Here is a 56,241-nt window from a genome sequence, read left to right on the forward strand (position 1 = left end):
ATCTCAAACATTTTCCTGCTCATTAGTTATACTTGATCGATTTTACCGGTGAAATTTTGCTGATGAGATAACTTGGAAATATCAGTGCAAATGCAGAAATCAGAAGAATTCCTCCCGAAATCAGGAGTGGAATCATCGGATTCAGATCCACGGGTACTACACTTACGTAATAATTTTCAGGATTCAGGGTAATGATACCAAAGAAATGTTGCAGCGTAAGCAATCCCAGCCCGATGATATTTCCCAGAACAAGTCCCGGAATCATGATCAGCAGGGTATAGTTGATGAAAATCGCCCGGATTTGCCCGTTGTGTGCTCCCAGCGTTTTCAGTAATCCGATGGAATTGGTTCGCTCAATAATCAGAATCAGCAGCACCATAATGATGTTAATGACCACTACAATGAGCATAATGATGATGATGACTGCAATATTATTGTCAAAAATATTAATCCAGTCCACAATCTGGGGATAGCGGTCTGTCGCCTTTTCCACATAATTTTTAATGCCTACCAGCGCTTCTATTTCGGGGGTATCTTTGTCAATGTCATTTACATTTTTCAGGAATACATCAATGCCACCTACGGCATCCTTTTCCATATCCAGAATCCGCCGCACATGGTTGATGTCTCCTATAATAAACTGATCATCAATCATTTTGATATCTGTTTTATAGATTCCGGACACTTCAAATTTCCGGTAAATAATCCGGTCTTCGCCGCGGGAAAAAACAGCTACGATGCTGTCTTTGGTTTTCAGGTGCAGGTCCTGGGCAATTTTTTCAGACAAAACCACGCCGCTGTTGTAACCCTCTTCGGTGATTTTTGGGGTGCTCCCTTCGGTCAGAAATTTTTCAAAGCGCTCGTGGTCAAAATCTTTACCGACACCTTTGAAGATGATTCCTGCGAAATCGTGCTCATTTCTGAGGATTCCGGTTGCCGTGGCATAATTCTGGATTTTGGCTACATCCGGAAGTGCACTGATCTGTTTGGTCTTTAGACCCTGTTTGTCCAGCACAGAGGAATCATAGGAAGAATTGGATCTTTTGGATTTGATGTTAATGTGCCCGTTGAAATCGGCCATCCGAAGTTTAATGGCTTCTTTGGATCCGAAACCTACAGACACCGTAATGAGCGAAACAATGACACCCAGAGCCACAGACAGCCTTCCGATGAAGATGATAATCCGTGAGAGATTATTTTTGTTATCTTTGGAAAAAGCTATTTTTTTAGAAAAATATATTGGAAATTTCAAGCCTATGGATTTAAATGCCAAAATTAAAGATTTACTTTTTATTTGCCTAATCTTTTTAGGAATAACCCAACTCAGTGCACATGAAAATCAACACGAAGGTTTCCTTACCGGTGCAGACCAGCCAGAGTTGTATCTTCCGCTCCTGAAGGGCAAAACCATAGGGGTGGTGACCAATCAGACCGGTTTGTTAAAGGACCGGACCCATCTTGTCGATTTTCTGGTGAAGAATAAGATACAAATCAAAACCATTTTTGCTCCGGAACATGGCTTCCGTGGTGAGGCAGATGCCGGCGAGCATGTAAAAAACGGGGTAGACACCAAAACGGGAATTCCCATTGTTTCCCTGTATGGCAGTAATAAAAAACCTACGGCAGCACAGCTGAAGGGGCTGGATCTGGTACTGTTTGATATTCAGGATGTAGGCGTGCGTTTCTATACCTATATTTCCACACTCACCTATGTGATGGAAGCAGGTGCGGAGAATCATGTGGAAGTAGTGGTGCTGGACAGGCCCAATCCGCACGATGGCTATACCGACGGCCCGGTGCTGAAATCCGGCTTTACTTCTTTTGTAGGCATGCATAAAGTACCTGTGGTATACGGACTTACCATAGGTGAATACGGAAAAATGGTCAATGGTGAAAAGTGGCTGAAGAACGGGGTGCAGGCTCAGTACACGGTAATTCCGATGAAAGATTACCATAAAAACAAGCGCTACGGCATGCTGGAAAGACCTTCGCCCAACCTACCGAATGATTTGTCGGTCAATCTGTATCCGAGCCTTTGTTTCTTTGAAGGAACCCAGGTGTCGGTAGGGCGGGGAACTGCTTTGCCGTTTCAGATTTATGGTTCACCCTGGACCCGGGATTTGCCTTATCAGTTTACTCCGAAACCTACCGCAGGCGCCAAGGATCCTTTCCTGAACGGTAAATTGTGCTACGGCGAAAACTTATCCCGGCACAAAGGTGATTTGCGCCAATTGGATCTGGGATATTTGCTGAATGCTTATGCCCATTATAAAAATCCACAGCAGAATTTCTTCCTGAAAAATCTGTTTTTTGATAAACTTGCGGGAACCGACGCATTGCGGAAGCAGATTGTTGCCGGGAAATCTGAATATGAAATCCGGAATTCCTGGAAAAAGGATCTGCAGGACTTTGAGAAAATCAGGGTAAAATACGTCATCTATCCGCATTAATAGTTAAAACTGACTATCATGAGATTTTTAGCTGCCTTTATTCTGTTTCTGATTTCAACGGTTGTTTCCGGCCAGAACGGATTCAGCGTGGGGCATATTGAACCCAAACAGTTTTATGAAGAAATTCCGTTCGAGTCTGCCAGTGGATTGCCATTGGTAAAAGTCATATACGAGGGTGCCGAACGGGTGTTTCTCTTTGATACAGGTGCGCAGAATGTTCTATTTGAAGAGCCGCAAAATGCAAAAAACGAGCAGCGTGCACGTATTGAAGATTCCAATCTCAATTCCCGGGAGGCGAAACTGGTCCATCATCAAAGTTTCCGGCTGGGCAATATCCATTTTACGGAGCAGGCGTTTCTGGTCAGTACCGCAGAAGATAATTTCATGAAAGACTGTCTGCATATTTATGGAATCATTGGCAGTAATGCGGTGCGGAATGCCGCTGTAAAAATTGACTATTCACAGCAGAAGATCATCATTGCAGATGATGTGAAAAAGATTTCAACCGCCGGATTTTCGGATTATAAAATGGAAAAAACGGTAAAGCATGCTGTTTATCCTTATCTGACGCTAACCTATGATGCAGACAAGCGGGTAGAAGTGGCATACCTTATCGATACCGGTTTTACTTCAGGGATAGACCTGACCCCGAAAGCCTATGAGGTGCTGAAAGCCAATGGCGGCATCAGATCAGAAGAAAAAGGAACCGGGATTTCGGCGCTGGGTTTGTACGGGGCGAATCAGAATGCAGATTTGCTGCGGGTGACCACCGTACCGGTAAAAATAGGCAATGCAGTCATTGAAAATCATGTGATCCGGGTTTCTGAAAGTCAGGATTCCAAGCTGGGTTATGAAGTACTGAGATTGCTGGATCCAATCATTGACTTTAAGCGAAATAAAATTTATCTGAAAAACACGATAGGCCGGCCAGATTTTCCCGCCGAAGAACACATCAGCATCATTTATCGTGATGGCAAAACGGTGGTTTCTTCACTGTGGGGCTATCTGATGAATCAGGCAGCCGTAGGTGATGAAGTATTGGAAATCAACGGGCAACAACTGCAGGTGGCTTCTCTTTGTGATGTGATTTTGCAGCGACCCGTTAACGGGTGGAAGACGGTGAAACTGAAGTCTGCAGACGGAAAAGTGAAGGTGTTGCAGAGAAATTAATTAATCAAAATCATGATGCGTATCATCTTTGCGGTTGCGGTACACAAACCACATCCCGATGGTGAGTCCCATCACACCGGCTACAGCCGTCATCAGCGCACGCTGCATTTTATCTTCCGCCGGGTTGCCGATGTAATTCATCAGGAATAAAATCAGAAAAGTGATGGCAGCCACCACCAGATATTTGGTGCTTTTTATATTCATTTGAAAAGTTTATAAGAGATCATGAGGCCGCCGCGGTACGGAATCCATTCACCGCTGCGGTTCCATTTGCGCGTGGTTTCTTCATCATAGCGGATGTTCAGATATTTATGAAAACCCTGATAAAAAGATGCATTGTAGCCAATGCCCAGGTAAAAATCCAGGTTCAGACGTTCGTTTATTTGATGCTGATAACCGCCCACCGCACCGACCAGAAAGGAAAATCCGTCCTGATACAAATCGCGGGTGTTGTATACCGGAGAATTTTCAGTGAACTGATAAGGCATGTCGTTCCAGTAGTTCCATTTTTGCATAATGAACCGGGTGGCGGTTACATTGGCACCTACATACCATTTGCTAAAGGCTTCATCAAAATAATAACGGCCGTCTGCCCCCAGCATATACATTTGCGCATAATGCCCCAGAAATGATTTCCACGGCGACACAAAGAGATCCGCCTGTACCGTGTACTGCGGTGCAATCTGATATTCAATGCCTGCATTGAGCATTCCTACGGGAAGAAAGAGTGCGTTGGCTTTCAGGTAGAAATCCGGCGTTTCCTTTTCCTGCGCAGCGCAAAGGAAAAGGGATAAAAATGCAGATGTCAGCAGTAATTTCTTCAAAATTATTTCAGTTCCTCTAAAAGTTTTTCAGCGGCAATGGCATCGGCTTTGGCAGCTTTGGCCAAGTTGGCAGAAGCTTCAGCATATATCCTTGCTTCAGGCAGTTTTCCGGAACGCTGGTACAGTTTTGCCAGGATATAGGTATTTTCCGAAGTTTCCCTTTGCTGCACAGATTTTTCTGCCCACATTTCTGCGGTTTTCAGTGCCTTTTTATCGGTAGCTTTATCAGCAAATACCCATGCGGCTTTCAGCAGTTCGTTTTGGTCAAAGTTCTCACCACTTGCGTAGTATTCCAGTGCAGTTTTTTCGTAGGCCGGGTAGTTATCCGTTTGCTCGTAGTGGTTCAGTTTCAGCAGGTTCAGGGTACGCTTTGCGATTTCAGGCCCTACCAGCGCTTCGGCTTCTTTCAGGAAAAAAGCTTCTTTCACCGTCTTGGTTTGTGGGTCTATGGCATTTTGGGTCAGTTTCTGGAGTTTCAGATGATTGTCAAACTCTACAAAAGTCTGCTCCGGGAAATGCTGGCTCAGCGCCTGGCGGTTTTTCTGAAACACGGCATAGTTGGGATCATCCACAGATTTCACACAGAACAGCAGATAGTGAACTTCGTCTTTCGTGAATTCGGCAGATTTTTTATGCTGAAAATAACGTTCAGATGCTTTTTTAGCAAAATCATAGTCAGAAGTGGCATACAGTTTTATAATGTTGGTCAGGAATTCCGGATCTTTCTCGCCTTTGTCAAAACGTTCACGCATGGAGCCGATGTTGGCCAGGGCGGCATGTGCTTCCTTGCCCACTTCCAGAAAAGTACTTTCGGCCAGATAGCCGTAGTTGCGGGAGATCAGTTGGCCGTCACCATTCAGAAAAAGATAAGTAGGATAGGAGTTTACGCCGTATTTCTGAGCGATTTCACGACCTTCGCCCTTTTCCATGTCAAATTTCCCGTTTATAAAGGTGCTGTTATAATAATTCCCGACTGATTTCTGGGAAAACACATTTTTATCCATCAGTTTGCAGGGGCCGCACCACGAGGCCATGGCGTCTATGAAGACCAGTTTATTTTCTTTTTTCGCGTTGGCCAGAAGGTCCTGAAAGCCGCTCGTCTGAAATTGAATTCCATCCTGAGCTTGCATCAGAAAAGAGAAAAGCAGGCAAAAAATCAACCCTGTATTTTTCATGCTACATTCAAAATTTAAGCAACGAAGATAATCAATTTTTTTATTTTTTCAGGAGCACAGCGCATTTCCCGTTCGTTCACCCGGCCCACCTGCTCTCCGCTATTACTCCTCCAGCTGCCCCACGGTTGAAACCGTGGGGCAACTGTGCGGGGTAGCCGCTGCGATCAGGGCTATGTTGGGGTTTGGACTTTCGGGTGAGGGGAAGTGGATTTTGGGAATAGAAAAAGGCGAGTTGCCCCGCCTTGAATGTTTTCACAACGGAATAATCCTTATTGTGAATTGCTTTAAAAATTATTATTTCAAAGATAACAATTAATTCTATATAGACAAGAGTGTTGATGTTTTGTTTCGATTTTTTCCCTAATTTTAGGAATTAATAAAAAAACATGTTAACGATGAAATGAATACTTGGTCTTCAATTCTTTCTTGAACAAAGTCCAAAAGGAATCGCTCCCGCCATTTCCCATAAGGCTTTGTGATAAGTATAACCGATAGAATTTTCAGAGTCGTCTTTTTCATAGAATATTGCTGTTCTACATAAATATGCAATCTGATCTTTTGTCGGTTGTTTAGCTTCAGGCAAAAGATATTCAGCTTTTGGTTTTCCGGTGTTTTTATCAAACTCTACCATTCGGTCTGTAACGCCATCTTTCAGTGGGTAGACAATGTAATCATCCCCTATACCTTTCCAAAACAGTGCTTCTTTTACCGTGTAATCGCATTTTCCGTAATTTTCTTTCCATAGGACTTTGTTGTTTTCATCGGTTTTGGTTAAATACAAAGTTGCGTTTTCACAACTGAAAACAGTTTTAGTTTTGCCTGATGTTTCCAACACCGCCAACTGTTGTGCAGTTGCTGATAAACTCAAACAAACTGCAATAATATTTAATAGCCATTTCATGATTAAACTTTTTTACTGTTATTTATAACTTTCGGCTTTTTGCAGCCAGTTTTCTGAATGTTTACCACCGGCACGAACAATTGCATCATACACCGCTTGATATTCTATAAGCAAAGGCTCTGGTTTTGGGACTTGTCTATTGGCTTGATAAATTCTTTTTTGCACAAAATCCAAAACCGTTAATCCATCTTTTTCATCTATAAAATCAAAATCAACTTTGTAAGCAATGGCTAATTCCCGTACAAAACGAATCCCCGATGTATCCATGGCATGTTTGGCAACACTTAAATCATCGGTATCGCGAGTTCCTGTCGAGGGACAGCGCAGTTCTTTTTTATACTTATTCCAATAGCGTTGTACTTTTACTCTGCCTACTTCAGTTGGGTCAATTCTAGGTTTTGCACCGGCTAATTTCCATAAAGTGTTTTGGTAATTATAGCCTATGGACATTTCAGAAACGTCTTGTTCTGGTTTCATTAAGTCGATACAAAGTGGCGATACTGAAGTAGGGGTTGGCGCAGGCGCATTGGCAATCTCTTGTAAAATTTGTTGCAAATAAGTGATTTCCTTTCCTTTTTTAGTCAGCCATTGCTGTAAAAAATCAGCATCTTCCTGGCTGAGCTGGACTTTATCTTTCGGGTTCGAAGCGGTATATTTTTTAGGATTTGTATTTTTTACAAAATTTCGAGCTTCTGCACCGTTAGCCAAATTCATCATATCATAAAACAGTATCCATTCTTCGTAGGTGGTTTCGGTTTTAATGATAGCAGCCATTTCCAAAAAATATTCTGGCGTTATCAACGGATTAGGCTCTTTGGAATGGGCATATGCAGAATTCCAACCTAATAATAATGCAAATAGTAATAAAATATTTTTCATGTTTTTTACTTTTAATCTTTTTCAAAAGAACCCGTTTCTAAATAATTGACAATTTCGTCCACAGATGTATCAAAATAACCAGCTTTTTCTTCGTCGTATAAGTTTTTCCAATGCACAAAACCAAACTCGTAATCGGGTAATTCGCAGTGATCGTCTTTAAGTTGTGTGGTGCTGTTTCGCAAAGCGGCTTCGGCAATAGGAATATGCAATATTTCTTTTAATCCGTTAGGATGCTGAGGATTTTGAATATTCACATTGAGTATAGCAATATGAATAATATTTCCTACATGCGTATAGTGTTCTATTTTGGTAATTTTTATGGTAGATTCTTCCTCGCCAGGGCGGGTGTGGTAGTGCCATTCTTGTCCGACTTTGAACTCGGGTTGTGGTTTTTCTCTTTCGGTTTTTTTGAATAGATTGAAGAGGCTCATATTGTTTCGTTGTCGCTTTAAAATCCTTTCAGTGTTCCGAACGCTGAAAAGGTTAAAAACAAATAATTTCTTTATGTTGTTACCGAACTAAAAAGTTCATAGGGTAGTGGGGCGGGGGCTATTTTTTTATCTAACACCCGTTACAGCTATAAAAATGAACATACACTTCGTACCATTTATTTCTTTTGTATGTTTCCTCTTTAAGTTCCACACGAATCCTGCCTATTTTTTTCTTGTTTGCTTTTTCTATGGACAAAGGCGTATTGGGGGTAGTCAAATAAAAGTAAAACTCCATGTTGTTTTCCTTAATTCCCTCACGTATCAATCCATTATCAAGACTTTCTGTGAGTTCTTTAGCAATTTCATTATATTTTTGTTTTGCCAAATTATAATCTTTATCCATGAGAATTGTATATTTATAAAGTATCAGCCCCGAAGAATACACGACATTTGAGACAAAATTATTTGATTTTTCAATTTTTCGTTTTAGGGGTAACTCATAGTAATTGTTATTAATTTCATATTTAGTCTCCATAATTTCTTCATTTTTTGGTTTATCGAAAGTATTCATAACAGTAACACCGTACCGTTCACCAAATGATTCAACAAACTTCACCTGTCTATGAAAATCCTCTTCCACCAATTTCCCTTCGTAAGCTAAAACTGATTGCGGATATTTTTTGTAAAAGTCGTAGGGTTTTAAGGATTGGTACTCTTCCCAATGTCTTCTTGTTTCTGTTTCTGTTAATAATCCTTTGTGTACTTTATAAACATTTATGAGATGATACAATGCATCCAACAATTTTTTTCCGTCATTTTCGGTTTCAAAATAAAATGTAACCGGATAGCCAAATATCAATTTTTCCGCTCCGTTGCTATTTTCATCGTAAGTTATTCTTTTGTGTACAGATTCATAACCGTCAATAAAATAAATCACAACCCTATCATCTTTTAGTATCAAAGATTCAACTTTAGCCAAATCAAAATCCTCAAATATATAAAGTACATCTTGGTGATAATATCCAACTGAAGCTAAACTATTATGGCTATACACCTGAAAAGCATCTTTGTTTATATTGATAACACCTAAATCATAGTTGAATTTTACGGTTTTACCATTCATTTTTACCAATATTGCGGAAATAGTTTTTGAAAAATCATCTAATTTCTCATACGGTATCGGTTCTTTCTGCGCGAATGCAAAATGTGCTAGCGCCAGAAATAATAAGGTAAGTATTTTTGCTTTCATGATTTCTTATTTTTCAAATTCTATAAACGCTATAAATTTAACAAGTCCTGTACAGCTACGCACTCGGTTCGGAAATCCTTCTTGTTTATTGGTGATTTTGGGAGTTTTGTAGTACCATCCAAATCTTACCAATTTGGCATAACGATTTTCGTACAATTTATCTTTTATCCACTTTTGGGCAGCTTCATCGGTATTGGAAACTAATCTTTTTTTATCCCCACACGAGCTTACGCCTTTCCAAAAAGCAGATAATTCTGATTCTATTCTTAGTACTTTATTAGGATCTATATCTACGTCTTTATAGCTTAGAGATTTTTCCAGATACATTTTATCGTCTAATAATGTCTCCTGCCCAAAAGCCATCCCCGCAAAAACAAGTAATATTATGGTAAATAATGTTGTTTTCATGATTTTATGGATTTAGTTGTTAAATGTTTTGAATTTTTTATCCCGTAAATCAAAATATAAATCATATCCTGATTTATAATAAAGTATAGCCAAAATATTCTCTTGACCAACATTATCTATTTCCGTTTGATTTTTACGTTCACTGATTCTATTTTTATACGGTAAAAATCCTGTTGTCTTTGGCCTAAATATTTCTTCAGAAGAATATTCCTTTTTAGTCTTAGCATCATAGACTATATATTTATAATAACTATCTCTGTATTTAGTTCCAAAATAACCATTCTTGATTTCAGAACTAGTATTGACAGGAACTATTAAAAGGAAGTAATTATTTCCACAATAAGACAAACTAATTATATCTCTTTCCAAAAATAATTTTTCTCCTTTTGAATTAATCAAATTATCAATACTCTGATAACCACTATTACTATTCGCTTGATAGCCAATATTTAATTTATTTGATATCATATAGACATTAGGAAGCATGTCTTCTTGCTGTACAGCATCGCCAGAAAAATAATAAGGAAAATCAGACAAATATGCATTTGTTACCGTAAGAATTGTGGCATTTGTTTTATCAACTAACATATATGAGTCTTCGTCTCCTTTAATTATTTTCAACCGTTCTTTTGTTGTCTTATTACTATTAGATGTAATTGAAGTCTTTTTTACATTTTCCTTTGTCGATGATGTAACCAATGTTGCATTTACCGGTTTGTTTTTTTCGTTTTGCTGTCTTTGTTTTTCGGCTGCTTCTTTGGCTTTGCGCTCGTTATCGGCTTTGGTTTTGGCTACTAAGGCATCAGCCCGTCTTTTATCTTCGGCTCGTTTTGCCTTGTCTTCTTTGTCTTTTTTTTCGGAACATACTTTGCAAACTTCATAAGCATTTACACGACCACCCACAGGAGTATTTTTAAATGTAGAATATTTGCATCCAATGGCTTTTACGTTATGCGATTGTGCATAGGTTTGTGTAAAAAGCCCCACAAACAAGAGTAACAAAGCTACCAATCCTAAATTTGTAATTGTTTTCATGATAAATTTTTTAAATGTTAATAGCTTTAACAAAATTAAATGTATTATTTTTTACAGGAAATAGCTACATATAGCTATGTAGTTAACGTTTTTGACACCAATTTCAAAACCTAAATACCTTTAAGTGAAATGGAAAAAATTAACAAACTCCGTGACATTTGGGAAAACATACCTAAAGGTGTAACCGAACAGATAGATCTTTCACAAAAAGAAGTTATCAATCATTACATAGATGTCTTTCATTTTGGAGATTACTTGTACGGAGGAAAAAGACAGCGACATCATCCAATGTAATGCTGTTGGATATTCCTAAAATGATTATCGAAAAGTATACAGGACTATCTAAGGACGGCAAGGTTTTTCCTGTTCCGTCTAACAGCTACTGCAACGATAGATTAAGTGCAATATCCGAACAAATCGACTGCCTTAAAGAAAAGAAAGTAACCTTTCATTTGGCACGACATACGTTTGCTACGTTGTTTTTGAGCGAGGGCGTTCCGTTGGAGAGTTTGAGGAAAATGTTAGGGCATAAAAACATTGCCACAACACAGATTTATGCAAAGATACTCAACGAGAAAGTTGGTAAGGATATGCAAAAGGTATCGCATAAATTCAAAGGTTTAGAACGCTCTTTTGTTTCGCAATTATGAAACCAATAAAGCGATTAAAGAAAGTTAATGCAGTTTTTGCATTGACTTTTTTTAGTATTTTAGCTACTTGGTAATATTTATAACATTGAATTGATTATGAAAAAGACTTTTTTAGCATTCTTAGTAGCTCAATTATTGTTCGCATGTAATAACAATAAAAATGAAGAGAAGCAAACGAGCAAACAAGAAACCATTGATGTGACAACAGAGAGTAGTGGTGAGGAGAGCCTTACTTCAAAAGATACTAAATTTGATATTAATACTATACCGATTTCCACAGAAGCCATTGGAGATTTCCCATTTTTTACCGCTCCCGAAGGTGCTAAATACATCAACAAACCAAAAGTAAAGGATTTTGATTTTATCGTATTCGTTACGCCTGACAGTATCTATGAAGTTGAAGGAAAAACTTTTAGATCCCACGTTCACAAAGACAGGGATAGCGATGTTGAAATAAGCGGGAGATATTTAAATAAAAGTTTTGAGGATGCGATTTTAAATGCTGGAGGATTAAAGGTTTTTGAAGGGAACTTAACAAAGGAACAGAAAGACAAATATAAGGAACTTGCCACCTATGCAGGAAGCAATGGTAGCTTGGATGTTTGGAACGAGGTAGTTGCAATGTATGTGATCAGAAGAAATGATGGGAATGTTTATATTGCTATGGAAAAAGGTGGAGGGAGCAGTACTTCCATACAAATTGTACAGGAAAAAGCTTTTAAGCAAACCATAAAGAAAATCACGTCAGACGATATTGTAAAAGACTTAAACGAGAAAGGTAAATCGATTCTTTATATCAATTTTGACATAGATAAATCCGACATTAAGCCTGATGGAAAAGAAGTAGTAGACCAAATCGCGAAAGCATTGCAACAGGACGCTTCTTTAAAAATTGCTATCGAAGGGCATACCGATAATACCGGTGATGCGGCACATAATAAAAAACTTTCCGACAATAGAGCAAACGCTGTTATGCAATTTTTAATCACCGCAGGGATAGATAAATCCCGTTTGACCGCTAAAGGATTTGGAGCAGAAAAACCCTTGCTTGCCAATGATTCGGAGGAAAACAAAGCCAAAAACAGAAGAGTAGAACTTGTAAAACTTTGATAAATATTATGAATGTTCAAAGCAGTAAATATACTATGATACCAACAATCTTTACCAGACTTAACAAGCTATTGGTTTTGTCATTTTCGTTAGTGGTACTTACACTACTGTGTGCTTGTAGTACGAATGACGATAAAGAGCCAACAGAAACATCAGGTTCGGATGTTCGGTTGAAACATCTTGTTACTGCTAATCAAGTTGCAAACTTGCTTGGAGAACATATGCAGGGATACGAGATACAGGGAGAAGGTAATTTCACAAATGAAGGAAATTATCCGGCAATACCGCATATCTATTATTATACAGTCAATTTTAAAAAAGACATTAATGATTATGTATATGGTTGGCGTTCCATCAAGGCACAGACTGGAATGGGAAAAGATACAAAGGATGAGATATTGGCAATGTTCTCCGATATGGAGGAAGTTGCTGATGGAAGATTAGGGAAAGCGCCTTATGAGAACGTATTTGCCCTGCGTTACAGGAATAATGAAAAAGGTGATTGGCGGTACGAGCTGTACATTAGGCTTGCCCATATCAATAATCAGGACAACCAAGTGATTGCATTGTCCGGAACTTTTGGCCCCGCTTCAAATCCTGAACATGAAGCAATCGCTCCAGAACCGATGAACAGTCATGATGCGGTGTCAGCTATGTTGGCTTTGGTCGAACCTGTGTCCAATTAAAAAACTATTGTTGTCGCCATACTGTTGTCCCATTTGCCCGGACAATCGATGTTTCTCCGGTCGGTATTACGGAACTTCCGGGCCGGAATCCATATTGTATTTTTTGCCGTCTGCTGGGATAACCTTCAGGAACCAATGGCTGTTCCCGGATGCCGGTGCATGGAAATAATCCGAGCCGAGCAGTAAAAATTTATCATCAGGAGAAAATTCACCGAATGCTTCGTCTCCATTACTATCGGTAACCTGCACAAGGTTACTTCCATTAGCATCCATCAAAAAGATATGTTTATTGATATACATGCTGATTTTCTGTCCATTGTTGCTTATCCTTACATTTCCCCATTTTTCGTAATTCATCTCTTTCACCAACGTCAGGTTATTATAAGGTGGGGCAGATCTTAGAAGCTTGTTTTGAAAGCGAACCAAAATATTATTATCAGGCAACCAATACGCATCGTCGCTTGTTGAGAAGGGTTCATCTCCGATTCCGGTCATCTCATATTTGATATCACCATCCATATCCATAATGGTTATCCCATTATCAGCATCTGGAGCGACCAGAATCATCGAGTTGTCAAATGAAATTTTACCCGTATTTCTGGTGCTGTTCCCGTTGCGTGGAACGTACTCAAATGATTTGATAATTTGATCATTTGCCGTGTTGACAATGGTAAAGAGATTACGGTCATATGTCCCTGACTCTCTCGTGGAGACAATACGGAGTTATCCATCTCTGCTCAAATCCCAGCCCACCGTACTATAGGCGCTATAGGAAATTCACCCATCCTCACAAAAGTGATAAAAACCAAAAAAGCCCGAAAAATCGGGCTTTTTGTGGTTCCTCCAGGAATCGAACCAGGGACACACGGATTTTCAATCCGTTGCTCTACCAACTGAGCTAAGGAACCATTGCTTCGTTGTTTAAAGTGGTGCAAAAGTAATATGTTTTTCCTTACAATGCAAGCGTTTTCGGGAATTTTATGCGTTTTTTACTGAACCTCCTGATTTTCAACTTTATTATTTTCCTGCTCCTTGCGGATTTCCTCACTCAGTTCCTCCAGCACCGGCTTGATGGTGCTCTCCGGAAGGTCGCTGATGCGTATGTACATCAAACCGTCTATGGCATCATTGAAATTCGGATCTACATTAAATGCAACCACCTTCGCGTTTTGTTTGATGTATTTCTTAATCAGCACCGGCAGCCGCAGTTCGGGCTCCAGATCGTCTATGATTTTATCCAGTTTATTCAGGTCGGCCTGCAGATCGTCCAGAAAAATATGCTTATCCCGGTCCCGCAGCTTGATTTTAAACTCGTGCTTCGGGTGTATATACTGCGCCACAGCAGAATCGTAGTAATGGGAGCGCATGAATTCTATAATCAGCGATTTGGAAAAATCTGAAAATTTATCAGAAATACTCACGCCTCCCATCAGGAATTTGTGATCCGGATTCCGCAGGCATACATGTACAATTCCCCGCCAGAGCAAAAACAATGGCAGCGGTTTCATCTGATATTCCGGCAGGATATAAGCCCGCCCCATCTCAATGACTTTCCGGAAAAACGGATGCAGTTCCTGGTCAAATTCAAAAAGTGAACTGGTGTAGAACCCTGCTACGCCGTGCTTTTTCATAATTTCCTTGCCCAGCCCCATGCGGTAGGCACCTACCAGCTTGCCGGCTTCACTGTCCCACAGAAATAAATGGTAATAATGCTGGTCATATTCATCCAGATCATAGGGCAGATTGCTGCCTTCTCCAATCTGGCGGAAGGTGAGTTCGCGCTGCCGGCCTATTTCCCGCATGATGGAAGGGATTTCCTGATAACTGCAGAAATACACTTCGTAGTTTCCGTTGCAGAAAAACAGCTTGTCATGGGCTTTCAGGTATTCAATCTCTTTTTTCAGGTCTTCCTGCGGGGTTTCCTCTATGATGTTCTGAATGATATTAGCGTCTTTCAGCAGGGGGAATTTCAGGGAAAGATTGGGCAGTTTCAGAATGTCCGGCAGTGATTTTCTTCTTTCATAATAAGACTTCATCATGTACACCTTGCGCTTCAGAAATTCTCCCAGTTCTTCCAGATCTTCCTGGTCTGCAATTGCTTTCAGCGAGATGGGACGACCAATTCTGAGGCGTATGGGTTTCTCACGGCTGTGCATCATTTCAGACGGGAGGAGCAGGGTCTGTAAATTCGGATGAATTTTTGCCAGTCTGTAGAATTTTGCGCTGTTCTTGGCATGGAAATACATGGGCACCACGGGAACCTGTGCTTTTTTAATGAGTTTAATGGCAGTTCTTTCCCAGTTCCGGTCCATAATTTCACCGAACTTGTTATTTTTATTGGAAACCTCGCCGGCAGGAAAAATTCCCACGCAACCGCCGTTTTCCAGATGTTTCAGGGTTTCGCGCATTCCGGTGGCACTGTTGTGCAGCTCCTTGCGGCTTTCGAAAGGGTTTACCGAAATAACGTAAGGACTCATAGGTTCAATTTTAGACAACAGAAAATTGCCCATAATTTTGAAATCCGGTCTCAGCTCAGAAACGATTTTGGTCATCAGAATCCCGTCTATTGCGCCAAGCGGATGGTTGGCAACCAGGATGAACGGTCCTGTTTTCGGAATCTTCGCAAGGTCTTCTTCGAAAACCACATATTTTAGTTTGCGCTCGCGAATGAAAGACTCAAAAAAATCTGTACCTTTTTTGTCCCGGAGCTTGTTGTACAGATTATTTACCGCATTTACCCCTGCAAAATGCATGATGACCGAAGAAATCGGCTGTTTCAGAATTCCGAATTTGTGAAGTCCCGAAGCGTTGATGAAATCCTGTTTCGAAATTAAACTCATGATGATTGTTTTGGCTGATAGGATTATACCGAAACTAACTGCACTGTATTTCTGGAAACCTGTTCCAGAAGGATGTTTTTATTCTGATAATGGATGCCTGCTGTTTCCGGATTGCTGTTTCGTACCGTAAGCAATGTTACGTTTCTGATGATTTCTGTGTCAAACTCACCCGAAAGTTCGCCAAGGAATTCATCGGTATGGTCAAATTTATCTTCCAGGCAAAGCGCCAGTGAAATCGCCGAATTCTGCATCAGTGATACCTTGATTTTGTACCGGGCAAGCAAATTAAAAATCTGGCTGATATGGTCTTCTGCAATAAACGAAAAATCCCGGGTAGAGATCCGGATCAGGTGCTGGTTTTCCTTTAATATATAGGTTTCTGCTTTCTCACGGTTATTGTGATGGCCTACTTTGGTGCCCTCCTTTTCTGGCTGCAGGAACGATTTTACATAAAACGGAATGTCCTTCTGCTGTAACGGTTGCAGGGTTTTCGGGTGTATAACAGAGGCGCCGTAGTAAGCCATTTCAATGGCTTCTTCATAAGAAAGACAGCTGAGGAGCTCGGTGTGCTCAAATTTTCTGGGGTCACCCGTCATCACGCCGGGAACATCTTTCCAAATGGTCATGGCTTCGGCATTCAGGCAATTTGCAAAGATGGCCGCACTGTAATCCGAGCCTTCGCGACCCAGCGTGGTGGTGAAGTTGTTGTCGTCAGATCCTATAAATCCCTGGGTCACATAACTCACATCCGGTCTCAGGTTTTTAATAAATGCTTCGGTTTTTGCCCAGTGCACATTTCCTTCCCGGTAACTGTCGTCTGTTTTGATATAGTCGCGGGCGTCCAGCCATTGGTTGGTAAACTGTTTCTCATTCAGATATTCACTGATGATGATGGAAGAAATCATTTCGCCGCATCCCACCACCTGATCGTACACAAAGTTATAATTGGGAGACTTGTTTCGTCTTAAAAATGAATCAATATCATCAAAAAACAACGCAATTTCCCCGAATACCTTATGGTTTTCCCTGAAGAGTCCCTGTGCAATGGCTATGTGAGCAGCCTTTACTTCCTGTATTTTACCATCGTAATGTTCCTTTTTAAAGTAGAGGTCCACCACCTCTTCCAGAGCATTGGTGGTTTTTCCCATGGCTGAAACTACCATAAGGCAGGATTGAAAGCCCTGAGATTCCAGAACTTTGGCTACATTTTTTACACTGTCTGCATCTTTTACAGATGCTCCTCCAAACTTAAAAACCTTCATGTAATGCTCTTGTTGTCAATAAATTAAATATAATTATTTCTGATTGAGAATTTCTTTAGAATTTTCAAAAGTAATGTTTTAACCCGAATAATAAAAACAGCGGTAACCGAAAGACAGGTCGCCATCGTAATTTACTAAATGATTTTCCCTGCAGATTCCCTTTAATTGAAAGAATTTTCCGAAATTTGTGGAAATTTCAAAAATTCAGAGATGTCAGAAAATTCATTACAGACTTTAGGCGAATTCATCATTGATAAACAAGATCAAAACCAATACTCAACCGGGGAATTTTCCCGGCTTTTAAGTGCCATTCGTTTGGCTTCAAAAGTAGTAAACAGAGAAGTAAATAAAGCAGGAATTGCAGATATTATAGGACATGTAGGCAATACCAACGTTCAGGGAGAGGTGCAGCAAAAGTTGGATGTGCTGGCCAATGAAATCTTTATCACCGCCCTTTCTCAGAGGGAAGTGGTCTGCGGGATTGCATCAGAAGAAAGTGATGATTTTATTGACATCAAATCCGGTCCCAATGGTCACCTCAGTAAATATGTAGTGCTGATAGATCCGCTGGATGGTTCTTCTAATATTGATGTAAACGTGTCTGTAGGGACTATTTTTTCCATTTACAGAAGGGTTACAGAACCGGGTACACCCGTGCAGCTTCAGGATTTTCTGCAGAAAGGAGTGAATCAGATTGCAGCGGGTTATGTGGTTTACGGTTCCTCTACCATGATTGTGTATACCACCGGAAATGGGGTGAACGGATTTACCCTGGACCCGAGTCTGGGAACCTACTATTTATCTCATCCCAATATGCAGTTTCCGGAAAGCGGAAAAATTTATTCCATTAATGAAGGGAATTATATCAAGTTTCCGCAGGGTGTGAAGAATTATCTTAAATATTGTCAGATGATGGAAGGAGACCGGCCTTATACGTCGCGCTATATTGGCTCACTGGTTTCAGATTTCCACAGAAATATGATTAAAGGCGGCATCTATATCTATCCTTCCTACGCAAATGCACCCCATGGAAAACTGAGATTGCTGTATGAATGCAACCCGATGGCTTTCCTGGCAGAACAGGCAGGCGGTAAGGCATCTGACGGATTCAACCGGATTCTGGAAATAGAACCTACAGAACTGCACCAGCGGGTTCCTTTTTTCTGCGGAAGCAAAAATATGGTAGAGAAAGCCGAAGAATTCATGAGAATGGACGCGGTAAAAGATTAATGATTGAATACCAATAAACAGGACGCGGCTCACGCGTCTTTTTCTTTTTAAAAGATGAAAACAGCACGTTTCTATAAACACATTCTGGAATTTAAAAGACCCGGCGGCACTTCACGTGGTGTCCTGCATACCAAGGAAACCTTTATACTGGAGATTACATACAACGGAAAGAAAGGAGTAGGGGAATGCGCCCTGTTCCGGGGCTTGAGTGCTGACGATGTTCCGGATTATGAAGAAAAATTACAGTGGCTTTGTACACACATCAATGCAGAGGAAACCGAACTGAAGGAGGTTTTAAAACATTATCCCTCCATTTGGTTTGGCTATGAGCAGGCTTGCCGGAATCTGGAGTTTGGCGGTTCGTTATATTTTCCGTCACTTTTCACAGAAAGAAAAGGGTTCATCACCATCAATGGGTTGATCTGGATGGGCGATGTTGCCTTTATGGAAGAACAGATTCAGGAGAAACTGGAAGCAGGATTTTTTTGCATCAAACTGAAAATAGGGGTCAACTGGCCCGAAGAAAAGAAAGTTTTAACCACATTGCGTTCCAAATTTTCAAAAGATCAACTCGAACTGCGGGTAGATGCTAATGGCGGATTTACTTTCGAACAAGCCAAAACGGTGCTGCAGGAATTGGCCGCACTGGATATTCATTCCATCGAACAGCCCATCAAAAAGAGCGGTAATCCCGCAGAGATGGCAGCGCTGTGCCAATCTACGCCTGTTCCCATTGCGCTGGATGAAGAACTGATCGGGATTGTGGAAAAATCAGAAAAGCAAAAACTTCTGGAATTCATAAAACCGCAATACATCATTCTGAAACCTTCGCTGGTAGGTGGATTTTCCGGTACTGATGAGTGGATTGCAGCAGCAGATGCGGTGGGTGCTGGCTGGTGGATTACCTCTGCGCTTGAAAGCAATATTGGCCTCAATGCCATTGCTCAATATACATTTACCAAGAACAATCTGATGCCACAAGGTCTGGGTACAGGAGCGCTTTTTACCAATAATTTTGAAAGCGCCCTTACGCTGAAAGGAGATTTATTGTATTTCAAATAATCTACTCCGCATCGCTTTCCAGATATGCATCACATTTTATCTTTCGGATATTCCAGCCCGGCGCGCCGCGGTCCCAGAAAATGGAATAGCAGTTTCCGGTTTTAAGGGAATAGGACTGTTCTTTGGTTTTCGTTTTCAGAACAAAATTGACCCAGATGTCATTCAGTGTCCGTTGCCAGGCACTGTTGGGTTCTACCTGGTCAATATGCATCAAAGCATTGGTTCCGATGGCAAATTTGATGGTTTCCTGATAAGGATTGGCAATGCTGATGGAATATGCGCCTGCCGAAGTATGGGGCAAGGTGATCTTTCTGAAATTAAGATCCGCAGCGCCTTCACCCGAATTTTCTATACCGGCAGCCTGGGATTTGTTCAGTTTCAGGTTAATGGAGCGTATTGGGTTTTTGGTGTCAATCCGCAATTGAGCAGAACCGGAAACCGCAAAGCAGAGCAAAGCCAGGGGTATTATTTTTTTCATAAGTCAAAGGTTTATCTTCATCACCGGTTACTATTAAAAATGAAAATCACCGCCGATTATTGTGTGAAAACCCGGGAAATGGAAAATTTTTACATTTTGTATTTACTTTTCCGGGCAAACTGATGTTTGATGACCAGTGATTTCACCGATCCCGGCAGCAACCGCTGAATGTGGTAAAAGGACTTGTTCAGCAGTCCGGGAATGATGATGCGGTCACCGGCAAACATCCGGTTCAGCGCAATATCGGCCAGTTCTTCGGAGTCCAGCACAGATTTTCGGGCAATTCCTTTCAGTTCAGAAATAATCATTTTGGTATTTTCATTACTGATGATGCCACCCGGACACAGCAGGACCACATGAATGCCTTCCGGTTCCAGTTCATACCGAAGCGACTTGCTGAAGGAGTGAATAAACGCCTTAGATGCCACATAACTCACTTTTTCCGGTATATGAAAAAAGCCGCCCAGACTTCCCATGTTCAGAATATAAGATGGTCCGGAATCTTTCAGGTTTTCTACCAGCAAACGGGTGAGGAGAACCGTATTCACCACATTCACCATGAGTTGTTTCCGGTAAAAATCTGTCTCAATGTTTTCAAAAACTTCCTTGGAGCCGATCCCGGCGTTATTGATGAGGATGTTGATTGAAAATTGGTGGTCACTGATCCACTTGCTGATCTCAGTTGCAGCATGCTCTCCGGCCAGATTAATGCCGAATACTTCGCAACTTACCGGGTAATTCTCTGTGATTTCCTGCCGGGTACGGTACAAATGATCATCATCCAGCGCTACAATCAGAACGTGATGACCTCTGGCTGCAAGCGCTCTTGCAAATGAGGCTCCAATGCCGGAGCTGCCGCCCGTCACCAATGCATATTTTTTAGGATGTTCAGTTTTTCTTGATGATGTCATACGTTTCTTTTAATCCCTCTTCAAATTTACGGAATTTGTAGCCTAATTCCTCTTCAGCTTTCGCAGAACTTAGTGCATAATGTTCATTGTATTTTCTGATCCACTTGGGGGTGAGCAGCGGCGGTATTCCGGTCAGTTTCTCCCTCAATACCATCATATGTCCTGCTAAAAGCATGAAGGGCAAGGGGATTTTATAAAGTCTGTAATTTTTTCCGGTGGTTTTCCTGATGATCCGGAAGAACTCATTATACGAGAGGTTTTCGCCGGAGAGGATATACCGCTCACCCGGTTTACCGTGCTTCATGGCGAGCAGGTGTCCGCGGGCCACATCTTCCACATGTACATAACTCCCGATGCCTTCGCCGTTTCCGGGAATAATTTTCCACTTGCCTTCATCATATTGTTTCAAAAGTTTTGTGATGGAATTGCTTTCCTGTTCTACACCGGGACCATATATGCGTGGCGGATTCACCATTACAATGTTCATGTTTTTTTCTTGAACATATCTCCGACATAACGCTTCGGCCTGCGCCTTGGAATCTTCGTATTCGTTTTGTGCTTCACCTTTTCTGCTGTCTTTTTCGGTCAGTGGAGTCCCGTAGGATGGCCCCAGAACTGCAGCCGTAGAGGTAAACACAATTTTTTCCACTTGCTGTTCCTGTGCAATATTCAGGATCTGCTCCACCGCATCTACATTGACCCGATAATAAATTGCAGGATCTTTCGCCCACGATTTTGCATAGGCCGCAAGATGATACACCTGACTGCATCCTTCCATCGCTTCCTGCAGGGCAGCCTGGTGGGTGATGTCTCCTCTGAAGAGTTTTAAATTCGGATGAGTGATGCTCACACGGGTGGGTTCGCGGCACAGGGCGTGTACGGTGTGACCTTCGGCCAGTAAGAGTTCTGTAACATAACTTCCGATATAACCGGTAGCGCCGGTAACAAATATTTTCATGAAGGGTGGTAATAATTCGGCGTTAAAAGTAATCAAAATATCACGAACCCTATAGAGGTTTCCGGAATTAAAGATATCAACATTACGGTACTTTTGTACTTTATGGTCTTATTATCAGTGAGATAATCCCTGGTTCTGATCTTATGATGCCTGGTTATACTGTTGTTTCTGTAATCCTGCATGCGGGTATGGGTATTTTAATGGGCATAATCAATCTCTGTCTTTCCAGAACCCTAATATTTCATTAAATTTGCGCATACTTTATTAAAATGGAAGAAGAAAAAAAATCTCTCAATTTCATTGAGCAAATTATAGAAGAGGATCTGAGCAATGGCATGAAGCGGGAAGACCTGCGGTTCCGGTTTCCGCCCGAGCCTAATGGCTACCTGCACGTAGGGCATACCAAAGCCATCTGCATCAACTTTGGTCTGGGCGAAAAATATGGAGCGCCGGTAAATCTTCGTTTTGATGATACCAACCCCGAAAAAGAGGAACAGGAATTCGTAGATGCCATTAAGGCAGATATAGACTGGCTTGGATTTAAATATGATAAGGTTCTTTATGCTTCAGATTACTTTGACCAGTTGTATGACTGGGCCGTGCAGATGATTAAAGACGGCAAAGCGTATGTAGATGAACAAAGCTCCGAAGAAATCACTGCACAACGGAAAACCCCGTTCGAGGATGGGGAGGAATCGCCGTATCGCAACCGCCCCGCAGAAGAAAGCCTGGATCTTTTTGAACGGATGAAAAACGGTGAATTTGATGAGGGTTCCATGTCATTGCGGGCTAAAATAGACATGACTTCACCGAATATGAATATGCGGGATCCTGTGATGTACCGTATTCTGAAAAGACCCCACCACAGAACCGGTGATAAATGGAAAATCTATCCCATGTATGACTGGGCACACGGTGAATCCGATTATATAGAACAGATTTCTCATTCCCTCTGCTCACTGGAGTTCGAAAATCACCGGCCGCTCTATGACTGGTACCTGGATCAGGTTTATGATGAATCCAAAGTGCGGAACAAGCAGCGCGAATTTGCCAGAATGAACGTGTCTTATATGATTACGTCTAAAAGAAAATTGCAGAGACTGGTAGCAGAAGGTGCGGTAACCGGCTGGGATGATCCGCGTATGCCTACCATCTCCGGGATGCGGAGACTGGGCTATACCCCAGATGCAATCAAAAATTTCATAGAAAGAGTGGGGGTGGCCAAACGGGAAAACCTGATTGATGTACAACTGCTTGAGTTCTTTGTGCGGGAACATCTCAATAAAATTGCAACCCGTGTGATGACCGTGGTAGATCCGGTGAAGCTCATCATTGAAAATTATCCGGAGGGTGAGGAAGAATGGCTGGAAACAGAGAATAATCCTGAGGACGAACACGCAGGAACCCGCCAGATTCCCTTCAGCAGAGAACTCTATATTGAGCGGGAAGATTTTAAAGAAGAAGCGAATAACAAATTCTTCCGGCTGAAACTGGGTGGCGAAGTGCGGCTGAAATCTGCCTACATCATCAAAGCAGAACGAGTAGAAAAAGATGAAAATGGTCACATTACCGCCATCTACGCAACCTACGATCCAAAATCTAAATCGGGGAGTGGCACAGAAGAAAGTCTGCGCAAGGTAAAAGGTACTCTGCACTGGGTGTCTGCCGCCCATGCGCTGCCGGTAGAAGTGCGTATTTATGACCGTCTGTTTACCATTCCGCAGCCGGATGCTGAAAAGGAAACAGATTTTATGGAATACATCAATCCTGAAAGTCTGAAGGTGGTGCAGGGATTTGCAGAACCCAGCATGAAAAACGCAGAAATTGGCCAGCCATACCAGTTTCAGCGCATCGGATATTTTACAAAAGACCGGGATTCCACAGATGAAAAACTGGTATTCAATCGGACGGTGACTTTAAAAGACTCCTACAAACCGGAATAATTCCGACCAGAATAATGATTTTAATACCCTGCGGACTGCGGGGTATTTTGACTTAAAGATCGGTTGTAAATCCAGAGCAGCACAGGTTTTTCAGTTGGTTTTAACTTTTCGTCCAGATACGTCATCGTACGGTCATCGGTCACCGGGCAGCCCTGGCTGAATCCCAATGGCAAATGAACCGGATAAATTTCTGCGGATGGTACCGGAGTAAAAGAGTGCAGAACTACCACGCGCTTAAAGGCATTGTTGTTGGTCGGTTCCAGTCCGTGCATTTTATAATGAATATTAATGCCATACTGGCTGTAACTTCTGGCACCCAGCCGGTATTTTCCCAGTGAGGTAAGCCAGCTGCCGCCTTCATTGCTGAAGAGAGGCCGGGAAGCAGTACTTTTTCGGTCTCCACGCCCTATTCCATGGCTGCAGAGTGCTTTTCGGATGGTTTTTTGTTCTTTGAAATCATAAACGAACATCCTATATTTGCCGGAATGGATGCTCATATCAATCAGGATGCAGAAATCAGTATTCATTCCGTTATTTCGCGCATACGCGAGGGCTTCTTCAGCTTTCACAAGAGTGCGCTCTTCCGCATCTGCGTTTTCGTTGTGGCCAAATCCACAGATGATCAGTAAAATCCCACTGAGGATAAAGAGGAAGAACAGAATTTTTTTCATCGGAATACATGCATATTTTAAATACCATCAAAGATACTGCCGAAGAATTCTCCTAATCCATCTGCAATATTAAATGTTTCCAGCCAGGAGGCATCTGCATCCAAGTGTGATATTTCTGTAGGGTTTGCGAAATGGTCTGCAGATATTCCCTTCAGCATTTCAGTTTTCATGGCTGTATAGTCACAATCCTCTCCACGCAACTCATGATAAAGGTTGAAGGATGACTGGTCACAAAACACGGACATGGCCCAGCAGGCATAATCTGTTTCATGATACTGCTTACTGTTTTTGTGCGCTTCCTGCACCTCGGCCGGAGTATAAAAGTCTTGCTTCCCGTGAGCGGAAACCAATTTTTTACCTATATCAGTAATGAATTCTTTTTTTGAAGCAGGGGGTAGGGCACACGGGTCAGACATTCTTAGGTATTTTTATCAAATATATAAAGAAATACCAGTATTGTTGGCGATTTATATTCGAACTTATAAAAAAGCAAATGACTGATCAGATCTCACCGTTCACAAATATTCTGCGGCGCAGTTTTACGGCAAGTCTTTTATAGCGAAAGCGAAATTTCAGAATATTTCTGTTCATCATTCTTGTTTTTTGCAAATGTACGTCACAAATGTGTTTAAAGCTTTACGCAACTGTTAATTTTTTAAGAATTTTAGGGGAGATGTTCCGGGTGTCATGATTTTTGCATCCTCCAGGGTATGAAAAAAATAGTCGTTATACTTTCTGTAATCAGCATCATTTCATGTAATAAAGATAAACCACCGGTTTCCGGAACAGCAACGCCGGATACCACGGTGGTTCAGGATAAAGATTCCATGTACGCCGCTCCCCGGCCAGTGCAAGATTCAGTGGCAGTTCGCAATGCCATCCACCAGATGAATCAAGGCATTATAAAGGCATTGAAAAATGGCGATTATCAGAAACTGGCTACTTATATTCATCCGGAAAAAGGTGTACGGTTCTCCATGTATGCCCATGTAGATACAGTAAAAGATAAGCGCTTTTCCCGTGCGGAGTTTGTAAAATTTATCCCGGCTAAAACCAAATTTACTTTTGGTGCCAAAGACGGTACGGGTGAATTGTATGTGACGCCGCTGGCAGAATACATCCGAAACTGGGTGTACAAAAGAAACTTTGCAGAAGCTGAATTGTTTTATAATCGGTTTCGGGGCACCGGTAATTCACTCAATAATCTTCCTGAGGTGTATCCCAATGCGTTTTTTACCGAAAATTTCATCCCGGGCACCGATAAGTATGGCGGAATGGACTGGAATGCGCTGAGACTGGTCTTTGAAAGTTACCACGGAACATGGTATCTGGTCGCCGTGATTAATGATGAATGGACGGTTTGAAGCAGTCTTTTTTCATCCTCAGAAAACCTGACAAAATGCAGAGATGCTAAAGCAGTTCTACCAGTTGCTGCGTAAGATTTCTCCGCGAAAAACGTTCGATATTCCGGGGTGATAACATTTTTTCTCCCGATTTCCACCGGAAAAAATAATCCAGAATAAACTGCTTCACCCGGTGATGCTCATCATAAGTAAAATGTTGGCCGGCACCTGTTTCTTCAAGGATTCTGTGAACGTCACTCCCGGCAGGTCCGAAAGATATAACAGTTTTTCCCGAGGCAAGATATTCAAAAATTTTACCCGGGATAATTCCTTTGGATTGTACATGCGGAAAATTGGTAATGAGCAGCATATCTGCTTTTTTCATTTCTGCATTTGCCTCTGCATGCGGCAGATACCCCATTTCTATGACTGATTTTTTTAAAGCCGACTGCTGAATGTGTTCCATAATCTTATCATCGGTGCGGCCTACAAATTTCAGTTGAAAATGAGCAGCAAAGTCTGTGTTTTCGGCGATGATTTCATTTAAAACGTTCCATAGAACCCGGGGATTGCGCAGTTGCTCCAGTACACCGGTATACGTGAGGGTAAATTGTTCTGATTTTTGGTGAACTGTATGGGGTTCTGGTTCGGATAGCTGGTCATAACCATTGGTAATGCATACAGCACGGGCGCCTTTCCGGCTGAAATTCTCGGCATCTGTATAACTGGTGGCCAAAGTGATGTCTGCATTTTCAAAAACCTGCTGTTCCAGATCACGGTGTTTGCGGTCAGCTCTTTTGGTGAGTTTCAGATGTTGGTAATAGGAAATTTCAGTCCAGGGGTCACGGAAATCTGCAATCCATTTCAATGTGGGGAATTCCTGCTTCAGTTGCAGACCTATGAGGTGGAGCGAGTGGGGCGGACCAGTGGTGACCAGTGCATCTACTTGATGCTCCTTCAGGTATTTTCTTAAATATTGAACTGATGGTTTTACCCAGAACACTCTGGCGTCCGGAATGAAAAAATTACCGCGTACCCAGATGGATAATCTGGATTTCCAGTTTTGATGATGGCCAACATCAAACTGGCCGGCTTTGAATTTTTTATTGTCTTTTCCGAAGATTTCGGCCAGTTGGTAGGGTTCCCATATTCTGGTTCTGATGATGTCCAGCTCCGGATTCACCTCTTCATTCAGTGTATAATCTTCTATGGGATAACTGGGATTTTCCGGGATGAATACCGTAGGATTCCAGCCAAATTCCGGCAGGTATTTCACGAATTTCAGCCATCGCTGCACACCCGGACCACCAGCTGGGGGCCAGTAATACGTAATGATCAGAATGTTCTTCGGTGTTTCCAACAATTACATCTTTAGGCGTCCACTTTATCTTGATGAACTCTTGAATCCGCATCCGAGTTTCGCCTTTCATAGAGTTTCCATATTCCTCCTAAGGTCAATGCCAGGAAGAGTCCGAAAGCAATCATAGAGATGATTTTGCCTCTGGCAATCACTTCTGGTTCAAAAACCATGCGCACGGTATGTTCGCCCGCCGGAATATGAACTGCACGAAGCAGATAATTGGCTTTGATGTATGGTACCTCTTTTTCGTCTATGAGTATTTTCCAGCCGTGCGGATAGTAAATTTCTGAGAAAACAGCCAGTTGCGGGGTTTTACTCTGAGTCCGGAACTCCAGCGCATCTGCTTTATAATCGGTGAGTTTCAGTGTGGCAGTGCTGTCGGCGGCAAGTGTTTTTCCGTCAAAATATTTTTTGTCAGCAGCAGCGATTACCGCAGTTTTCTTGGTGTCTATAATGCCGATCTGGTCTATTTCCTCGTTAGGTGTATTCACAAATTTCACATCAGAAACAAACCATGCATTTCCGTTGGCATACGGATTAGGTACGGCTTCGGGCTGTTGTTCATCACCAAAAATCATATACTTCGTATTCAGCATATTCAGAATTCTGGGTACTTTTACGGTGTCCAGATTGCTGAAATAGTGTCCGATGAGATCATCATACCTGCGCAGTTTCACGGCATGATATCCGCCTACAGAAGATTTGAAATAGGAAGTATTGGTCTCGTTAAAAGGACTGATGGCCTGGTTATAAATCCGGTAATGGCCCTTGTCTTTTTCTGCAATCGTTTCCAGTGTTTTGTTCACATGGGCATGCATCAGCAGGGATTGCAATTCCCGGTTGTCGCCTACCTTATCAATTAATATATCGGTAACTTCTGTCTGAAAGGGTTCTTCTGCAAAAATCGCATCCACAAAATTACCATCGTTCAGATACCTTTGATTGACTGTCCAAAGATCAAAAATACTGACCATGCCAATAATGATGAGGACTACATTTTGTCCGAGTTTCTTTTTTAAACCAAGGAAAAGGACGGCAGCACAAATCAGTACATAAATAAGTGCTTTGATGGCGTCATCCCGGAACATGCCGTATCTTTCGTCTGCCAGATAATCCAACAAGTAGGGTGGAAGATAGGCTTTTTCTGTGGCATTGTAAAATCCGAGAATTGATTTACCAAACACAAGCAGCAGCAAAATCACTGCTGTAAAAACGGCAGTTACCGAGGTTAATATTTTTTGTTTATAAGCCTCATCTAATGTTTGATCTTTAAAGAAGCGATAAAGCCCCAGAATGGCAATCATAGGGAATAGCAGTTCTACCACAACCAAAATGGAACTTGGGGCGCGAAATTTATTATAAAAAGGAACAAAATCAATGAATAAATCCGACAAAAACATCAGATTGCTGCCCCACGCCAGCATGATGGTGAGGACGGAGGCTCCCAGAATCCAGTAGCGGTATTTCTTGTGGGCAAAGAAGAATCCAAGAACTGCGAGGAAAATTACAATGGCTCCTTGGTAAGCCGGGCCGGAGGTTCCCGGTTGCTCACCCCAATAGGTAGGGCTGCTGAGTCCGCGAACAATATTGTCTACTTCTGCTTGGGAACGCGCGTTTTCTTGCACCAGTTGCTGAATATTTTCCATCATCGGTCCGCCTTCTTTCTCACTGCTTCCGCCGCCCATAAGTCTTGGAATGAAGAGGTTTAGGGTTTCCAACTTGCCGTAGCTCCACATCAGAATACTTTGTTTTTCCATTCCCGATTTGTCAGATGTCTGGGATTCATGGGTCAGAATTTGCTTTCCGCGCACGGTTTCGGTGACATATTCAGCATTAGCCATAATCCTTTGCGAATTCATGCCTACGCCCAGTACAAATGCCAGCGCAAGCGTACCGGAAGCGATTCCGAAATGCTTCCAGTCTGTTTTGCCCAGCACCGCACGCACCAGTTCGGAAAGGAATAAAAATCCGAGTCCAATGAACAGGTAATAGGACATTTGCGGGTGATTGGCAGCGACCTGCAGTCCCATAAACAGGGTGGTCACAATAAAACCTGTGATGTATTTTTTGCGGATATACACCAGTAGAATTCCGGCCAGCAGAGGTGCGAAATAGGCAATGGTGTGTACTTTTCCGTTGTGTCCCGCGGCAATGATGATGTAAAAATAGGTAGAGAGCCCGAAAAAAGTTGCGCCCAGCAAGGCGTACTTCCAGTTGCGCACGGCTACAAGACCCAGCAGAAAAAATCCGGAAAACAGCAGGAAAAGATAGTTGACCGGTTTTGGAAGAAAATTCAGGAGATTGTCTACCTGCTTTATCAGATCTCCGCGGAACTGGGAACCCATCTGGTAGGTGGGCATTCCCCCAAACATACTGTCACTCCAGTAGGTTTCCTGTCCATATTGGGCACGGTGGTCCAGTAGTTCCCTGGCGCCACCTTTATACTGTACAATGTCATGCTGAAAAAGTTGCTTGCCGCTGAGTACAGGATTGGCATACAGAAAGCCGATGATGATGAACAACAAAAGGCATCCTGCAATGTAGATCAGATTATTTTTCTTCATCCGGCTAAAATATGAAATATTAACTGTTTTTCTTCGTCTCTTTTACTTCTTCATAATCTACTGTTTCTGCGTCCCAGTTTACTTTCTGGCTCACGCGGCCGCCCCGGTTTTCTTTTTTATCTGCGTTCTGAGGAGTATTGAAATTGTAAAATTTGGTAAAAAATAACCGCTTCAGAATATTCCAGACAAAGAAAATGATGATGGTACTGAGTATGGTTAAAAGAATAAATTTCATTGCTAAAGTTTATTTGCTGTTTACGAGGACATTGGAGTTGGTGATGCTTTTCATGGTTTCAGAATTTTTGCCGTCGCTGAAGGTCTGGCTCTGCTCCGTGGTTACTTTGATGTCCTGGCTGATGATCCATCCGGTATTGACATCAAAGCGGTAGGTGCCGTTCTGCACCAGTTCAGATCCCAGTGTCTGGGTAATCCCGCCCTGTGTTTCTTTTTGGTTTTGTTTGGGAATACCACCGGTTACCGTAATTTCGGCTACACCGTCTTTTACACTTTTCAGCGTGAAATGAGAAGATATTTTTACTTTTCCATCCGGCGATGCATTCTCAGAAACAGTCCATTTTTCACCTATTTTGACACCTTTGGTAGGCATAATGAAGATGTTCTTGGAAAACTGATCTCTCAGGATTTCTTCATTAAAAGAAGCCTTCAGCTGCTCCAGAAGCATTTTTCTTTCCTGAGGTTCTTTAGTAAGACCATTTACTGTGTTTGAAAACTTCGTATAAATGGGTTCAAAACCTGTGATGGAAAGTATTTTTCCGGACTGGTCTATTTTCATTTTCAGGGTGTTGCCCGTCATGGCTTTATCAATGGTCCACCGGTTTTTCAGGCCTTCTTCCTTTGGGGCAGCGGCTTTGGTATCCACCGTTTGGGACTGTCCTTCGGCAGACTGGGTGGTTTTCTTCGAGATGAAATTAATGGTGACATCATACGCATTGTTATCGAAACTGTTTACCGTAAATGTAATTTCATCAGTATTTTCGCGGGTTACGCTCTGTTTGCTGCCGTCTGGCAATGTGGTGGTAGACTGGTCCTTCTGGCGTGTAGTAAACGGATATGTTTTTCCCTGCTCCAGCTTCAGTGTCTGCGTGTAGATTCCTGCAGAGTCTTTAATGGCTGCTTTGGCTTCCATTTCCTGCGCTACCTTGGCAGAATCTTCTGCTTTCACTTCTATTTTTATGGTATCTCCGGTGGTAGGGTCAATCCGGGTAATGGTGGTATTTTCTTTTTTGCAAGCGGTGAGGGCTATGGTTACGAGTGCAAGTCCTGCTATTTTATTCATGTAGATATTATTATTTTGTTTGAATTATCTTTCTGATTTCTGTATTGTTATAGGCTTCGGCAAAAGCATTGCTGTCTGAGAGATTCCAGATTTTATCTGAAAAATACTGAATGATCCGGTCCCGAAGCGGGTGGTCTTCGGCCAGGCAGTCTTTTTCCTGAGAATCAAATACATACACTGAGGCATACATGTGTCTGAAACTGCGTTCACCCTGAGCAAAGACGCGGAATGTTTCCGGAGAATCCCGGAACAGTTTTACATCTCTCCATACCAGCGCAGGTGCTTTGGTTTCTGTATTGATTTCTTTGTGCCAGAGCCCGAACTGATCATACATCAGTTTTTGGGTATAGTTCTGATGATAAACACTGTGAAAGCGAAGTTCGTGATAGGCAGTGGTCTTGCCGTCGGTTTTGTTTTCGTTTTTTACCACGTCATAATTGCGGAATCCTTTCTTGTAGAGGTAATGGGTAAAAGGATTGGCTGTTTTGGTATATCCTTTACTTTTCACCTTGTCCGGATTTTCAGAACTGCTGAACTGCGCCGATAATCCCGTGGAGAAAAGGGCTGTGGTAAGGGTCAATATGATTTTTACTGATGTTTTCATTTCAAATGGTATATGGGATTTGCATAACGTACCAAAAATTAATCCATTTGAATATTTAATGCATGGCATTTCCGGATAATTTCTGTCGAACGGCTTCGTACAAAATCGCCCCGCAGGCCACAGAAACATTCAGTGACTGGGTTTTTCCGGTAATGGGAAGTTTAATTTTGTCGTCCGCATGATGCAGCACCTCTTTAGAAATTCCTGTTTCTTCATTTCCCATTACCAGTGCACAAGGCTCAGCAAAATCTACCTCATAAATCAGTTTTTGTGCTTTTTCTGTGGCGGCAAAAACTTTCACCCCGGATTGCTGCAGAAAATCTACCGTATGCGCAAGATTTTTTTCCTTGCAGATTTTCAGGTTGTAAATGGCTCCTGCAGAGGTTTTGATGGCGTCAGAATTAATGGGTGCGGCTCCTTTTTCCGGCAGAATTACCGCATGGACTCCTGCACATTCTGCCGTGCGGCAGATGGCGCCGAAATTTCGTACATCGGTAAGACGGTCCAGAATAAGCAGAAAAGGTGTTTTCCCTTCCTCAAAAAGTTGAGGCAGTATATCCTCTATTTTCTCAAAGGGTACATCAGAGATAAATGCCACCACACCCTGATGATTTTTTCGGGTGAAGCGGTTCAGTTTTTCTACCGGAACATAATTGGCGCGGATGTTGTTTTTGGCGAGCATGGTTTTCAGCTCGGCATAAATCTGACCCTGCAGGCCGTTCTGTAAAAATATTTTGTCAATGGTTTTGCCGGCTTCCAGGGCTTCCATGACCGGTCTTAAACCAAATATAAAGTCTTCTTTCATTTTTTTCAGATACTGAAATTAACAGGTGAGTTGTGCAAAATTGTACACGCCGGTCACCATTTTTTCTGTAATTGTTCGTTATTAAAATTGCTCTCCCATCAGTGCCCGCTTCTGCGCCAATACATAACCGTAATGCAGACTTTCGTGGAGGTTGTTGAATACAATGGCATCCTGAATGTTTTTCAGATCCAGACCAAAACTGGTGGTATAGGGCGTGTAATCCGAGAAAAAATCTGCATCATAATCTTTCATCAGAATGCGAGAAGTTTCTATGAGCAGAAATCCCAGATCTTCAATTTCAGATGCCTGCACATCCAGATTGGGAAGGGTTCCTTTTTTATAACTTTCTATCCAGTATTTATCGATCCGGAAAGGGTTGCCGCTCAGGTAATAGCACAGCAACTGCTGCGTGGCTACCGTATGGGCAATATTCCAGTACATATTGTTATTGAATCCGTCCGGAATTGTGATTAAATCTTGTTGCGACGTGTTTTGCAGGATATCAAGAAGGTTTTTTCGGACTTGTCTGTGAGCCTGAAAATGATAATTCATGCTGATATTATTTAATCGTCAAAAATAGTTTAATTAACTGAAAATCACAATTAGAAATCAGTGCAAAATGGCAATTTTACAGATTTTTATGAGTTTTTTTGCCCAAAGATGGTGCATTACAAACGTAAAACCGTAATTTGCTTAGACAAAGATTAACAAACTTTAACTTGTTAATGGCATTAATTATGTTGATTTGTGTGCGTATTTATCAGAAATTTACACTTTTAATAAGAGTCTCCTATGTCAGAATTACATCAAGCGGAAGATATTAAACAATTAACGGAAAAAGTAAGGGAACAGAATTACTTTTTTTCGCTTTTAAAACAGGAAATAAATAAAGCAATTATTGGTCAGCAATATATGGTAGATCGTTTGTTGGTAGGACTCCTGGGAAACGGGCACGTACTGCTGGAAGGTGTTCCCGGTCTGGCCAAAACGCTGGCAATCAAATCTCTGGCAGAAGCGGTACACGGTGAATTTTCGCGTATTCAGTTCACCCCGGATTTGTTGCCGGCAGATGTCATCGGAACCCAGATTTACAACATCAGAGACAATGATTTTTCAATCAAGAAAGGTCCCATATTTGCGAATTTTGTGCTGGCTGATGAAATCAACAGGGCGCCGTCTAAAGTACAGTCTGCACTCCTGGAAGCCATGCAGGAAAAGCAGGTTACCATAGGTGATGAAACCATGCCGTTGCCCAAACCGTTTCTGGTGCTCGCAACCCAGAATCCCATTGATCAGGAAGGTACTTATCTGCTGCCCGAGGCGCAGAGTGACCGTTTTATGCTGAAGTGTAAAATTGACTATCCGGAACTGGAAGATGAGCGTCAGATTATGAAAATGGTAGCCAGCGCTCACCAGCCGGAAATCCGGCCGGTTATTTCTCTGGAAACCGTGGTGAAGGCCAAAGAACTCATCAACCAGATTTACCTGGACGAAAAAATTGAAAAATATATTCTGGATATGGTTTTTGCTACCCGTTATCCGGAGAAATATCATCTTGCAGAACTGAAAAACTATATCAGTTTCGGTGCATCACCGCGTGCCTCCATTAATCTGGCCATCGCATCCCGTGCCATTGCCTTCCTGAAAAACAGGGCTTTTGTGATTCCGGAAGATGTAAAGGATATTGCCAAAGATGTACTGCGCCACCGCATCGGTCTCAGTTTCGAGGCAGAGGCAGAAGAGATAACGGCAGATGAAATAGTGGACAGGATTCTGAGCAAAGTGCAGGCGCCGTAAGTTTAGGAAATGGTGCCATTGAAACTCCTATTGTATTGATAAAAAGTTTTTTGCCTTGAACATTCAGGACATCATCAAAAAAGTGAAACAGATCGAAATCCGGACTCGTAAAAAGTCGGAAGCGACACTTATGGGCCAGTATCACAGTGCTTTCAAGGGACAGGGGATGACCTTTTCGGAGGTGCGGCCTTACCAGTCCGGAGATGAAATCCGGAGGATTGACTGGAATAAAACTGCCCGTTTTCGTGAGCCGTTTGTAAAAGTGATGGAAGAGGAGCGCGAGCTGACCATGATGTTGCTGGTAGATATCTCTGCCTCTATGGATTATGGAACCAAAACGCAGCTCAAGCGTGAATTTGTAGCCGAAATTGCTGCCAGCCTTGGTTTTTCGGCAGCAGGAAATAATGATAAAGTGGGCCTGATTCTTTTTGCCGATAAAGTATACAAGGTCATCCCGCCGCAGAAAGGAAGAAAGCATATTTTGGCCATTATCAGTACGATTCTGAGTGCAGATTACATTCCTGCTCCCGCCAGGATGGAGGTGGCCCTGGAGTATATGATGAGTGTCTTCAAAAAGAAATCGCTGGTGTTTATGTTTTCCGATTTTGGCGATGATTATGATGTGAAAATGCTGAGAATAGCATCAAAGAAACACCAGGTACTGGGAATGCGCATTTCCGATGAAAAGGATAATGAAATTCCGGATGTGGGGTACGCTTTGTTCCGTGATGCCGAAACCGGCCGCGAATTCTGGGCAGATACCTCTTCCAAGCGATGGCGGTATGATTTTGCAGAAGAACAGCTCCGCCGGCAGAAACAAGTACGGGAAGATTTTGAGGCGGCCTCTGCAGGTTTTATGAGTATGCAGACCGGTGATGATTATTCCCGGCACCTCTACCAGTATTTCCGCCGGAAGTGAAGGATGTAAAGAGTATATTACAAGATAATACCTGAAAAATTTGAAACGAATATATACATTAATGGGCCTGTTTCTGAGTCTGGCAGTATGTGCCCAGACCCTGGGATCGCGGCTGGATAAAACAACGCTGGCTCTGGGCGAAGTGGGAACCTATACCGTGTACATTTCCGGATTGCTGGATAAAGAAGTGAAAGCGGCACCGCCCAATGAATTGTTGCCTTATCACTTTGAAGAGATTTCAGATTCGGTCTCCGTGACTCCGGAGCGCTATGAGCGGATTGTTACTTTTGCCGTTTTCGAGGAGGGGACTTACCATATTCCGGCGCTGGAATTTGATATAGACGGCACCATTCAGAAAACCATTCCCTACGAAGTAGAAGTCATCAATACCGCTACCAAAGAGGACGAAATAAGTGACATCCGCAATAATAAAACCGTAGAACTAAAGGTGCTGGATTACTGGCAGATGTATAAGTGGTACATCATCGCTTTTATCGCATTAATCATTCTCATCATCCTGTTTGTCCTGGCAAGAAATTTATCTAAAAAACGGAAAAGCTCACCCGTGCTCATGACCAATAAGACGCTGAAAGAACTGGATCAGCTGCGGAAAAAGAAATTCATAGAAAATGGTGATTACCGTTCATTCTATGTAGAACTGATTGATATTTCACGAAATTTCATTACCAGACAGTATCATATTCCGGCAGATGTGTTGCTTACCGATGATCTGATTGCAGTCATCAGGGAGACCAACAGCATTGTTCCGGAAAACGAAAAAGTGGTGGAAGAGGTTTTCCTGCGGGGGGATATGGTGAAATTTGCCAAAACTTTTCCTTCGGAAACTACTATGGAAAAAGATTTTAATGACATCCGCGAATTTGTAAAGAAATCCGCAAAAGATATTGAAGCAGAACAGCTGAGAACCGGCGTTTAGAGGATTGCGTATGAAGATAGAAGCATTTAATTTTGAGTTTTTCAGCCCGTATTTTCTGTTGCTGTTTTTGCTGTTTATTCCGATTTTGATCCGGGATTTGCGCAAAAAGAAACAAGCCGGAATTACGGTGCCGGTTTCTGCCGGGATGAAGGAGAGTCCGGGAATTGCCGTGGTTCTTTTTCTGCTGAAAATTACCAAATACCTGCTGCTCTCTGCCCTGATCATTGCCATGGCCAGACCCCGGACTTTTACCATATCCCAGGACCGGGATGAAACCAAAGGGATTGATATTATGCTTTCTGTGGATGTGTCGCTCAGTATGCTGGCCCGTGATCTGGATCCTGACCGGTTGACGGCCTTACAGAAAATTGCCATAAGATTTGTGGAGCAGCGTACCAGTGACCGCCTGGGGCTGGTGGCTTATTCCGGTGAAGCGTTTACCAAAGTGCCGGTCACCTCGGATCATCAGGTGGTCATAGACGAATTGTCGTCGCTGGATCCGCTGGAATTACAGCCGGGAACGGCAATTGGGGAAGGACTTTCTGTGGCGGTAAACCACCTGAAAGACAGCCGGGCCAAAAGTAAAATCATCATTCTGATGACGGATGGGGTCAATACCATTCAGAACGCCATGGATCCGCAGATTGCGGCACAGCTGGCCGTGGGAACCGGAATCAAGGTCTATTGCATTGGAATTGGTACCAATGGTTATGCGCTGATGCCAACCGCAATTGATCCCTTTGGAGATCTGGTGTTCACAGAAACGCAGGTGACCATAGATGAAGAAACCCTGAGTGAAATAGCGCAACGAACCGGCGGGCAGTACTTCCGGGCGACCTCCACAGAATCGCTTCAGCAGGTGTATGATGAAATCAATCAACTGGAAAAATCAGATAATAAAGTGTCCAAAACCTATAATTATCAAGAGTATTTCCGGTATTTTCTGTGGTTTGCATTGGGCATTCTGCTGCTGGACGCCTTATTGCGCTGGGTCATGTTTAAATTTCTGAGTTAATAAAAACGGAACGATAGATTGTGAATATAACAGATTTTTCTCTTGGTAATTACTGGTACTTGCTTTTGCTGGTGCTTCTTCCGGTGCTGGGAGTGGTCATTTCCCGGTATCTGAAATGGAGACAAGGGGCCAGAGCGGCCTTTGCAGAGCATCGCTTTCAGGAGTCACTATTCCCGAAGAATTCGCGCTTTACCCGGTTTCTGCCATTACTGTATTTCACGGCATTTTTATTTCTCATCATTTCAATTATTGACGTACTGGGCAGGAACGAGCAAAAGGAAACCACCCAGAAGATGAATCAGGTCATTTTTCTGCTGGATGTATCCAATTCTATGAATGCAGAAGATATACCACCCAGCCGGATGACCATGGCCAAAAATATCATGATCCGTACGATGGAGCAGATGACCAATGACCGGGTGGGTATTGTTGTTTTTGCTGGAGAAGCGACCTCCATTATGCCGCTTACTACGGATTATGCTGCTGCAGAAACCTATATCGGTGCCATAGATCCCGATATGATGAAGATTCAGGGTACAGACTTTCTGAAGGCCATGGAAGAGACCGCACGTAAATTTAAAAATGTAGCCAAGGGTTCCCGTAAAGTGGTCCTCATCAGTGACGGAGAAGACAATGAAGGGAATGATGAACGGGCCATACGCCTGGCAAAAAATGAAGGCATTTCGGTCATTTCTGTAGGAGTCGGAACCGAGCAGGGCGCGCCGGTGCCTGAATATCTTTTCGGGCAGCTGATGGGATACAAGATAAACCGGATGGGAGAGACCGTTATTTCCCAAAGACAAACGAGAGCACTGGAAAAAATAGCCTCTTCTACGGGCGGGACTTATATAGACGGTAATGTGCTGGTGGATGCTGTTCTGCAAATTGGTGATGCGCTGAACCGCAAACCTTCATCTGCTGCAATTACCGTTCAGTCCCAGAACCGGGTCCACTATTACCAGTATTTTCTGGCAGTTTCAGTGTTCCTGTTTTTCCTGATTTACCTGCTGAATTCGCGCCGGGATCTCAATATCTGATGAATTTTCCCCTCATAATCAGTCTTTTGAAGCGTATTTAACCAAAATTTAACGCTTTGCCTTGTTTTTTATTAACAAATAAACAAATATTTTTGCATCTATGGACATCAAAGGCTTATTGATTATTATGGTAATGCTTTTCGGAGCGGGCACTGCCCATGCTCAGAAGAGCTATAATGCTTTGATGTATGAAGGCAATAAGCTCTTTGAGGAGCAAAAATTCGAGGCTGCTGCTTCCAGGTTTATGGAAGCAGCAACCCGGGATGAAGGAGGTTTCGATGCAGCTTATAATTTGGGAAATGCACTGTACAAAAGCGGTATGTATGCCGAAGCAGCCGCTGAGTATGAAAAAGCGAATAAGGCTGCCACTACATTGCAGGATAAAGCTGCGGTTTTGCACAATTTGGGCAATGCTGCCATGCAGATGGAACAACCGGATAAAGCCGCTGAATATTATAAACAATCCCTGAAACAAGAGCCGGGGAACGAAGCCACACGCAAAAATTATGAAATTGCAAAACTGAAAGAAAAACAACAGGAACAGCAGCAACAAAATGGCGGCGGCGGGGGCGAAGGTCAGCAGAAACAAGACCAGCAGGGAGCTGGTGAGGAGCAGAAAGATGGCGCCGGAGGAACAGGGAAAGGTCCTGAAAATGAGGGCGACAATCAAGACGGAAACCGCACAAATAACAATAAAGATAACACAAACGGGGCGTTGCCCGAAGGTACACAAAATGCAATCCTGAACCGCGTTTCTGACAAAGAAAGGGAAACCGCAAAAAGGATTCTGAATAAAAATTCCTACTCAATGCCCGAGAGTAATGAGAAGGATTGGTGATGAAAAAAATTTATAACATACTTCTTCTTTTTGCGTCAGTGTTTTCATTTGCGCAGGTGAATCTCCTGGTAGAAACCGAGAGAAATCAGCGCGATTACAAAGAAAATGATGAAGTAGTGGTCAATATCCTCCTGGAAATTTCTGGACGCGATATGAATCAGCAGACCCCGCTGCGCATGTTTGATACATCCAAATTTGATGTGGTAGCCAGTGGTTCAGATCAGAATACCTTTGTGGATTCCAAAACCGGATTCCGGGTAAACCGCACCCACTATCAGTATGTGCTGAGACCCAAAAAACCCGGCAAGCTGAAAATAGGCTCTGCTTCAGTTATCATCAATGAAAAACTTTACTATACCGAACCGTTTGATATTTATGTAACGGAATCTGAATCCCGCCCTGTTGGTGCCAAAGATTTGCATGATGTTTTCCTCAATGTGGAGATAGAGGAACGCGAAGTGTACATCAACCAGCCTACAGTAGCGGTTTTACGTGCGTATTCCAAAAATTTTGATAACTTCAGGAAGGTAAGGAATATCCAGCTTCCCCAGCAGGAATTGGTGAGTATAGAACAGATCAGCAGCAAAAAGTCCGAAATTGAACCCGCCGGTAACACCGCTTCTCAGATTTTGGGAGTGTTTCTGGTGTATCCGGAAGAAAGCGGACGTCTGGAACTGGCTCCTGCCTATGCCGGCCTTTCCGGCAGTAAAAAGAAAATTCATTCTAATAAAGTCAAACTCAAGGTAAACAGTTTGCCGGCAAATGCACCGGCCGAATATAAAAATGCAGTAGGCGTTTTCGATGTGTCCATGGACGTGGAAAAAGAAAAGGCAGAAGTACAAAAACCGCTGAATGTTACCTTAAAGGTAAGCGGAACCGGTAATTTTAACAATCTTACCTTGCCCGAAATTTTGCCTTCTGATGATTTCAAGGTTTTCGCCCCTAAAATTTCAAGAAATTTAAAAGCTACAGCGGAAGGCATTACCGGCGAAGTGGCCATTAAATATATCCTGATTCCAAACAAATCCGGAAACCTGGAAATATCAACCAGTCTTTTTTCCTATTTTAACCCTGCCGAAAATCACTACGTGGAACTGGGCAGCAAATCACATCTGCTGGAAATTGCAACGCACGAAGAGATTCTGGCTTCCAAAACAACGCTGGAGCGGGTGAATGACTACACCAATACGGTGCTGGAGCGCGTAGATAGTCCGGTGCTGAAAACCACTACCTTGAAGGTTGAAAACTCCGGACTCAACTGGAAGACCATCTGGATGAATGTGGGGATTATTGTGCTGGGACTGGCCGGTGTTTTGCTGTTTCGCCGCATCAAAAGAAACCGTACTGCGAGTGGAAAGCCGGAGCATAAAACCGGGAGTCTGGGTTCCGTACAGGAAACCGAAAACGAATTGCGGGCCGCTCATCAGGTAGAAATTCAGGATCATATTGCTTATCTGAAAACAATGAAGAATACCCCCGAATCAGAACTTATATTCAGTTCCGTGGCAGAACTGGATGCAGAGGTGCAAAAGCAGCATGGAGTAAGCAGCAGTGAGGAATTGCGTGCCGTAATACAGCAAAAATACGGAGATCAGCTGGCGGAAGATTACCGGTTGTTGCAGCAGAAAATCCAAATGGAAAGATATGTTCCCGTCCATACCGGCGAGAGTCTCCAGGATTTGGTGGAAACTGCGGTTAATTTTTATTCACAAATTAATAAGTAAATAAAAAATATTCATAATTTTGCGAAATTAATAATTTGCAGTTATGTTTGAACATTTCTCATGGCGTGAGATTCTGACCTGTAGTATGGTTTTGTTTGCAGTAATCGATATTGTAGGATCCATTCCTATTATTGTAAGCCTGAAGAAAAAATTTGGTGCCATAGAAGCTGAAAAGGCGGCTACAGTAGCGGGTGTTATCATGATCATATTCCTGTTCGTGGGGAATACCATCCTGAAATTTATTGGGGTAGATGTGAATTCTTTTGCCATTGCCGGTGCGTTCGTCATCTTTATTATTGCGCTGGAAATGATTCTGGGAGTTCAAATTCAGCGGAATACTGAAGCTACTTCTGCATCCATAGTGCCGATTGCATTCCCGCTGATTGCCGGAGCCGGTACCCTGACTACCACCTTGTCGCTGAAGGCAGAATATCACGATATCAATATCATTTTCGGGATTGTGCTCAATACCATTTTTGTGTACATTGTATTGCGCTCTGCCAACTGGCTGGAGAGAAAAATGGGCACTGGTACTCTGAAGGTTATCGAAAAAGTCTTCGGAATTATCCTTTTGGCGATCTCTATTAAATTATTTACAGCTAACTTTGCACAGCTATTTCAAACCTATGTTCATTTTTAAAACATCATCATGCAGCTGTATTATAAAATATTCTTAGTAGTATTCGTTATTTTTATTGGCCTTAACCTTTATGCCACGGACTGGAGTCTGGGATTCTTACATGACGAAAATTCAAAATTTGTGTTTTCTGTTGCAGCCGCAGTCATTGGTCTGATCCTGGTGTTTGTGCTTCATACCTGGAGCAAACTGAAGGTTAATCAGAAACAAGGTTCTTTAAAATAGCGTCAGCTTTCAGCTCGGTTTCCTTCCATTCCTTACCGGTATCGCTTTTTGCGGTAATTCCGCCGCCTGCATACAGGTGCGCATGAGTTTTTGTGAACCGGGCACATCTCAGGTTGACAAAATAGCTGATGTGCTTTGCAGTTTCAATGCGGATATAACCGGCGTAGAAAGACCGGTCATGCTTCTCAAAAGTAGCGATGGCCTCCCTGCAGAATTCTTTTGGAATTCCGCATACAGCCGGTGTGGGGTGCAGATCTGCAATAAGACGGTCCAGTTCACCTCTGCGGATTTCCGCACGAAAATCATTGCGCAGATGTTTGATGCTTCCGGAAATGTGGTCGTAGGTTTCTGAAACCTGTACCTGTTCAGCATACCTGTTCAGAATGCCCTGTACATAATCTGTCACCGGTTTTTGTTCCTCTGTTTCCTTGGTAGTCCAGGCCTCTTCTACAGGTAGTGTCCCGGCCAAACTCATGGTTCTGAAAGCCGCTGTATCTTTATCAAATTGTCCCAGAAGTTCTGAAAAAGCACCCATCCAGCAATGATTTCCATCATTAAACACATACACAAACGCATTGGGATAGGCACTTGCAATTTTCTGAAAGGACTGCACCAGATTTATAGATCCCGATGCTGACAAATCCGTGTACGGAACAATTTTCTCTCTGGAAATGACCAGTTTTGGAAGTTGATGTGCTTTGATGAAATCAATCACCTGACGAAGGTTCTTCATGTACGTATCCCGGGACTGCGGCTCACTGAATGCTGCCGGTTCGGGGAAATCCGCAATATGGAGGGTGAATCCGGAAAGCTCGTCCGGATGAACTTCTTTCATGATGCCTCTGAAGTCCAGCGTCTTTTCATTATCAAAAGAAACAAAAGTAACCACCGGCTCCTCAGACCCGGATTCTATGGTGTAAAAAGTTTCCTCATAAGGAAATTTGAACAGAATCATCAGTTGAGTTTGCTGTGCGGGATAATATTATTCGTCATAGTGGTGTGGTTAATGAGATTGCCCTTCTCATCACGGATCTCAATCTGCGACACGTGCACCGTATTGCCTTTCCGGATAAAAGTTGCGACACCCGTTACAATTCCCTGGCGGATGGCCCGCAAATGATTGGAGTTGATATTGGTGCCAACCGGCGCATATTTCTCCAGATCCACATGAATCACAGAAAGACAGGAGCCTAAAGTTTCTGCCAGAGAAACGCTGGCGCCGCCATGTAAAATTCCGTAAGGCTGGTGTACTTTGGGCATTACCGGCATTGTAGCCGTCAGAGAATCTTCTGTGACATCTGTAAAAACAATATCCAGAGTTTTTCCCAAATTATCGGTAGTCCACGTATTTAACCGGTCTAATATTTCTTTTCTTTTTGCTTCATCCATTTTTGATATAATATAGTTTAATGTATTGTTATTTAATATTTTAAGTATAATTAAATTAAGTTTTACTTCAGGTGAAGTCCGGGTTCCAGTTCTCCGGAACTTTAGGCACAATCTGATGTTCAATATAATAGGCTCTGATGACTTCCAGTACTTCTTCGTAAGTCATCTCTTTCAATTTTTCATAGGGAATGGTGTAGCCGAGGTAAATGATTTTTTTGCCAAAATCACCAACACCGAGTACTATGGGAAGTTTGGCTTCCAAAGCCATATAGTAGAATCCTTTTCGCCATTTCGCCACTCTGCTGCGGGTACCTTCGGGGGTAATCACGAGGCTGAAACTGTCTTTTTCAAATTCACGGGCTACAAATTTTACCAGATCATTTTTCTGAGAACGGTCTATCCCGATTCCGCCCAATCCTTTTACTAAACTACCGTACCAGGCTTTGGTATGGGCATCTTTAATAATGATTTTCAGTGGTTTCTCCATTTGCCAGTAGGCGAAATTACCCAGTATATATTCCATATTATGGGTATGGGGTGCGATGACCAGGATACAGCGGTCAAAAATATCTTTGTCCCCGTGGAGTACTACCTTCCAGCCCAGTAATTTCAGTGCAAGTCTGCCGATGAATTTTTTCATGAATCTCTACATTATTAATATAAAAAAAAGCATAACCTGCCCGGTTATACTTTACAAATATATTGAAATATTGACGTGCTCTAAAATAAACTGCTGATTAAATTAGCAATTTTCATTACGATTTCCAGAACGAGTTGTACCATGATTTTGTGATTTAATTTGGTGAAACGAATATACGATATTTTTTTGAAACTGAGTATTTTATGATTATTTTTTCAGAATCCCATATATTCTGAAAAAACAGATGTCCGGGCTAAGCTGCTGAACGGACATCCGTTACACAATTTATTCAGTTTTTATAGAGATTTCTTTTTCTCCTTTTTTAATGGAGATGTTGACATTTTTAATACTGTCTGAATCAAAACCCAGATCCTTAATCATATTTTCGGCCTCAGTTTTTGAAACTTTTTTACCATTGACAATGATGGAATCATGCTCGCCAGACTGTATGGTAACGGTATTCTGTGAACTGCCCGCAGTTTGGGCCGTGTCTTCTGAATGATCATCCAGATAGAAGCCCCGTTCGTTATTCAGCGCAATGACCTTCATGTGTTTGGGAACCACCAGTTCATAATCCACCCGGTAATCCCGGAAACGGTATTCATACGGATAAGAAATATAGTTGGGGAACATGAGCTTATTTCCTGAAATTTCCACCGGAATTTGTACTTTCAGCGGCAGGTTATAGCCGTCTGCTCTTTTTCTGATCTCCAGGTAAGGGGCTTTCACGTCTTTTCTGCTTACATCAATATCCGGATAGTCCTGTTTGTAGATGGTTTTGCCGTCAGAAAACACATTGGCCCAATACGATTTAAAATTCTGCGGGATGCTTACTTTTTTCACATCCACAAGCAGGGAATCCGAACTGGTGTTAATGGCAATGTTCTCTGTTTCTTCATTATGACCGCTGAATTGTGTGGCATAGCGCACGGCACTGAATCCGCCAAAGGCCGCCAGCCCGATCCAAAGAATAACCAGTGCTCCGAAAACGTAGCCTGCATTGTTCAGTTTGGTGCGGGGCGAGAATAATTTCAGCGCAATAAAAAGAAAAATAAGGGCCGGGATAAAGACGGTAAGGAATGCCAGGGAAATAAGCAGGATTCCGGCATTATTCTCCTGAAGATAAAAACGGACATTCTCGAAGAAATCTACGTTACTGCCGTCATAAACGCCAAACATGGCAAACGAACCAATGAGCAGAGACAGACCCATGATGGCAAAAATAGTCCCGAAAATATACCGGAATGCATTCCAGATGCCATTGCCGGCATTATTGATGGTGGTACGGTTCTCCTGATAAATTTCACCTACTTTCTGGGTAGATTCATTGGCAAACTGTACAATTTTGGAAGACTCTTCCTTCAGGGTGTCAAAATTTACCGGCTTACCCTTCATTTTCAGATAGTCGGAAGCCGTCTGCGCCTTTGGGAGCACAATCCATAACACAATGTACAGCAGCACGATAAAGGAGGTAGAGATGGCAAACGTGAGGAAGATGTCCATCAGAATCAAGCCCAGCAATATGGCCCGCAGCAGAGTGACATCTATACCGAAGTAATGAGCCATACCGGCGCACACCCCACCAATTTTTGCACGGGACGGATCACGGAACAACTGACGGCGGTTACGGTGGTCACTGTATTTTCCGGAAGCCTTCGTGGTTTTTTCGGAGAAATAGGTTTCTTCCTGCTCTTCAATCTGCTCCGGTCTCCCCAGTTGGGCAATTACTTTTTCTACATCATCATTGTTCAGCACATCACGTCTTCCCAAAGAATCTCTGAAGATTTCTACCATCCGGATTTCGATATCGTGCATCACCTCATCTGCCTCGTCGGCACCCAGGGAATTGCGCAGCGCATCCAGATAGTCGCTGAGTTTTATATAGGCGTGTTCCTCTATGGTAAAAGAGAAGCCGGCCAGTCCTATAGAAAGTGTTTTGTTCATAATTTTAAGAATTAGGACTCAACGATCGGTCAGAATCATCGGTCGGGTTATTGCTTTTGGTGATTTGGTTTACAGACTCGTTCAGTTCTCTCCAGGTGGTGGCCAGTTCTGCAAGGAAAAGATTTCCTTTCTCAGTAATCTGATAGTATTTTCTGGGCGGGCCACCGGTAGATTCTTCCCAACGGTACGAAAGAAATTCGCCGTTTTTCAAGCGGGTGAGAAGGGGATACAAGGTGCCTTCCACCACATCCAGTTTTCCTTTCTTAAGCTCGTCAATCAGGTCAGAGACATACATCTCCCGCTCATTGATCAGACTCAGAATGCAGAATTCCAGAATTCCTTTGCGCATCTGCGCTTTAGTGTTTTCGGTGTTCATTGGTTCTGATAGGGTTTTAAATTGTTAAAGTTGCTTTTTTTATACTACCCTCAACTTTACGATACAAAGATATGTAAAAATAATAGTAGTATGCAATACAAAGTAGTAAAATAATTTTAGTAATCCTATTATATCATTGATTGTCAGTTATTTAAATTTAATTAAACTTCTAGAATGTGATTACGAAGGAAAAATAAAGTTGTTAATTTTTGTTCAAAAGCACTAAATCTTAACCTAAATCAATTGAAGATAGGATCAGCTTCTGTAACTTTGATAAAATTTAAAAACAGAATATTATGGCAAAGAAAATAGCAGTATTAGTAGGAAGCCTCCGCAAGGAATCTGTAAACAGAAAGTTGGCGCTTGAGTTACAAAGACTGGCATCAGATGGTCTAGAACTTGAAATTGTGGAAATTGGTAATCTTCAGCATTATAATCAAGATTTTGATGCCAACCCGCCACAGGAATGGGTGAGTTTCCGTGAGAAAATTAAATGCTCAGATGGAGTGCTTTTCGTTTCACCTGAATATAACAGAACCATTCCCGGAGTTTTGAAGAATGCAATAGACGTGGGGTCCAGACCTTATGGTCAGGGCGTATGGGCCGGCAAACCCGGTGGGGTCATGACTTCATCTCCCAGCGGAATAGGGGGTGCCATAGCCAATCATCATATTCGCCAGGCACTGGTATTTATTGATGTGCCGGTGATGCAGCAGCCAGAAGCTTATATTGCAGATGCTTTCGGAATCTGGAACGAAGACGGGACCGCCGTAGCGGAAACAGAGAAATTTCTGAAGTCGTGGATTGATGCCTATGAATCGTGGGTAAACAAATTTTAACTCCACTTCAATATTTGATAAAACTGAACTGAAAATACCGCAGTTCAGTTTTTTTTTGGATACATTTGAGCAAGAAAATATCTTATGCAAAATCTTTTCAAAAAACTCACAGTGCAGCGGGGGCTGATCATGCTCACCATCCTGCTGGTCATTATTATCATCTTTGAACTTCAGTATTTTCTATCCGGATTTCTGGGTGCGGTGGCACTGTATGTAGTCACCCGTAATTTTTTTCTGAAACTTGTAGAAAGAAGAAGGTGGCACAACGCACTTGCGACCTGGACCGTACTGCTCATGATCGTGGTGTCCTTCGGGGTTCCCATATGGATTATTCTTGAAATTTTAATTCCGCAGATTAATGAACAGATCAAAAATCCGCAGGAAATTACAGAGAAGTTTCAGCCGGTCATCCGCTGGGTTCAAAATAATGAACTGATTCAGCGATTTGATTTTCAGATAGATAATCAGCAAATTATCAACATTGTGAACCGGGTTATCGGTTATGTTCCGTCTACCCTGAACTGGGTGGGACAGCTTTTTGCCAATATTTTCGTAGCGCTCTTTATCCTGTATTTTATGCTGATGAGCAACCGCAAAATGGAAGCCGCTATAGTGGAAATGTTGCCTTTCAACGATTCTGCCAGGAAATTTTTCATCAAACAAAATCTGGATCTGATCCGTTCCAATGCGTACGGAGTTCCCATTCTGGCATTCAGTCAGGGAATTATCGCCATCATCGGATACATGATTTTCGGGGTGGAAAATGCCGTATTCTGGGGTTTAATGACAGGGCTGGCATCCGTGATTCCGTTAGTGGGAACCATGGTGATCTGGATTCCCATCTGTATTTATCAGATTGCTACGGGAAATGTAAACGGCGGCCTCATGCTTTCCCTCTATTGTTTTATCCTGGTGGGCGGTATAGATAACGTGCTGCGCTTCACCCTGCTGAAGAAAATGGCAGACATTCACCCGCTCATTACAGTATTTGGGGTATTGCTGGGTCTGCAGATGTTCGGGGTTATGGGGCTGGTCTTCGGGCCATTGCTGCTGTCGCTGCCGGGAATTATATATGCGGTATATAAAATAGAACGCAGAGAAAGAGTTCCGGAGGCTATTCTCACAGAAAGTCAGGAAGATGCGGTTAATGAAGCCATCTCTGATGATGATGTGGTCATCTGATTTCTTAGCATAGATCAATTTACAATCTGTTTCACCGGTGTATTTTTGTTAAAAATTTTAAGTTATGGGAAAAAATAACGATTTAGGAGTGATGATTCTGCGGGTAGCTTTAGGTTTTCTGATGTTGCTGCACGGCATTGCCAAAATTCAGCATGGTACCGGATTTATAGAAGGTGTATTTGAGCAGAATGGTCTGCCCAAATTCTTTGCCTACGCAGTATATATAGGTGAAATTATTGCACCGCTGATGCTGATTGTTGGTTACAGAACACGGCTGGCTTCTGTTTTACTGGGCGGGACCATGGTGGTAGTGGTACTCACCGCAGCTATGGACAAACTGGGTCAGCTTACAGAAGTAGGTGCATGGGCCATAGAGGTTCAGGCACTGTTTTTCTTTGGAGCACTGGCATTGTTTTTCACCGGAGGAGGTAAATTTTCAGCCTCTGTAAAAAGTAAATGGGACTAATCATAGTGGGAACCGGTAGCAGGTTCCGGTTTTTTTAATAGTTTATTGTGGAACGGCAGACGGTGGTCTGTCGTTTTTTTATTGTAACAATTGAGGCGGGTTTTGCACTAATCTTATTAACTTTAACCTTTCAAAAACCTATAATATTAAAAAAATGAATAATCACGAAATCGACTATCAGATTCACGGCGAAGAAATGCAATGTGTAGAAATAGAACTGGATCCGCAGGAAAGTGTCATTGCAGAGCCCGGAAGTTTTATGATGATGACCGATGGGATACAGATGGAAACCATGTTTGGTGACGGCAATGAAAAAGGTCTCATGGGCAAGTTGTTTTCTGCCGGTAAGAGAATGCTCACGGGTGAAAATCTTTTTATGACCGTCTATTCCAATATTTCTCAGCAGAAAAGACAGGTGTCTTTTGCAGCACCGTACTCGGGAAAAATTATTCCGCTGGACCTTGCGGCCCTTGGCGGTAAGGTGATATGTCAGAAAGACAGTTTTCTGTGTGCAGCCAAAGGGGTTTCGGTAGGCATTGAATTTCAGAGGAAACTCGGAACCGGACTTTTCGGTGGCGAGGGGTTCATCATGCAAAAACTGGAAGGAGACGGCATGACGTTTGTGCACAGCGGAGGTCATGTGATTGAAAAAGAACTGCAAGCAGGTGAAATTCTGAAAATTGATACCGGATGTATCGTGGCATTTACGCAGAACGTACAATATGATATTCAGTTTGTAGGGGGAATTAAAAACACCATTTTTGGTGGCGAAGGACTGTTTTTTGCACAACTTCGCGGCCCCGGCAAGGTGTGGATTCAGACACTTCCTATTTCCAGACTTGCCGGCAGAATTCTGCAGTACGGCAGCGGGAAGAAGGGGGAAGAAGGCAGTGTCCTCGGTAAACTGGGCAATCTGCTGGATGGCGACGGTTTTTAGACCTCTTCGCAGAATTAAATACAGATGCGGCTTCAGGCCGCTTTTTTTGTGGTGAAGAATGCTGTTCCAGGCGGCTTCAGGCATTTAACAATAAAATAATTCACGCAACACTCTATTCAATCGGAAAATTCAGTAATTTTAGATGGATATTCAGAAGGATTACAGAGTTCCCCTGAAATCAATTATTGTATCAGAATTCCATATGAATAAAACTACCGAAAACGTACCGGGAGACCGGGTGCTGCTGGGGTTTATCCTCGCTGTACTGACCTTCTGGCTTTTTGCCAATTCCATGATGAATATGGCACCTACCATGAGCAGAGATTTGGGAATTGCCATCAATACCATGAATATTGCCGTATCCCTGGCCGCTTTGTTTTCAGGCGTGTTTGTAGTGGTATTCGGTGGTTTTACAGATCATTTCGGCCGGGTAAAGGTCCTGAGGATTGGTTTGTATCTCAGCATTTTGGGCTCATTAATTATCGCGGTCATTCCTCAGGGAACTGTCGCTTCACCCATGTTGCTTACAGCACGTGCTCTACAGGGACTTTCTGCAGCATGTATCATGCCCCACCAACGTAATGGCCGGTTCCTATAAAATTCAGGCGGTTATTTCGTATAGGCTGTTCGGTCTCGGTCTGGCATTTTTGCGACTCCTTCTACCGATGCAGCTTTATCCAATCTGCCCGATTCGCAGGCGGGTTCCGGTTCCGGAATTTATAAAATGGCCTCTTCTCTGGGTGCAGCCATAGGAGTGGCAGTCTCTGCTTCCATTTTTACAGCACTCACGGGAGACGGTTCCCGTGCGGTATGGGAAGGCGGAATGATTGAGTTGTGGGCCGCCAGGATAATCTGGCCGTACGGCAGGCTGCGATGGTGGCATTGGGTGTCAATCTGGTCATGGTCATTGCTGCTATTATTTCCATTGCGCTCACTATTCCCAAACAGAATAAGGTTTAAAATCGTAAAAAAAATCAACAATGAAATCAACACTCGAAATACTTAAAGAAAGACATCCGGAAATGAAAATGTGGATGGAGGCCATGCACCGCCAGCCGGAGTTGTCTATGAATGAGGAGAAAACTTCTGCATATATCGCTGAAACCCTGAAATCCTTCGGAGCCTTTGAAGTATCGGAGGGAATTGGCCAATACGGAATTGTAGCTTCTCTGAAAGTGGGCAACAGTAATAAATCCATCGGAATACGGGCAGATTTTGATGCGCTTCCCATACAGGAGGATAATGATTTGCCTTACAAAAGTGAATTAGCCGGGAAGTCCCACCTTTGCGGACATGATGGTCATACCACCATGTTGCTGGCGGCTGCAAAATACCTGGCTGAAACTCAGAATTTTGATGGGACTGTCCGCCTGATTTTTCAGCCGGGCGAAGAAACCATGCAAGGTGGTCCGGCAATGATTGCAGACGGCTTATTTGAAAAATTTCCGGTAGATGCGGTGTACGCCATGCACAATATCCCGGGATTGCCGGTGGGTAAGTTTCATTTCCGGGAGGGACCCACCATGTCTGCGGTAGACAACTGGGAAATAGAACTTACCGGTAAGGGCGGACATGGCTCTATGCCGGAATTGGCTGTAGATCCTTTGGTGTGCGGAGCAGCTGTGGTCATGGCACTGCAGACCATTGTTTCGCGCAACGTATCCCCATGGAAGCAGACGGTGGTCAATGTAGGCTCGTTTCAGTCGGGGAATGCCGGTAATGTGGTTCCGCAGAATGCCGTGCTGAAGCTGAGCATCAGAAATATGGATAATGAGGTACGAAAGATGGTGCTGGATAAAATACGGAGCATCACCAGGGCACAGGCAGAATCTTTCGGTTGTACCTGGGAAATCCGTGAAGGAATACCCGGGACAGTTCTGGTAAACACAGCCAAAGAAACCGAATGGGCTGCCACGGTAGCCGAAGAAGTATTTGGCAGTGAAAATGTTATCCGCAATACGGAGCCCATGATGAGCAGTGAAGATTTTGCCTTTATGCTGGAACAGCGGCCTGGCAGTTACTGTATGCTGGGGAACGGTGAAGGCTTTATGGTGCACCACCCGAAGTACGTTTTCAATCAGGATATTTTGCCGGTGGGCGCTGCTTATTGGGTTTCTCTGGTTGAAAATTATCTGAAACCGGATTAAACTTTAAAAATTTTCACTAAATTTGATACGATTCATTATTCTTATCCTAACCTGAAAACCGCCAGTCATGAGTTATGTAATCGTCCCTGTTTTATTGTCCCTGGTATTTGTAGGATATCTGATGTACCTGCTGCTGATTAAGAAAGACCGGAAAAATTTCAAAGCAGTGGTCTTTCCGGGTCTGTTTTTCATAGCGGTGTGGATTCTTTTTTACATGTTCCTGCTGAAGTAAAATTCCGTTAATAAAGAATAGACTTAAAAGAAAACCTCCTTTTCTGTTGTAGAAAGGAGGTTTTGTAATTTGTAAAATTGATTCTAAATCCAAAGCGCAGTCTGCCATAGATTTGCCCGTGGCTGAATTTACGTTTTGTGAAGTAAAATTTTAGTGTTCAGGTTTGGTTTTTATTTGAGTTTTATTTTCCACATGCCGCGCAGATCCCCTTGCAGATATCCTATAGCTTTATCATGCGGATATTTTCCGGCAATGGCTTCCCGGGTCTCCGGGCTGATGTCTGTTTCCGTACCATGGCATTGTAAACATGCAGGCAATTGGGTGTGAATGGCTTTGTAATAGTACACTTCTCCTTGATGGTTCTGATTGATAAAGTCCTCTTCGCCCGATTGAATTCTTTGCCAGGCATCCCGGTCGTCTTCGGACCGTATGGCATTGTCAGGGTTGCGGTTTTTATCGCTCAACCGATGTATTTGGGTGTGTCTTATTGCAGAAATACTGTCTGTGAGAGGTGTTGCGGCAATGTTGCAAAACTCCACGGCGTGTGCTGGTCCGCCTTCTTTTATGGCTTGTGCCACGCTCAGAAGCAGGATGTTTTGTGTTTCCGCAGAAATACTGCTGCCTGTTTCCATCATCGCTTTGTTTTCTTCCGCAGAAATTGGTTTCATATTTTCGTGGCAGCTCAGCAGAACTACAGCCAGCGGTAGCATGCTCAAAATTTTAATCAGTTTCCTCATCTTTATTTTATTTCGTTATAGGTGATGGATTCATTTGCAGTATCTGTTTTTCCTGCGGTGGTGTCGCAGGCTCCGGTGTCGCAACAGTTTCTGTTGAGCAGAGGCAAGAGTGTAAGTGCGGCTCCTGTAAAGATAAATAGCCATTCCCGGTCTGCTATGCCAGCAATTAAAATGAAAAGTCCGGCACAGAGTCTCACTACCCGCAGAATCTTCCATTGTTTCAGATATTCTTTCATCAGTTCTGATTTATTTTCAGGTTCATAAATAGTTCATGAGTCGCAGAGACACTCTGATAAAGCAAAAGCCAAATATCCTGAATTATCCATAGGTTATAGATTAATGCTGCAAAGTTGCGGGAATATTTATAAAGATACCGCTACTTTTGTTACAGAACAAAAAGAAATCTCCTTTTCTGTTGCGGAAAAGGAGGCAGCATTATGAATGGGATTTATCAATTTACTTTGCTGACGGGCTATGAAGATTGTAGTATATCTTCGTCACAGATTAATGTGTCAAATTGCAATTGCAACTGTGTGCTGAGGCCGTCAAAATTTATCCATTTATAATTGGTGAGGATAAAGGCATTTCCATTATCAAGCTGAACCCATTCATCTATTCCCTTTGCGGCGTTTTTCACGTCACGTTTAGCTGTCAATCCGATTGGTGCAGCATAATTTCGATCTTTTATAATCAAACGGCATTTATCAAGCTGATATAAATACTCTGCCTGACTTTTATTTAAAATTGAAGAAGTAGTCATGGTGTTCAATAGTCTACTGACTTTAGCAGGCGACATGGAACTTTGTGAAAAAAGTATTGAACATGGAAATAAAACAGAAAAAATAATCAAGAAAAATTTCATAAGTTATCATCAATTGTTACAAATTTAAGAAATTAGAAGTGTTACTCCACATCTTTCCCGTTGAAAATCCGGGTATGTGGCATTTTCTTTTTCAGTTCAGACAGTTGCTCATCCGTCAGTTTGGTGCCGCTTACCAAAAGGGTTTCCAGATTCTTCAGGCGGATGATGTTTTCGGGAAGTTTGGCAATAGAGGTGTAACTGAGGTTCAATAGTTTCAGGCTTTCAAGGTTTCCGATGCTTGCCGGAAGCGCAGTGAGCGGATTATTACTTAGTTCCAGTGCTTCCAGCTTACTGAGTTTGCCGATTTCGGGAGGTAAGGTCTTTAGTTTATTGTCCGAAAGGGAAAGCATCGTAAGTTCCGCAAGATTTCCGGTTTCCTTGGGGATATTTTCCAGTCCGTTATGGTCCAGGATCAGATTTTTCAGTCCCGATAACTGTCCAATGGATTTCGGCAGGGTTTTTATTCCCGTAAATTCATTGGCAGGACTGCCGGGTTTTACGCTCCGGTAACTGTTTGAAATCTCCAGACGGGTCAGTTGGTGCAACTGGCCTATTTCTGCCGGAACTTCCTGTATGGGAAGGTATTGTAAGTTCAAACCTTCCAGTTTTTGCAGCTTTTTGATTTGAGCAGGAATGGTGGCCACCGGATTTTTCCGGAGTACGAAATATTTGAGTTCAGCAAGCTGAAAGACAGAAGCCGGTATTTCTGTAATTCCGGTTTCGGAGATCTGCAGGGTATGTAATTGTTGAAAATCTTCCGAAAGCTGAAGGCTGGTCAGTTTGGGCGATTGCGATATGTTGATGACCGTCAGCATTTTGTTTTCCGCAGCGATTTTTTCCGTGGGAAATTCGCTGATATTCTGTAATCTGAGCCGTCCCTGTTTAATCATCCGGTTCAGGTCCGCTTCTGTGGTGGGCCGGGGCATCTGGTGCGGATCGGCATCACGGCCGGGCATTTGTGCGGGCAAGGGTATGGCGGTGCTCAGAAAAATTGCTGACAGCATCGCGAGGCGTAATTTTTTCATTTTTGAGGGTTTAGAGTCCAGATCAGTGCTTTTTCTTTGGTGGCACGGAAAATCGTATGATGTTGCTCCCGGGGTTCCGGCGAGTAGTGCCATTGCAGATTGGCTGGAGCTGATTGTTGTAATTTTTCGCTTAAAACTTTGGTTACTTTTGCAATGTCGCGTGCCTTTGAGCCGGCAAACCAGAATTTCTTCCTGCTGTCCCGGGGCATATTCTTCAGATGTTCCGGTGCTGATTTCACCAGTTCCTGATTGTTCCACCAGAGAGAAGGGTCAAATGCAATATAAAAATCAAAAAGATCCGGAGAAGTCATCAGGGTTTCCACCACAAATAATCCGGCCAGCGACTCACCGATAATGCCACGTTCGGCAGTGGTGGTGTATCTCTTGTCAATTTCCGGAATCAGTTCTTCACGAATGAAATCGCGGAATTGATCTGAGCCGCCCACCACGGGTGCAATTTCCCGGTCTTTGGCTACCGCTGTGAAGCCAGTAAGATCACGGCGCCGCTCCGTATTTTCGATGCCCACCAGCATCACCGGCTTTATTTTCTTGTCGTTCACCAGTTGGGCCAGCGTATTGGCAATATGCGGAAAATCCTCTTTTATGCCGCCATCCGGCATATACAAAACCGGCAGTGCTTCCTTTTTAGAGCCTTCCGGAATCCAGATATTGAGGGTGCGCATTTCCTTCAGCTGTACAGAATTCAGTTGAAATGTATCGTGTGCGGGAATGGGGTCTGCCGGCGTCTGAGCCTGCGAGCAGCTGCAGATGCTGAGCAGCAAGCTGAAGAAGATGAGGTGGAGGTTTTTCATATTTTGTTTGGAATTATATGTTTTAAGCATATTGTTTATTTTCTGATATCAGAAATTAACTGATCAATCCGGAATCAGGTATTTAATTCGGACGTTTCTCCGGATCAGCATTCGTCACCATTTTTTTATATAAAGTCAAACAGTTAAATATTTTATTCATACAATCAAATAAAAATGGTTTTTTCTTCAATCAAATATACTTAAATTCAAATAAGAATGGAATTTTTCTGGCAGAACCACTTGCTTAAATAAAAGTAATTGTGAGTCATCCGGTTAAGTCCATTAAAAATGCAGGAATCCCCAACTATTTTTCCACAAAACTTTCATTAAATTTTGCAAAACGTTATATTTGTAGGTTATTGATTTTATAAGAGATGAAAAGCAATTTATGAGCGAAAACAATACTGTACAATATACCGAAGACAATATAAAAACGCTGGAACCACGCGAGCACGTGAGGCTGCGTCCCGGGATGTATATCGGGAAACTGGGCGATGGTTCCTCTGTAGATGACGGTATCTATATCCTGCTGAAGGAAGTCATAGATAACTCTATAGACGAATTCCGGATGAAGCACGGAAAAAAAATTGAAGTTAAAATTAAAGACGGCAAAGTGACCATCCGCGATTATGGAAGGGGGATTCCGCTGGGCAAAATTGTAGAGGTAGTGTCCATTATGAATACCGGCGGGAAGTATGATGACGGTGCCTTTAAAAAATCTATCGGTCTGAACGGGGTGGGAACCAAGGCGGTAAATTTCCTCTCTGAATATTTCCAGGTAAAATCTGTGCGTGATGGTAAAATGCGCCGCGCAGAGTTCCGCGAAGGTAAACTTTCTGAAGTGCATGATGAGGTGGACACCTCTGAACGAAACGGTACGGAAATTACCTTTATTCCGGATGATTCCATCTTTGTGAATTATAAATTCCGGGCAGAATATGTGGAACGCATGCTGCGGAACTATACCTACCTGAACCTGGGACTGAAAGTGTACTTCAACGGGGAAGTCTTTGAGTCGCAGAATGGTCTGAAGGATCTGCTGGAAGAGGAAATAGACGGAGATATTGTGTATCCCATTATCCACATTAAAGACGAGGATATGGAAGTGGCGCTTACGCACTCTGACCGGTCACAGTCTGAAACCTATTTTTCCTTCGTAAACGGACAATATACCTCGCAGGGAGGGACGCACCTGAATGCCTTCAAGGAGGCTTATGTGAAAACCATT

Annotated in this window: 62 protein-coding genes, 1 tRNA gene and 1 pseudogene (1 of these 64 running past the window's edge); 27 read left to right on the forward strand and 37 right to left on the reverse strand. The window is 42.7% G+C overall.

The features are described from left to right. Window positions 1-22: 22 nt before the first annotated feature. Window positions 23-1,252, reverse strand: a complete 1,230-nt coding sequence (locus LKO26_RS04365; RefSeq protein WP_227586624.1) for an ABC transporter permease — start codon at window positions 1,250-1,252, stop codon at window positions 23-25. Window positions 1,253-1,256: 4 nt separating this feature from the next. Here LKO26_RS04365 and LKO26_RS04370 point away from each other — a divergent pair, with 4 nt between their 5' ends. Both LKO26_RS04370 and LKO26_RS04375 read left to right on the forward strand, forming a co-directional pair. Then, a complete protein-coding gene (locus LKO26_RS04370; protein WP_227586625.1) occupies window positions 1,257-2,450 on the forward strand; it encodes an exo-beta-N-acetylmuramidase NamZ domain-containing protein in 1,194 nt (397 codons plus the stop codon). Between the two features lie 18 nt (window positions 2,451-2,468). Beyond that, a complete protein-coding gene (locus LKO26_RS04375) occupies window positions 2,469-3,620 on the forward strand; it encodes a hypothetical protein (RefSeq protein WP_227586626.1) in 1,152 nt (383 codons plus the stop codon). Here the strand turns inward: LKO26_RS04375 and LKO26_RS04380 are convergent, their stop codons facing one another. The 9 genes from LKO26_RS04380 to LKO26_RS04420 all read right to left on the reverse strand — a co-directional run bounded on the left by LKO26_RS04380 (window position 3,621) and on the right by LKO26_RS04420 (window position 10,522). After that, the gene (locus tag LKO26_RS04380) at window positions 3,621-3,824 is read right to left on the reverse strand and encodes a hypothetical protein (RefSeq protein WP_227586627.1); all 204 of its coding nucleotides are present in this window, start codon (window positions 3,822-3,824) and stop codon (window positions 3,621-3,623) included. It lies immediately after the preceding gene. Next, entirely contained in the window at window positions 3,821-4,444 is a 624-nt protein-coding gene (locus tag LKO26_RS04385; protein ID WP_227586628.1) for a DUF3575 domain-containing protein, read from the reverse strand. Before LKO26_RS04385 ends, LKO26_RS04380 begins: the two co-directional genes overlap by 4 nt. 2 nt (window positions 4,445-4,446) lie before the next feature. Beyond that, a complete protein-coding gene (locus tag LKO26_RS04390) occupies window positions 4,447-5,619 on the reverse strand; it encodes a thioredoxin family protein (protein WP_227586629.1) in 1,173 nt (390 codons plus the stop codon). Between the two features lie 415 nt (window positions 5,620-6,034). After that, on the reverse strand, window positions 6,035-6,520 hold the full coding sequence (locus LKO26_RS04395) for a hypothetical protein (protein ID WP_227586630.1): 486 nt from the start codon (window positions 6,518-6,520) through the stop codon (window positions 6,035-6,037). 18 nt (window positions 6,521-6,538) lie between these two features. Further along, window positions 6,539-7,399 carry a hypothetical protein gene (locus LKO26_RS04400; RefSeq protein ID WP_227586631.1) on the reverse strand — a complete coding sequence of 287 codons (861 nt, stop codon included), beginning with the start codon at window positions 7,397-7,399 and terminating at the stop codon, window positions 6,539-6,541. 11 nt (window positions 7,400-7,410) lie between these two features. Continuing rightward, the gene (locus LKO26_RS04405; protein WP_227586632.1) at window positions 7,411-7,830 is read right to left on the reverse strand and encodes a hypothetical protein; all 420 of its coding nucleotides are present in this window, start codon (window positions 7,828-7,830) and stop codon (window positions 7,411-7,413) included. Between the two features lie 130 nt (window positions 7,831-7,960). Next, entirely contained in the window at window positions 7,961-9,079 is a 1,119-nt protein-coding gene (locus tag LKO26_RS04410; protein ID WP_227586633.1) for a hypothetical protein, read from the reverse strand. A gap of 6 nt (window positions 9,080-9,085) precedes the next feature. Further along, on the reverse strand, window positions 9,086-9,487 hold the full coding sequence (locus tag LKO26_RS04415; protein WP_227586634.1) for a hypothetical protein: 402 nt from the start codon (window positions 9,485-9,487) through the stop codon (window positions 9,086-9,088). 12 nt (window positions 9,488-9,499) lie between these two features. Continuing rightward, window positions 9,500-10,522, reverse strand: coding sequence for a hypothetical protein (locus tag LKO26_RS04420; protein ID WP_227586635.1), 1,023 nt, complete (start codon window positions 10,520-10,522; stop codon window positions 9,500-9,502). 129 nt (window positions 10,523-10,651) lie between these two features. Here LKO26_RS04420 and LKO26_RS04425 point away from each other — a divergent pair, with 129 nt between their 5' ends. The 4 genes and pseudogenes from LKO26_RS04425 to LKO26_RS04440 all read left to right on the forward strand — a co-directional run bounded on the left by LKO26_RS04425 (window position 10,652) and on the right by LKO26_RS04440 (window position 12,968). Then, the gene (locus tag LKO26_RS04425) at window positions 10,652-10,816 is read left to right on the forward strand and encodes a hypothetical protein (protein ID WP_227586636.1); all 165 of its coding nucleotides are present in this window, start codon (window positions 10,652-10,654) and stop codon (window positions 10,814-10,816) included. Further along, window positions 10,774-11,172: pseudogene (locus tag LKO26_RS04430) on the forward strand (site-specific integrase); the annotation flags it as partial. The gene LKO26_RS04425 and the pseudogene LKO26_RS04430, both read left to right, overlap by 43 nt. 96 nt (window positions 11,173-11,268) lie before the next feature. Next, a complete protein-coding gene (locus LKO26_RS04435) occupies window positions 11,269-12,282 on the forward strand; it encodes an OmpA family protein (protein WP_227586638.1) in 1,014 nt (337 codons plus the stop codon). Between the two features lie 8 nt (window positions 12,283-12,290). After that, window positions 12,291-12,968, forward strand: a complete 678-nt coding sequence (locus LKO26_RS04440) for a hypothetical protein (RefSeq protein WP_227586639.1) — start codon at window positions 12,291-12,293, stop codon at window positions 12,966-12,968. A gap of 66 nt (window positions 12,969-13,034) precedes the next feature. Here the strand turns inward: LKO26_RS04440 and LKO26_RS04445 are convergent, their stop codons facing one another. From LKO26_RS04445 to LKO26_RS04460, 4 genes are all read right to left on the reverse strand, one after another. Further along, window positions 13,035-13,535 (reverse strand): TolB family protein, encoded by a 501-nt coding sequence (locus tag LKO26_RS04445; protein WP_227586640.1) that lies wholly within the window; start codon window positions 13,533-13,535, stop codon window positions 13,035-13,037. A gap of 268 nt (window positions 13,536-13,803) precedes the next feature. Continuing rightward, window positions 13,804-13,876 (reverse strand) — tRNA-Phe (locus LKO26_RS04450). A gap of 81 nt (window positions 13,877-13,957) precedes the next feature. After that, window positions 13,958-15,808 carry a lysophospholipid acyltransferase family protein gene (locus LKO26_RS04455; protein WP_227586641.1) on the reverse strand — a complete coding sequence of 617 codons (1,851 nt, stop codon included), beginning with the start codon at window positions 15,806-15,808 and terminating at the stop codon, window positions 13,958-13,960. 23 nt (window positions 15,809-15,831) lie between these two features. Further along, on the reverse strand, window positions 15,832-17,070 hold the full coding sequence (locus LKO26_RS04460; RefSeq protein ID WP_227586642.1) for an aspartate kinase: 1,239 nt from the start codon (window positions 17,068-17,070) through the stop codon (window positions 15,832-15,834). Between the two features lie 210 nt (window positions 17,071-17,280). Between LKO26_RS04460 and fbp the strand changes: the two genes are divergently transcribed. Together fbp and LKO26_RS04470 are read left to right on the forward strand one after the other, a co-directional pair. Further along, window positions 17,281-18,300 (forward strand): class 1 fructose-bisphosphatase, encoded by a 1,020-nt coding sequence (gene fbp, locus LKO26_RS04465; RefSeq protein WP_227586643.1) that lies wholly within the window; start codon window positions 17,281-17,283, stop codon window positions 18,298-18,300. Window positions 18,301-18,354: 54 nt separating this feature from the next. Continuing rightward, entirely contained in the window at window positions 18,355-19,362 is a 1,008-nt protein-coding gene (locus tag LKO26_RS04470) for an o-succinylbenzoate synthase (protein ID WP_227586644.1), read from the forward strand. Window position 19,363: 1 nt separating this feature from the next. On the opposite strand, the gene LKO26_RS04475 is transcribed toward LKO26_RS04470, so the two are convergent. The 3 genes from LKO26_RS04475 to LKO26_RS04485 all read right to left on the reverse strand — a co-directional run bounded on the left by LKO26_RS04475 (window position 19,364) and on the right by LKO26_RS04485 (window position 21,709). Beyond that, window positions 19,364-19,840, reverse strand: coding sequence for a hypothetical protein (locus LKO26_RS04475; protein WP_227586645.1), 477 nt, complete (start codon window positions 19,838-19,840; stop codon window positions 19,364-19,366). An 89-nt stretch (window positions 19,841-19,929) separates the two neighbouring features. Then, entirely contained in the window at window positions 19,930-20,751 is an 822-nt protein-coding gene (locus tag LKO26_RS04480) for an SDR family NAD(P)-dependent oxidoreductase (protein WP_227586646.1), read from the reverse strand. After that, window positions 20,729-21,709, reverse strand: a complete 981-nt coding sequence (locus LKO26_RS04485) for an SDR family oxidoreductase (protein WP_227586647.1) — start codon at window positions 21,707-21,709, stop codon at window positions 20,729-20,731. The genes LKO26_RS04480 and LKO26_RS04485 overlap by 23 nt, the downstream gene beginning before the upstream one ends. Before the next feature lie 269 nt (window positions 21,710-21,978). Between LKO26_RS04485 and LKO26_RS04490 the strand changes: the two genes are divergently transcribed. After that, window positions 21,979-23,652: a glutamine--tRNA ligase/YqeY domain fusion protein gene (locus LKO26_RS04490; RefSeq protein WP_227586648.1), complete on the forward strand. Its 1,674-nt coding sequence runs from the start codon at window positions 21,979-21,981 to the stop codon at window positions 23,650-23,652. Between the two features lie 20 nt (window positions 23,653-23,672). Here LKO26_RS04490 and LKO26_RS04495 read toward each other — a convergent pair whose 3' ends face one another. Together LKO26_RS04495 and LKO26_RS04500 are read right to left on the reverse strand one after the other, a co-directional pair. Next, complete coding sequence (locus LKO26_RS04495; protein WP_227586649.1) at window positions 23,673-24,323, reverse strand: murein L,D-transpeptidase catalytic domain-containing protein; 651 nt, start codon at window positions 24,321-24,323, stop codon at window positions 23,673-23,675. Window positions 24,324-24,340: 17 nt separating this feature from the next. Then, the gene (locus LKO26_RS04500) at window positions 24,341-24,673 is read right to left on the reverse strand and encodes a hypothetical protein (protein WP_227586650.1); all 333 of its coding nucleotides are present in this window, start codon (window positions 24,671-24,673) and stop codon (window positions 24,341-24,343) included. Between the two features lie 360 nt (window positions 24,674-25,033). Here LKO26_RS04500 and LKO26_RS04505 point away from each other — a divergent pair, with 360 nt between their 5' ends. Beyond that, complete coding sequence (locus tag LKO26_RS04505) at window positions 25,034-25,687, forward strand: hypothetical protein (protein ID WP_227586651.1); 654 nt, start codon at window positions 25,034-25,036, stop codon at window positions 25,685-25,687. 46 nt (window positions 25,688-25,733) lie between these two features. Here LKO26_RS04505 and LKO26_RS04510 read toward each other — a convergent pair whose 3' ends face one another. The 7 genes from LKO26_RS04510 to LKO26_RS04540 form a co-directional block, all read right to left on the reverse strand. After that, a complete protein-coding gene (locus tag LKO26_RS04510) occupies window positions 25,734-27,026 on the reverse strand; it encodes a glycosyltransferase (protein ID WP_227586652.1) in 1,293 nt (430 codons plus the stop codon). Between the two features lie 11 nt (window positions 27,027-27,037). Next, on the reverse strand, window positions 27,038-29,590 hold the full coding sequence (locus tag LKO26_RS04515) for a YfhO family protein (RefSeq protein ID WP_227586653.1): 2,553 nt from the start codon (window positions 29,588-29,590) through the stop codon (window positions 27,038-27,040). Between the two features lie 19 nt (window positions 29,591-29,609). Then, on the reverse strand, window positions 29,610-29,825 hold the full coding sequence (locus LKO26_RS04520) for a hypothetical protein (RefSeq protein WP_227586654.1): 216 nt from the start codon (window positions 29,823-29,825) through the stop codon (window positions 29,610-29,612). Window positions 29,826-29,834: 9 nt separating this feature from the next. Continuing rightward, complete coding sequence (locus LKO26_RS04525) at window positions 29,835-30,887, reverse strand: DUF6263 family protein (protein WP_227586655.1); 1,053 nt, start codon at window positions 30,885-30,887, stop codon at window positions 29,835-29,837. A 10-nt stretch (window positions 30,888-30,897) separates the two neighbouring features. Beyond that, entirely contained in the window at window positions 30,898-31,491 is a 594-nt protein-coding gene (locus LKO26_RS04530) for a hypothetical protein (protein WP_227586656.1), read from the reverse strand. Window positions 31,492-31,546: 55 nt separating this feature from the next. Beyond that, window positions 31,547-32,296, reverse strand: coding sequence for a 23S rRNA (guanosine(2251)-2'-O)-methyltransferase RlmB (gene rlmB / locus LKO26_RS04535; RefSeq protein ID WP_227586657.1), 750 nt, complete (start codon window positions 32,294-32,296; stop codon window positions 31,547-31,549). Window positions 32,297-32,377: 81 nt separating this feature from the next. Further along, complete coding sequence (locus LKO26_RS04540) at window positions 32,378-32,848, reverse strand: DinB family protein (RefSeq protein ID WP_227586658.1); 471 nt, start codon at window positions 32,846-32,848, stop codon at window positions 32,378-32,380. Between the two features lie 240 nt (window positions 32,849-33,088). Between LKO26_RS04540 and LKO26_RS04545 the strand changes: the two genes are divergently transcribed. From LKO26_RS04545 to LKO26_RS04585, 9 genes are all read left to right on the forward strand, one after another. Then, window positions 33,089-34,093: an AAA family ATPase gene (locus LKO26_RS04545; protein ID WP_227586659.1), complete on the forward strand. Its 1,005-nt coding sequence runs from the start codon at window positions 33,089-33,091 to the stop codon at window positions 34,091-34,093. 55 nt (window positions 34,094-34,148) lie between these two features. Continuing rightward, window positions 34,149-35,012, forward strand: coding sequence for a DUF58 domain-containing protein (locus LKO26_RS04550; protein WP_227586660.1), 864 nt, complete (start codon window positions 34,149-34,151; stop codon window positions 35,010-35,012). Window positions 35,013-35,073: 61 nt separating this feature from the next. Further along, window positions 35,074-35,949 (forward strand): BatD family protein, encoded by an 876-nt coding sequence (locus tag LKO26_RS04555; RefSeq protein WP_410681511.1) that lies wholly within the window; start codon window positions 35,074-35,076, stop codon window positions 35,947-35,949. Between the two features lie 10 nt (window positions 35,950-35,959). After that, window positions 35,960-36,964 (forward strand): VWA domain-containing protein, encoded by a 1,005-nt coding sequence (locus tag LKO26_RS04560; protein WP_227586662.1) that lies wholly within the window; start codon window positions 35,960-35,962, stop codon window positions 36,962-36,964. A gap of 20 nt (window positions 36,965-36,984) precedes the next feature. Next, the gene (locus tag LKO26_RS04565; RefSeq protein ID WP_227586663.1) at window positions 36,985-38,001 is read left to right on the forward strand and encodes a vWA domain-containing protein; all 1,017 of its coding nucleotides are present in this window, start codon (window positions 36,985-36,987) and stop codon (window positions 37,999-38,001) included. Between the two features lie 100 nt (window positions 38,002-38,101). Further along, window positions 38,102-38,839 carry a tetratricopeptide repeat protein gene (locus LKO26_RS04570; protein ID WP_227586664.1) on the forward strand — a complete coding sequence of 246 codons (738 nt, stop codon included), beginning with the start codon at window positions 38,102-38,104 and terminating at the stop codon, window positions 38,837-38,839. Beyond that, complete coding sequence (locus tag LKO26_RS04575) at window positions 38,839-40,563, forward strand: BatD family protein (protein WP_227586665.1); 1,725 nt, start codon at window positions 38,839-38,841, stop codon at window positions 40,561-40,563. The genes LKO26_RS04570 and LKO26_RS04575 overlap by 1 nt, the downstream gene beginning before the upstream one ends. A 43-nt stretch (window positions 40,564-40,606) precedes the next feature. Then, window positions 40,607-41,203: a MarC family protein gene (locus LKO26_RS04580; RefSeq protein ID WP_227586666.1), complete on the forward strand. Its 597-nt coding sequence runs from the start codon at window positions 40,607-40,609 to the stop codon at window positions 41,201-41,203. Window positions 41,204-41,212: 9 nt separating this feature from the next. Beyond that, window positions 41,213-41,425 carry a hypothetical protein gene (locus LKO26_RS04585; protein ID WP_227586667.1) on the forward strand — a complete coding sequence of 71 codons (213 nt, stop codon included), beginning with the start codon at window positions 41,213-41,215 and terminating at the stop codon, window positions 41,423-41,425. Here LKO26_RS04585 and LKO26_RS04590 read toward each other — a convergent pair. The 5 genes from LKO26_RS04590 to LKO26_RS04610 all read right to left on the reverse strand — a co-directional run bounded on the left by LKO26_RS04590 (window position 41,397) and on the right by LKO26_RS04610 (window position 45,774). Further along, window positions 41,397-42,380, reverse strand: coding sequence for a chorismate-binding protein (locus LKO26_RS04590; RefSeq protein WP_227586668.1), 984 nt, complete (start codon window positions 42,378-42,380; stop codon window positions 41,397-41,399). The genes LKO26_RS04585 and LKO26_RS04590 overlap by 29 nt on opposite strands. Continuing rightward, window positions 42,380-42,814: a PaaI family thioesterase gene (locus LKO26_RS04595; RefSeq protein WP_227586669.1), complete on the reverse strand. Its 435-nt coding sequence runs from the start codon at window positions 42,812-42,814 to the stop codon at window positions 42,380-42,382. The genes LKO26_RS04590 and LKO26_RS04595 overlap by 1 nt, the downstream gene beginning before the upstream one ends. Window positions 42,815-42,881: 67 nt before the next feature. After that, window positions 42,882-43,454 (reverse strand): 1-acyl-sn-glycerol-3-phosphate acyltransferase, encoded by a 573-nt coding sequence (locus tag LKO26_RS04600; protein WP_227586670.1) that lies wholly within the window; start codon window positions 43,452-43,454, stop codon window positions 42,882-42,884. Window positions 43,455-43,739: 285 nt separating this feature from the next. Beyond that, complete coding sequence (locus tag LKO26_RS04605; protein WP_227586671.1) at window positions 43,740-45,398, reverse strand: PspC domain-containing protein; 1,659 nt, start codon at window positions 45,396-45,398, stop codon at window positions 43,740-43,742. Between the two features lie 4 nt (window positions 45,399-45,402). Then, window positions 45,403-45,774 carry a PadR family transcriptional regulator gene (locus LKO26_RS04610; protein ID WP_227586672.1) on the reverse strand — a complete coding sequence of 124 codons (372 nt, stop codon included), beginning with the start codon at window positions 45,772-45,774 and terminating at the stop codon, window positions 45,403-45,405. Window positions 45,775-46,070: 296 nt separating this feature from the next. On the opposite strand from LKO26_RS04610, the gene LKO26_RS04615 reads away from it, so the two are divergent. The 5 genes from LKO26_RS04615 (at window position 46,071) to LKO26_RS04635 (ending at window position 49,796) form a co-directional block, all read left to right on the forward strand. Then, complete coding sequence (locus tag LKO26_RS04615) at window positions 46,071-46,613, forward strand: NADPH-dependent FMN reductase (protein WP_227586673.1); 543 nt, start codon at window positions 46,071-46,073, stop codon at window positions 46,611-46,613. A gap of 84 nt (window positions 46,614-46,697) precedes the next feature. Continuing rightward, on the forward strand, window positions 46,698-47,795 hold the full coding sequence (locus tag LKO26_RS04620) for an AI-2E family transporter (protein ID WP_227586674.1): 1,098 nt from the start codon (window positions 46,698-46,700) through the stop codon (window positions 47,793-47,795). A gap of 64 nt (window positions 47,796-47,859) precedes the next feature. Continuing rightward, window positions 47,860-48,261: a DoxX family protein gene (locus LKO26_RS04625; protein WP_227586675.1), complete on the forward strand. Its 402-nt coding sequence runs from the start codon at window positions 47,860-47,862 to the stop codon at window positions 48,259-48,261. 154 nt (window positions 48,262-48,415) lie between these two features. Beyond that, a complete protein-coding gene (locus LKO26_RS04630; protein WP_227586676.1) occupies window positions 48,416-49,198 on the forward strand; it encodes a TIGR00266 family protein in 783 nt (260 codons plus the stop codon). Between the two features lie 142 nt (window positions 49,199-49,340). Then, complete coding sequence (locus LKO26_RS04635) at window positions 49,341-49,796, forward strand: MFS transporter (protein ID WP_227586677.1); 456 nt, start codon at window positions 49,341-49,343, stop codon at window positions 49,794-49,796. Window positions 49,797-49,915: 119 nt separating this feature from the next. Here the strand turns inward: LKO26_RS04635 and LKO26_RS04640 are convergent, their stop codons facing one another. Then, window positions 49,916-50,176 (reverse strand): hypothetical protein, encoded by a 261-nt coding sequence (locus LKO26_RS04640; RefSeq protein ID WP_227586678.1) that lies wholly within the window; start codon window positions 50,174-50,176, stop codon window positions 49,916-49,918. Window positions 50,177-50,178: 2 nt separating this feature from the next. Here LKO26_RS04640 and LKO26_RS04645 point away from each other — a divergent pair, with 2 nt between their 5' ends. Beyond that, the gene (locus LKO26_RS04645; RefSeq protein WP_227586679.1) at window positions 50,179-51,345 is read left to right on the forward strand and encodes a M20 aminoacylase family protein; all 1,167 of its coding nucleotides are present in this window, start codon (window positions 50,179-50,181) and stop codon (window positions 51,343-51,345) included. Between the two features lie 67 nt (window positions 51,346-51,412). Then, window positions 51,413-51,577: a hypothetical protein gene (locus tag LKO26_RS04650; RefSeq protein WP_227586680.1), complete on the forward strand. Its 165-nt coding sequence runs from the start codon at window positions 51,413-51,415 to the stop codon at window positions 51,575-51,577. A 170-nt stretch (window positions 51,578-51,747) separates the two neighbouring features. Here the strand turns inward: LKO26_RS04650 and LKO26_RS04655 are convergent, their stop codons facing one another. The 5 genes from LKO26_RS04655 to LKO26_RS04675 all read right to left on the reverse strand — a co-directional run bounded on the left by LKO26_RS04655 (window position 51,748) and on the right by LKO26_RS04675 (window position 55,013). Beyond that, entirely contained in the window at window positions 51,748-52,314 is a 567-nt protein-coding gene (locus tag LKO26_RS04655; RefSeq protein WP_227586681.1) for a DUF3365 domain-containing protein, read from the reverse strand. Between the two features lie 2 nt (window positions 52,315-52,316). Next, window positions 52,317-52,550, reverse strand: a complete 234-nt coding sequence (locus LKO26_RS04660) for a hypothetical protein (RefSeq protein ID WP_227586682.1) — start codon at window positions 52,548-52,550, stop codon at window positions 52,317-52,319. A 236-nt stretch (window positions 52,551-52,786) separates the two neighbouring features. Continuing rightward, the gene (locus LKO26_RS04665) at window positions 52,787-53,074 is read right to left on the reverse strand and encodes a hypothetical protein (protein ID WP_227586683.1); all 288 of its coding nucleotides are present in this window, start codon (window positions 53,072-53,074) and stop codon (window positions 52,787-52,789) included. A 143-nt stretch (window positions 53,075-53,217) separates the two neighbouring features. Further along, window positions 53,218-54,201 (reverse strand): leucine-rich repeat domain-containing protein, encoded by a 984-nt coding sequence (locus LKO26_RS04670; RefSeq protein WP_227586684.1) that lies wholly within the window; start codon window positions 54,199-54,201, stop codon window positions 53,218-53,220. Beyond that, complete coding sequence (locus tag LKO26_RS04675) at window positions 54,198-55,013, reverse strand: alpha/beta hydrolase (protein WP_227586685.1); 816 nt, start codon at window positions 55,011-55,013, stop codon at window positions 54,198-54,200. Before LKO26_RS04675 ends, LKO26_RS04670 begins: the two co-directional genes overlap by 4 nt. 388 nt (window positions 55,014-55,401) lie before the next feature. Between LKO26_RS04675 and LKO26_RS04680 the strand changes: the two genes are divergently transcribed. Continuing rightward, window positions 55,402-56,241 carry the beginning of a DNA topoisomerase IV subunit B gene (locus LKO26_RS04680; protein ID WP_227586686.1) on the forward strand. 1,059 nt of this gene lie beyond the right edge of the window, so the window shows 840 of its 1,899 coding nt (coding positions 1-840); the start codon lies at window positions 55,402-55,404; its stop codon lies off the right edge, out of view.

The sequence above is a fragment of the Chryseobacterium sp. MFBS3-17 genome (genome assembly GCF_020687745.1).
Classification (GTDB): Bacteria; Bacteroidota; Bacteroidia; order Flavobacteriales; family Weeksellaceae; genus Marnyiella.

Bases quoted from the DNA above. Each gene is read 5' to 3' on its own strand.
- LKO26_RS04610 (WP_227586672.1), bottom strand. From the start codon at position 45,774: ATGAACACCGAAAACACTAAAGCGCAGATGCGCAAAGGAATTCTGGAA.
- LKO26_RS04470 (WP_227586644.1), top strand. From the start codon at position 18,355: ATGAAAACAGCACGTTTCTATAAACACATTCTGGAATTTAAAAGACCC.
- LKO26_RS04575 (WP_227586665.1), top strand. From the start codon at position 38,839: ATGAAAAAAATTTATAACATACTTCTTCTTTTTGCGTCAGTGTTTTCA.
- LKO26_RS04675 (WP_227586685.1), bottom strand. From the start codon at position 55,013: ATGAAAAACCTCCACCTCATCTTCTTCAGCTTGCTGCTCAGCATCTGC.
- LKO26_RS04660 (WP_227586682.1), bottom strand. From the start codon at position 52,550: ATGAAAGAATATCTGAAACAATGGAAGATTCTGCGGGTAGTGAGACTC.
- LKO26_RS04630 (WP_227586676.1), top strand. From the start codon at position 48,416: ATGAATAATCACGAAATCGACTATCAGATTCACGGCGAAGAAATGCAA.
- LKO26_RS04490 (WP_227586648.1), top strand. From the start codon at position 21,979: ATGGAAGAAGAAAAAAAATCTCTCAATTTCATTGAGCAAATTATAGAA.
- LKO26_RS04555 (WP_410681511.1), top strand. From the start codon at position 35,074: ATGGGCCTGTTTCTGAGTCTGGCAGTATGTGCCCAGACCCTGGGATCG.
- LKO26_RS04390 (WP_227586629.1), bottom strand. From the start codon at position 5,619: ATGAAAAATACAGGGTTGATTTTTTGCCTGCTTTTCTCTTTTCTGATG.
- LKO26_RS04515 (WP_227586653.1), bottom strand. From the start codon at position 29,590: ATGAAGAAAAATAATCTGATCTACATTGCAGGATGCCTTTTGTTGTTC.
- LKO26_RS04595 (WP_227586669.1), bottom strand. From the start codon at position 42,814: ATGGATGAAGCAAAAAGAAAAGAAATATTAGACCGGTTAAATACGTGG.
- LKO26_RS04525 (WP_227586655.1), bottom strand. From the start codon at position 30,887: ATGAATAAAATAGCAGGACTTGCACTCGTAACCATAGCCCTCACCGCT.
- LKO26_RS04445 (WP_227586640.1), bottom strand. From the start codon at position 13,535: ATGATTCTGGTCGCTCCAGATGCTGATAATGGGATAACCATTATGGAT.
- LKO26_RS04600 (WP_227586670.1), bottom strand. From the start codon at position 43,454: ATGAAAAAATTCATCGGCAGACTTGCACTGAAATTACTGGGCTGGAAG.
- LKO26_RS04615 (WP_227586673.1), top strand. From the start codon at position 46,071: ATGGCAAAGAAAATAGCAGTATTAGTAGGAAGCCTCCGCAAGGAATCT.
- LKO26_RS04655 (WP_227586681.1), bottom strand. From the start codon at position 52,314: ATGAGGAAACTGATTAAAATTTTGAGCATGCTACCGCTGGCTGTAGTT.
- LKO26_RS04605 (WP_227586671.1), bottom strand. From the start codon at position 45,398: ATGAACAAAACACTTTCTATAGGACTGGCCGGCTTCTCTTTTACCATA.
- LKO26_RS04405 (WP_227586632.1), bottom strand. From the start codon at position 7,830: ATGAGCCTCTTCAATCTATTCAAAAAAACCGAAAGAGAAAAACCACAA.
- LKO26_RS04530 (WP_227586656.1), bottom strand. From the start codon at position 31,491: ATGAAAACATCAGTAAAAATCATATTGACCCTTACCACAGCCCTTTTC.
- LKO26_RS04400 (WP_227586631.1), bottom strand. From the start codon at position 7,399: ATGAAAAATATTTTATTACTATTTGCATTATTATTAGGTTGGAATTCT.
- LKO26_RS04380 (WP_227586627.1), bottom strand. From the start codon at position 3,824: ATGAATATAAAAAGCACCAAATATCTGGTGGTGGCTGCCATCACTTTT.
- rlmB (WP_227586657.1), bottom strand. From the start codon at position 32,296: ATGAAAGAAGACTTTATATTTGGTTTAAGACCGGTCATGGAAGCCCTG.
- LKO26_RS04650 (WP_227586680.1), top strand. From the start codon at position 51,413: ATGAGTTATGTAATCGTCCCTGTTTTATTGTCCCTGGTATTTGTAGGA.
- LKO26_RS04370 (WP_227586625.1), top strand. From the start codon at position 1,257: ATGGATTTAAATGCCAAAATTAAAGATTTACTTTTTATTTGCCTAATC.
- LKO26_RS04485 (WP_227586647.1), bottom strand. From the start codon at position 21,709: ATGAAAATATTTGTTACCGGCGCTACCGGTTATATCGGAAGTTATGTT.
- LKO26_RS04635 (WP_227586677.1), top strand. From the start codon at position 49,341: ATGGATATTCAGAAGGATTACAGAGTTCCCCTGAAATCAATTATTGTA.
- LKO26_RS04395 (WP_227586630.1), bottom strand. From the start codon at position 6,520: ATGAAATGGCTATTAAATATTATTGCAGTTTGTTTGAGTTTATCAGCA.
- LKO26_RS04540 (WP_227586658.1), bottom strand. From the start codon at position 32,848: ATGAATTATCATTTTCAGGCTCACAGACAAGTCCGAAAAAACCTTCTT.
- LKO26_RS04580 (WP_227586666.1), top strand. From the start codon at position 40,607: ATGTTTGAACATTTCTCATGGCGTGAGATTCTGACCTGTAGTATGGTT.
- LKO26_RS04495 (WP_227586649.1), bottom strand. From the start codon at position 24,323: ATGAAAAAAATTCTGTTCTTCCTCTTTATCCTCAGTGGGATTTTACTG.
- LKO26_RS04665 (WP_227586683.1), bottom strand. From the start codon at position 53,074: ATGACTACTTCTTCAATTTTAAATAAAAGTCAGGCAGAGTATTTATAT.
- LKO26_RS04440 (WP_227586639.1), top strand. From the start codon at position 12,291: ATGAATGTTCAAAGCAGTAAATATACTATGATACCAACAATCTTTACC.
- LKO26_RS04590 (WP_227586668.1), bottom strand. From the start codon at position 42,380: ATGATTCTGTTCAAATTTCCTTATGAGGAAACTTTTTACACCATAGAA.
- LKO26_RS04520 (WP_227586654.1), bottom strand. From the start codon at position 29,825: ATGAAATTTATTCTTTTAACCATACTCAGTACCATCATCATTTTCTTT.
- LKO26_RS04645 (WP_227586679.1), top strand. From the start codon at position 50,179: ATGAAATCAACACTCGAAATACTTAAAGAAAGACATCCGGAAATGAAA.
- LKO26_RS04560 (WP_227586662.1), top strand. From the start codon at position 35,960: ATGAAGATAGAAGCATTTAATTTTGAGTTTTTCAGCCCGTATTTTCTG.
- LKO26_RS04625 (WP_227586675.1), top strand. From the start codon at position 47,860: ATGGGAAAAAATAACGATTTAGGAGTGATGATTCTGCGGGTAGCTTTA.
- LKO26_RS04570 (WP_227586664.1), top strand. From the start codon at position 38,102: ATGGACATCAAAGGCTTATTGATTATTATGGTAATGCTTTTCGGAGCG.
- LKO26_RS04480 (WP_227586646.1), bottom strand. From the start codon at position 20,751: ATGACATCATCAAGAAAAACTGAACATCCTAAAAAATATGCATTGGTG.
- LKO26_RS04545 (WP_227586659.1), top strand. From the start codon at position 33,089: ATGTCAGAATTACATCAAGCGGAAGATATTAAACAATTAACGGAAAAA.
- LKO26_RS04435 (WP_227586638.1), top strand. From the start codon at position 11,269: ATGAAAAAGACTTTTTTAGCATTCTTAGTAGCTCAATTATTGTTCGCA.
- LKO26_RS04670 (WP_227586684.1), bottom strand. From the start codon at position 54,201: ATGAAAAAATTACGCCTCGCGATGCTGTCAGCAATTTTTCTGAGCACC.
- LKO26_RS04620 (WP_227586674.1), top strand. From the start codon at position 46,698: ATGCAAAATCTTTTCAAAAAACTCACAGTGCAGCGGGGGCTGATCATG.
- LKO26_RS04375 (WP_227586626.1), top strand. From the start codon at position 2,469: ATGAGATTTTTAGCTGCCTTTATTCTGTTTCTGATTTCAACGGTTGTT.
- LKO26_RS04425 (WP_227586636.1), top strand. From the start codon at position 10,652: ATGGAAAAAATTAACAAACTCCGTGACATTTGGGAAAACATACCTAAA.
- LKO26_RS04505 (WP_227586651.1), top strand. From the start codon at position 25,034: ATGAAAAAAATAGTCGTTATACTTTCTGTAATCAGCATCATTTCATGT.
- LKO26_RS04585 (WP_227586667.1), top strand. From the start codon at position 41,213: ATGCAGCTGTATTATAAAATATTCTTAGTAGTATTCGTTATTTTTATT.
- LKO26_RS04475 (WP_227586645.1), bottom strand. From the start codon at position 19,840: ATGAAAAAAATAATACCCCTGGCTTTGCTCTGCTTTGCGGTTTCCGGT.
- fbp (WP_227586643.1), top strand. From the start codon at position 17,281: ATGTCAGAAAATTCATTACAGACTTTAGGCGAATTCATCATTGATAAA.
- LKO26_RS04410 (WP_227586633.1), bottom strand. From the start codon at position 9,079: ATGAAAGCAAAAATACTTACCTTATTATTTCTGGCGCTAGCACATTTT.
- LKO26_RS04455 (WP_227586641.1), bottom strand. From the start codon at position 15,808: ATGAGTTTAATTTCGAAACAGGATTTCATCAACGCTTCGGGACTTCAC.
- LKO26_RS04420 (WP_227586635.1), bottom strand. From the start codon at position 10,522: ATGAAAACAATTACAAATTTAGGATTGGTAGCTTTGTTACTCTTGTTT.
- LKO26_RS04460 (WP_227586642.1), bottom strand. From the start codon at position 17,070: ATGAAGGTTTTTAAGTTTGGAGGAGCATCTGTAAAAGATGCAGACAGT.
- LKO26_RS04415 (WP_227586634.1), bottom strand. From the start codon at position 9,487: ATGAAAACAACATTATTTACCATAATATTACTTGTTTTTGCGGGGATG.